We start from the raw sequence: 43,121 nt of genomic DNA, 5'->3' as shown, positions 1-43,121 counted from the left end.
CTGGTCGAAAGCCTCTAAACCACGCTGTAGAGCCTTAAGGTAAGCTACTGGCCTCCTGAACGTATTAATCACTTCCCTGTATACTGTCCTGTCTTCATAGGGGCTGTAATCAGCAGGGTTCTTGTTAACGTCCATGATGCTGATTATGATCTCTTTTTTATTTTTATACTTCATATCAACCAAGAACACAGCCTTTTTACCATTATCTAATTCTTTTTCCTGACCGCTGATAGACTCATATTCTTCAATAAGCTCAATATTTTTATTGCTTGTTGTCAAGCCTAAAGATCTGTTCAGCTTCTTAAGCTCGTTATACATATCTCTTAAATATACAACAATAATAAACCTTGATTGATATCTCCTCCTCTTGTTTTTTAAGGATTCAATGTAATCTCTATTGCTCTTGATAAATGCTTCATGCTGTTCAACGTCATAAGACAATAACTCTTCTCTATAAAGTATGTTTAAGAACTCATTAAAATACATAGTTTCATTTTTTTTTAACTCAAGCTCTTTTATCTCCTTCACGATTTGTTGAAAGCTAATAAATTGTTTTTCCATATATCACCTCGTTAAATTATATTTTTTATACTATATCATTTCCTGTTTTATAGAAGGTTATATTTTTCCTACCAATCAACATTCCAGTAGCGAAAACATGATATTTATTTGATAGATTAAAATGCTTACCTTCTTTAATTATATCTTGATAAATGTCTTTCGTTAAATCCCTTACAGCATTATTATTCCATACTAAGTAAAAACCTTCATTTTTATTGTTTTTACCGAATAAATATTTAGATGAATCATTTTTTATTCTTGAAATGAAAAATTTAGATTTTTCTCTACTACTCCAGTAATCATTAATCAAATGCTCAATAATGTTTTCTTTTTTCTTCGTTAGATCATAGTTCATTATAGCTTCAGCCATTTCAAAGTCTGCTTCTTGTGCCGCTTCAAAAGATACAATATTTTTTTCCCCTTTGAGCATTGCTATAAAATTATCGTTTGTTCTTTTTATTTTCTCTCTCCTTTTCAAATCCATTATTGCATCATCTAAGGATTTATCTATCATTACTGTTGTGTGTTCTATTTTCATTATACTTCTCCTTTTGTTTTGGTTTATGTATATACCTATAACCGATATAAAATAAAAGTATATAGTTAAATATACTTTTACTTTATGTTTCAGATAAACGGTGTAGTTATATCCTTTTTATAGTGGTTTTATTATTGGCTGTTGGTATAAATGATTTTAGATATGTGTTCTGAAAGTGTGCTATTAACATATTAATCAAAACTGAATTAATATTTCTACAACCCTTAAGATTAACAGTGTTATTTATAAAGTGATCTCTTAATGCTGGTAAGTTATCTGACACAAAATCTATTGTCGCCTGAAACCCTTCTCTTCTGTTTATTTCGTCTAAAAGAATAACAGCCTCGCCTTGAGATAATACTTTTGCTTTAGCCTTTAATTCGTCTATAAATGTTTTGTGTTTTATCATATGACTTCTCCTTTTTTGTTTTGGTTAATAATCTTTAATCTATAAAAAAGAAAAAGTCAAATTTATTTTATACTTTTTGTTTTTTATTATGATAAGAGGTATAACTAAAGGATTTTTTTAAGTTGTTTAATAACGCATTGCCATTAAATATTTTGACTGATTTTATATCTACGTCTTTAAAAGCTACTGGAGCCATAATCTGAACAATAGCCATTTTAACCATTAGTGGATCTATGTCGTTCATTTGAACAGCCTGTTCAAGATAGTGTCCTTCTCTCCTACAGCGTTCTCTGAGCCTTGCCAGTGTCATAGATCCTGCACCACAACATTCTTCATAGAACGTTCCAGAAGGGTCTGATGATGCCTGTAATGACGCTGTGAGGCTGCTAATGTCCATAGGAGTAAGGAACTGGCCTAATCCATCGCCGTTCTTGCCTGTGAGGTAGAGATCTTCAAACAGCTCTGATAGAACGTCTGTAAAAGCTTCTTCCTGTTTTATAATGTCCATATAGAGAAAAGCGGCATCTGCTGCTCTTGTATATTTAACAACCTCATTCTTAGGCATGTTAGCTATGATGTTGCCATCAAATATTTCAGATGTTATTTTGAATGTTGAATCCTTCTTCTTGGTTAATCCATCGCAAACAAGATAAAGGCAAAAGCCAGTAAATAGCTCAATACCTTTTATTAGATTGTTAGCATTCGAAGGTGATAAAGGGTTTTTGATTTCAGTGATGAGTTTTGATAAATGCTGTATGTTATTCATAATGTTTTCCTTTAGTTTTTTAATAATTAAAGTTAACACTATGACAAAAGCATAAATCAAATTTATTTCTATTTTAAAAAAAGAAAGCCCCTGAGCGGGGCTTGTAAAACTTTTATCTTGAGAATACTACTCTTTCTGAATAGATGGTTTTAGAAAGAACCACAGTTAAGATCAAAAACACAAATAGAGAAGCTAAACCAATAAACATATTCTCTGAAAAAATCAGCACCACAAAGCTTAATACGACAGATAATAAAGCGCCAATTTGACCAAACCATAACGGTGCTTTACCGTATGTTATGTTTGCTCCGCAAGGTAAACACACACCTAAGCCGTGTTTTGTTTCGTGATCACAAAATGGGCAGCGAACAGTCTTATTTTCCATTTTATTAATCCTTTTCGAAAACTACGCCTTGATAAACTACGCCCTGTTTTACTTTCTCAATTTTGAAAGTCCAAGATCCAATGTCTTTGTTTTGTGTTTTAGCAATGTATACAGGTTTTTGGCTTTCATCCCATGACTTAACATTAAATGTGCTGTCTTTAAACTTGATTACGTCCTTTTCAATATCAAGCCTTACCCCATACTGCTTACTGATGTATTCGCCATAAATGCCGTCATTACAACCAGCCAGAAGTGAAGCCATACCGATAACCGCAACCGCCATAAACTTTTTCATACTCAACCCTCATTCATTATAAAAGTGGTCAGTTATGCACCAGATCGGCGTGACAGTATCAATAAAAACTAGTTAAATCAATTAGTTAATTAGGATTTTGTTAGGTAGGTAAGACAAGCCCCGGTTGGGGCTTTTGGTTAGTCGGCGTTGGTAAAAACAAGCACTGAACTGGTGTTAAAGCTGGAACAGAAAGCGGTTATGTCTGCCATGCTGGATGTGGCCGCAATCTTAGATCCTGATGTGGTGTTGCTTATGTTTCTATAAACCACCCTACCGCTGCTTACAAGCGTAGAACAGGCGCTTGGTGGCACATTGTAGTAAGACACATCATAAGAGTCGTCTAAGCCGTTGTGAGCTTACCGCCATAAGCATTCACAAGCGTGTTAGTTCTGGTGTCTACCATCGTAGAGGGAAGACTCTTTGAACTGATGAGCATACTGTTAGCTTCAGCTACAGTGGGCTTAGAAGCTGTTATAGCGCTCATGGCTTTACTGATAGTTGCCAGATCACGTATAGCGTTGCTTGTTCTGAACCCTTCCTGCAGCTTGCTATACCCGTAAAACGTTGCTCCGGCGATTCCAGTAGCAACTACCAGCACTAATAACATTTCAATCAGGCTAAATCCTTTTTTACGTTCTTTCATTGAAACCTCCTTATGCCGCAAACTTTGGCTTGAAAAAACCTTTTATTTTTGAATGGATTTTCTTTCCTAAGAAGAAAACACCCAAAATAAAAGTCATTGAATAGGTGATTTTTAAATAGTGAACAAATATAAGAGATAGAATAATGTGAACTTCTCTTGATAAATGAACTGATATGAATAATGAAGCTAATAAAGCAACTCCTAACCATCCTATATTTTTATATATCTTTGTTAATTTCTTACTGTTTTTGATTTTAATGCCTGTATAAATAAAAAACGCTATAAATAAACAAAATACTATAACGCCAGATACTATTGATAATATATTCATAATGTAATCCTTCTTTTATTAGTTTAAAAATACGCTCATTCCATTAAAAGCTTCTCTGCTGCTTTTGGTTCTTGCGTTGATTCTTTTTTGTTTTCTGTATCTTCTGATAATTAACATTGATAAAATCCATAAATGTATCATCATCAAGATAATTATGCCTTCATCAATACCTACTGCCATTGCTGTTAAGTGTATAAAGAAAAGAATAGTTATTGTCGCTATCGTAAACTTTAAGTAATCTTTTGGATTAAACCAATCCTTTTTGAAAGTGCTTTCTTCTATACTACCGCTTACAGTCATAAGCTTTTCAACAACTATTATATTCCTTTTAAACCACGCCCTTATAATGTCTCTTCGTGTTCTTTCTGTATAAACACATGAAAAATACAACCCCATCACAAACGCACTTGTTTTTACTAACACCAATAAATCATTTATCATCTCCATCTGAATCACCTTTTATAAAACTCATTGCCTTATCCTGTGTTTTTACCGCCTCTTCAAGAACTATGTTTGTTAAGTCCTCTTTCATTTGCTCAATAATACTCGTTGTTTCATTTGCTCTTTTCTTACCTGCCGGGGCATATGCCACTTTGAGTATTTCGACAAACGGACTATCTACCCTGAATCTTTCAAACTTACGCCCACGTAAAACTTTGACTATTTTTAGTTTTATTTCGTATGTCGCTGTTGTATTAGAAACTAAGTGGTAATCGTGTTCATTAAAACTAATTGAATCCAATATCATTATAACCCTCCTTTATTTTGGTCTTTAAAATGTATGAAGAATGAATTACTTTGAGCTAACTTGAACGTTAACATCTTTAAGAACTGAGCTTCTTTCTCACTGTCCTGATCATTTTCAGGAGCGTAAAAGAAGACTGAACCCGCTACTATTTCATTTTTTCTTTTGCTATATGAAAGTATGCCATCAAGTTTCTTGAATGTTGTTATTTTCTTACCAAGCTTGCCGCTTAAATATTTAGTTAAATAATCAACATCTATTCTTTCTGAACTTGCGAAAACTTCATTGTGATTCCTGCCTTTTCTAATGTCGTTTATTATTCCATGCGCTAAAGCTATTGTTTTAATCTCTTTTATAGAATTCATATTTAAAACCCTCTTATATTTAATTGTGTATATTATAATATATAAGGGATTTTAAATATAAGTCAATCTATATTGAGACTTTATTTTATAATTAATTCAGAAACTTCATATAAATCTTCTTCTTTTAAAATTCCACGATAATATACATTACGGCAAAAAGCTAATTTGGCTTTGTGAGATATTTTATTTTGATAGCTAATAAGTAATTTAATGATGGGAATAGAAGGAGGGGTAAAGCGGTTATGGAAGGAATCAAAATACTCTAACAGATAATCATGTTTTACGTCTTTAAAATCTAAGCCACTTTCTGAACATTCTTTTATAACAGATTGAATCTCTGTATCACTACCTGAGCGAACCGTATGAAACAACTTATCAGCAAGACGTTTCCTGTGCTGTTCCTTACGTTTTTTATCATCCAGAAAATCATTTAAGCTTTTGTATTTCATCTGTGTTTCTTCATGATGTATTAATTTTGATGAAGGAGGCGTTGACCTCCTTCATCACTAAGAACTAAGCTTGTGCGTTCTTTATTAACTCATAAATCTCATCATTAGCAAATTGAGTCATGAATTCAACCTTGATTGTTTTGCTTATTTGATTAAACAATGCCTGAGCATGTGCAATTTTGCGTTGTTCTTCAAGCCGCAAACTATCTTTACCATCTACATTTTTTGTTTCAATGATAAAGTTTAAGTAATCACCACTTGTAGTTTTAACAACATAAGCAAAGTCAGGGGAATACGTGTATCCTCCTGCTACCGGAATTTTAATAGAGTTCTTCGGTATCTTCGTAAAAACAGCTACAGACTGGATCTCTCCATCTGTGATGTTGAGTCGTTCAAGCTCTGAGTCGTAAAAAACTTCTTCAAAAAGATAAGAATCTAACGGTGGTTTCGTATTATCATGTAATACACCAAGATCACTCGACAAAACCTCGTTTAGAGGACTTCCTTCTTCATTAGTGAACTTTGTAGGATGAATCGATCCTGAAATAACATTATATCCAAGACTGAATTTGTTAAACGAATTGTTAAGCAGATATTTACTAAACCCAGATTTAATTTTTCTGATTGTCTGAATGTTCAGGTAGTCAGTGATATTTATAGTATCCTTTATATAACAAAATACCTTATGCAAAGTATCATGTTTAGCAAACATGGTTTGTGATAAGTTATCAAGAAATTCTCGATAACTCATTGTGTTGAGTTTAGCAAAGTTATCATCATCACTTATAATGCTTTTCGACATCGCCGTATCATTATGGATGTAAATCCTATCTATGCGAGTATGAACGCCTGATTTAGTAAATCTATCTGCTTCTTCAAGCATGAATGATTTGAAAATGGATAAAAACTCATGCTCGCTGTTTATTTTGTACTCAATAACTGCTTTCTGATTGATCAGGTCCCAAAGTTCTTTCAGTTCAGTGAACTTGCCAATACGCATTTTAGTGCGTTTTTTCCCATCAGTGGCTTTTTTGATTTTGCTTGGTTTTAACCCAGTAGGGAATGCCGCTGGATATTTGGCTTTTAAGCGACTATAGGCATCAGAATCTTTAAAGTTGTCATTATCATCAATGATTTCATCATCAAAAACTTCATTCATGAGCGTTCTGGATGAAAGCTCAGGATACTTAGTTAGGATTTTAACCTTAAGCTCTTCAGTAAACTTACTTGGAACAGTTTCTTTGAAGGAGCTATCGTTGACCTCTTTGACAAGAGAATCGACAAAATCCTTTTCCGTAAAATCAACATAGTAGTTGAGTGTAAAATTGCGATCTTTCACTCGGCACATGTATTCATTCACTGGAAGACGCAACCCACGCCCTACTTCTTGAAGTTTAGATGTGGTGCTACCGCTCGAACGTAGCTTACAAATCTGGAATACGTTAGGGTTATCCCAGCCTTCCCTCAATGTCCACTTAGAGAAAATGAAACGGCGAGGATTATCTAAAGATAATAAACGCTCTTTGTCATGAAGGATTTCGTTGATTTCCTGTTCAATTTTATCATCCTTATCACTATTATCTTTTGAAAAATAACCACCATGAACAGAAGATACATCCTTAACAGTTTTTTCAAGGTAGTTTCTGTAAAACTCATCTTTTTCTGTTTTTAACAGTTCATTCGCTTCTGCCAAAATGAACGCTTCAAACTTAGTTTTCAGGCTTCCGGCAATATCATTACCATCACGATACCCTTCAATGTCATCAATGAAGAATAGAGTAAGAGGCTTTATACGTGGTCTTTGTGTCAGATACTCTTTTTCTAACTTAAAATGTTCTTTGACTGCTTTAAGCATCATGTTATCAGCGAGCGTCTGATCGTAAGAGTAGGGGTTTATTGAACCACCAATTTTTAGTTCAATACCATTACTCAACACTGCCGTGCTCTTGTTCAAGGCATCCAGCGTTAAATCATGAATTGCACTATGTGTTTTAGATAGTGATTCATCTTTTGCTAATTTGAATTTTTTCTTGTTGCCATTTTCATTCAGTTCAAAAGTGGCTTCTTTCCCATCGGATTTAACAAATCTGAGACTGGCATTACCATCACCAATCATATCTTCAATGTAAGCATCTATACCTTTAACAAGGTCTTCATTGAATGCATCTACGGCGGTGAGACGATAAACTAAGTTTTTATAGCCTTCACTAAAGGTTGCGCCATAGCGGATGATATATTGAGCATTGAATTTCTCAATATTTTCCCATGTTTTTTTAGCTGTCGGGAACTTATGAGGTTCATCAATAATAATGAATGGTTTAACCGCACTAAGAGCAGCAAATGGCGTATCAAACTGATTATCAAACAAACCCACATCATAAGTGTCAGTTAACGACTTGGAGTTAATCATACCTGAGTTGATTACAAGGACGTGTATATATTTCTTGTTAAAATTACTTGCTTCAACAAAATCATGAATAGCTTGAGGCATATACGATTTTGTGTTTTTTCCAGAGCTTTTCTGACTTTCAACAACATAAGTCTTTAGTTCACGCTCGTAATCATCTCTAAAATGCTCTTTTAAAGCATCGCTTTTTAAAAAGTTAACTGTCCCGGCCTTTATCGATAGGGTAGGAACAATAATAATAAATTTATTAACGCCAAAAGATTTGTTCAGATCAAAAATGGTTTTTGTGTAGGTATAGGTTTTACCCGTCCCTGTCTCCATAGAAACGTCAATGACGTTGCTTTTAGCATCGTAATTATCTTTTGAATGCTCAATACCATTGAACTCCTGAACATTTTTTATGTTGTTGTAGTATTGCTGTTCAGACAGATTCAGTTCTGGATTAGATAACAGGCGAATAGCAACATTATCCGTCTGATGAGGTATGGCAGATACAAAGACATTCATCACCGCATCAACGCCAGCCTTTTGATGAGGTAAATTCTTTTCGAATGTGAACCCTTTAGACATGATTAGTTCCTTACCACCAAATCTAAATCAATAGATTTTTTATTAGCATAACTTTTTAGTGCTTCATTGAGTTCCATCTGTTTCGCACTTTCGAAGTTGCTGCCATAAAACACGACTTTGTTAGGGTCAAAGTCTTTGTCTGAATCCAGCTTTTGAAGTAAAGCTTTCAGTGCTTCACTGGTGAAATTAGGCGCAATCATATACAGACGACCATCGCATAAGTGCGCTTTGTAGCCATCAAGATCAACATCTTCAATTGGTGTTGTTAACAAACTACCATCATACACACACCATGTAGTTAATAAGGTGTCATACTGTTCAGGAGTCAATACAACATCATCGAAGAAACTAAGGTTAGAAAGTGTTAGCTCTGATTCATTTTTCGCACGGAAATCATTTACTGTTTCAAAGATTTTGAAACCAATATCTCCATTATAATCTGGATTTGCTTTTTTTATTTTTTCTCCGGCCTTGATGATTCTATCTTTTGTAATATCAAAGATTGTTTTATATCCTTTATCGTACGCAAAATCATCATTTTTCAGTTTTTCATCAATTTGCACCAATATAAACTTTCTATAGGCATTGTCATTTTTGTTCAATTCTAAGATTGCATGAGCTGTTGAACCTGAACCACCAAAAAAATCAAGAACATAATCGCCATCAGAAACAACTATGTTAATCAAATCAGATAGTAGCTTTAAAGGTTTTGGATTATCGAATGGATGAAAATCAAACAAATCTAACAAATCACTACTTCCATCGCTAGTTGTACCTGATTTATCAAGTAAAGTTTCATTAATGAGAATTGATCTTGGTTTTTTCCCTTTTGGTAATCGTTGTTTAAATTGTACGGACCAACCTCCATCTTCCTTTTGGATTAATCTGACGTCTCCTTTTTCTAAATCACTTTCAAATCTATTTCTTGAACGAAGCCAGCTAATCTTATTACCGTTATCATCATATTCCAGCACTGTACCATCACGGCAAGTTATTGGATAATATTGTTTCCCTGATTTTCTTTTAAACGTGTCCCAATAATATTTTGATTCATTATCTTCTTGATTGTATCTTGACAAATACTCTGGCTTGTACGTTTCAAACAAGCGCTCAAGACTACTTTTATTTTTTGAGTACATTAAAATATACTCATGTTCAATTGCTACATGAACAGAATCATTTCCACCACCCTTTTTATTCTTCCACACAAAGTCAGTGATAAAATTATGCTCACCAAAAACTTCATCGCACAATATTTTTAATTGGGAATGTTCGTTTTCATCAATCGAAATGCATATAACACCTTCATCACACATTAATTCTTTAGCTACATATAAACGTGGATAAATAAACGTCAGCCATGCACTATGGCTGCTTGAGCCTTTTGTAGTAAATTCAAGAATGCGTGTAGCTTCATCAAGACCAATACCAGCCAGCTCAGAAAGCTGTTCAGGCGTGAACTTGCGATCGTCATTATAGACGAACCCATCAGAACCTGTGTTATATGGCGGATCAATATAAATCATCTTCACCTTTTCAGCATAAGCATTAACCATATGCTTCAATACTTCGAGGTTATCCCCTTTGATTAACAGATTCTGACTGTTCTTGTTCTCTTCAAGTTGGTTATGGTCTTTATCTTCGGTGAGCAACGTCTTCGGTGGTAGGTTAGCCAACAGCCGGGCATAGGACTTACCCAGCCAGTTTAAGCTGTATGATTCTTTAGAGAGTTCAACATCCGAGGATTTGACGATCTCAAGTAGCTTCTCTTGAATGAACGCCCCGTTTTTATCAAAACACTGTGGGAAGTTAGCCTTTAATACAGCAAGCTGCTTGCTGTTAGCTGTTTCTACTTCTGAAAAAAGCGTTTCTTTTTGCATATCCATGTTAAACCTGATTATTTATTGTTCGATTTGGTGGTGTTTTTGATTGAAGCTTCACTTAAACCTATGCGCATTAGTTCGGCTACCGCACCATCAATGCTTTTGAAGAGCCGTGCTTCGTATGGCTGTCTTGAGCTACATAAGACTAATGGCTTACCTTCCCACTCTGAACCATCAAAAATCACGGTATACTCGCCTTTAGAGCCTTGTATTGTTGCTCTATCAAGTAGACCTGATCTGACCCTTTCCTTAGCCATTGAGCTAAGGATAAAATTTCCACCATCAAGACCTGACATCATCGTTATGACCTCGTTATGCGATACTGAAACAATATCAAATATCGTCTCAATGGTAAACTTTTGCTTTTGTTACGAGGGTGAATACGAGAGTCTTACATTGGTGTGCTACTCCAGAAATGACAAAGGGGCTTATGCCCCTTGTTTCGCCATTTTGATAAAATCTTTTATCACTTTAAACATTAGCCAGTTCAGATTTAAGGGATTTCAACTCGTTTTCAATTTTAGCAATCATATTCATAAGCGTATTAACCTTGTCTTCTTTACTGTCGTCTTCAACATGCTCTAAAACAAATGTTTTAACCTGCTTATGGCTTTGTTGAATAAATCGAACTTTTGCTGAGTTGAAGGATCAGATCACGCATCTTCCCGACAACGCAGACCGTTCCGTGGCAAAGCAAAAGTTCAAAATCACCAACTGGCCCACCTACAATAAAGCCCTCATCAACCGTGGCTCCATAACTTTCTGGCTGGATGATGAAGCTATTCAGGCCTGGTATGAGTCAGCAACACCTTCTTCACGAGGCAGACCTCAGCGCTATTCTGACCTTGCCATCACGACTGTGCTGGTCATTAAACGCGTATTCAGGCTGACCCTGCGCGCTGCGCAGGGCTTTATTGATTCCATTTTTTCTCTGATGAACGTTCCGCTACGCTGCCCGGATTACAGCTGTGTCAGCAGGCGGGCAAAGTCGGTTAATGTCAGTTTCAAAACGCCCACCCGGGGTGAAATCGCACACCTGGTAATTGATTCCACCGGGCTGAAGGTCTTCGGTGAAGGCGAGTGGAAAGTCAAAAAGCATGGCCAGGAACGCCGCCGTATCTGGCGTAAGCTGCATCTCGCCGTTGACAGTAAAACACATGAAATCATCTGCGCTGACCTGTCGCTGAACAACGTTACGGACTCAGAGGCCTTCCCCGGGTTAATCCGGCAAACCCACCGGAAAATCAGGTCAGCCGCCGCCGATGGCGCTTACGATACCCGGCTATGTCACGATGAACTGCGGCGTAAGAAAATCAGCGCGCTTATCCCTCCCCGAAAAGGTGCGGGTTACTGGCCCGGTGAATATGCAGACCGTAACCGTGCAGTGGCTAATCAGCGAATGACCGGGAGTAATGCGCGGTGGAAATGGACAACAGATTACAATCGTCGCTCGATAGCGGAAACGGCGATGTACCGGGTAAAACAGCTGTTCGGGGGTTCACTGACGCTGCGTGACTACGATGGTCAGGTTGCGGAGGCTATGGCCCTGGTACGAGCGCTGAACAAAATGACGAAAGCAGGTATGCCTGAAAGCGTGCGTATTGCCTGAAAACACAACCCGCTACGGGGGAGACTTACCCGAAATCTGATTTATTCAACAAAGCCCCTGCTTATGTCCAATCAGCTCTTTAAACTCTTTAGGGTTTAGTGTTGTTGTAAGAACAAGTCTGATATGTTTAAAGCGTAAATAGTCCATTAGAGCGTGAAGCTTAGTTATCTCTAATCTCGAATCATCTAATAAAAGACAATCACGTTCTATACCATCAATGATGATTGTGTTAATACTTAATTTTGTAGATGTTAAACCAAATGCTTTAGTCTTCCATGCATCAAGTTTTTCTGATCTGGTATTAGATGAGCTATTACGCAATAGATTAAGTATTGAAGTTTTACCTGTGGCTTCTCCACCTGTTAAAATAATTACTTTGCTTGAGTATATAGCTTTTTTAACTTGAGTTGTTTTATTTTTTATATATTTATTTACTGTATTCATAATTTATTTCCTCTTATTATTTTATTGTGATAACTTCTATGCCATAGTTTTCTTTCGTGTGTTGTTCAAGATATGGACTTAAAAAAACCTTATCATTCGTAAATGATAAAACCTTGTTGTTATTAGATGGCTTTTCAAATATTCGATTTGCATAACTGTTATCGTTAACCATAGCAAAATAGCTATAACCTATACCTCTTATTTGATCTACCTCTCCGCCAAAGTGCTTGTCATAAGTTTTTTCAGATATACTAATATCGAGATGGTCAAAAACAAATAAGGTGTTTATAGATTCCATCATTACTCGTCTGAGAGCAGCTTTTGTAATATTAGAATCGTTATAGAAAACTATGTTATCTATTCCTTCAATATTTAAATCCTTCAAGCCTAACATAATCTCATCTCTGTGAGACATATTTCCACCACGCACAACTACTATTCTTTTATCTTCAAATGCTGATTTTATTTCTTCTTGTATGTTTTCTATTTTCATAATGTTTTCCTTTTTTAATGTTTATAATGTAATGAATATTTCTATTCATAGATATGTTGTATTATATTTTAACTATAAGTCAAGTTTAATTGAGAAAATAAATTAAAAAAGAGAAGATAGTTAAACCTCCTCCTTTAATTATTTAAAATACTTGCTTGAGCATCTTGTAAAAAGCAAACCCGGTTGTTGATAATAATAAGAACGGCAAGTATATAATGAACGCCAACACCATAAGAAAACCAAGACTAAAAGCCGCCATGAAATCAAACTGTTTATTAATGAAATCATCAAAGGTCATTTCCTTACTGGATTCATTTTCAAAATCATCATCCTCACAAGTAAGTAAGATCTCATCGTCTTCTTCCGATAATTCTAAGTGCTCATAATCTTTTTTCATAATCACTTCCTTTATTTCTTCTTTTTTATAATATACTCTAACTCGCCATATAGACTATTAATCTTTTCATCATGCTCTTTTTTTAATTCTTCAATCTTTCTTTCTAAACCTATTATTTCACTTTGAAGAGTCATGTTTTCGAGAACAATGTAATCATAATCCTCATCTGCTTTATTCTTTTCCTCTTCCAGAGTTTCTATTCTTAACGTTAAAGCTTCTTTCTCATCCTTTAATTGATTGTATTCTTTTTTATACATAGTAGAATCACTTTCATTCAAATCATTAATCATTTCTAATCTGAATAAATCAATGGAATGTTCTTTAACTTCTTCTTTTAGTTTTTTATTTTCAGCAATCAATCCCTGTATAAATTCATCAGCCTCTTCTAATAACTTTCTTCCACAGTTAGATATTTCCTCTTCTTCCTTTAGTTGAGATTTAAGATATGAAATCTCATTTAATAAATCATCAGTCTCAGTGTTATTTTTTTCAGTATACATGTTAAGCATGTCATTAATTGCCTGTTCCGATAACACATCATCGTTATCTACTTCCGGGAGTGGTATCTCATCAGGGAACGTTTCTACCGTGTCAAATGCTTCTATAGCTTCTTTGTTTGCTGCTGTTCTCTTAGAAGCTTTGTTTTCAAGGTAGTTGACTTCAATAGTCTTCATAGGTCTATTTTTTAAGAGGTAAGCAATTTCTTTTCTGCTTTTATTGGATGTTAAAACAACTTTTATATCTTTATCTTTTAAAGCATCAAGAGCTATATTTATATCACCATCTCTATAGGTATAATCAGCTCTTTCAATGAATACTACTTCAACACTCTTACAGTCTGAAAACTTAGGATGTTCAATATCATATTCAAAAATCAACTCTGATCTATGATTGTAAATAGTCTTTGTGTTTTGTTTGGGTGTTTTTACCTTCCTTTCTAATGAGGATTTAGCTTTCAATTCAGAAACAACTTTACCGCATAAAACAGTATCACCTGTTAATAAAACTAAATTACACTTTCCAAATAATGCCTTTAATACTTGGTCTGCTTTTCTTTCAAAATACTTTTCTGTTCTTTTCATAACAATCTCCATTATTCATTAGTTAATATTTAGCGAGGTGTCATTATTGATAGCCTCACATTTGTAATTAAAACAAATAAAGAGAAAGTCAATAGATAACGATAAATTAAAAAATAGAGTCGATGCTATTATTTTAAAGGCATTTGATGTAGCCGCTTTAAACCCAGTAAATACGCCACTCTCTAATAATGCATACTAAATCTTACTTAATAATCACAACTGATAATTAAGTTATCAATGTCGCAAACAGGGTTTATCACCCTGTTGCTAAATCTAAATATTCCATTTCTTGACGGTATTTTTTAGCTTCATTAATCTTTAAACGATAACTGATTGTCGTTTCATAACCTTGATTGTAATCAGTGATAGCGTTTCTACAGCATAGCTCTATAGAGTGGATCACCGTATTCATTAGGTTGTTGTACGCCAACTGAGCAAAACAACAGGCTATAGCCACATCATCAAGATCTATGCAAATCATCTTGGTTATCTGCTGGCCTTGCTCCAGTTTGTATTTAGCTCTTGCGAGTGATAAAGCTCCCATACCACAACACATATCAAGCTCTATGATGTTGACTCTGTTCCCCATCATTTCGGCAACGGCTGTAGCTACAGAATCAGGTGTGTAAAACTGCCCGTTTCGCTTGGCCTGTGGCGCTCCATCAAGTATGAGTTCACTGTAGATAGGGCTTAACAGGTCTGTATACGGATCAGAGACTGATACCAGCTCTATGTATGTCATTATGGCATCACAGATAGCACTGGTGCTTGTTCTTGCGTATACATCCGGCCTTACCAAGAAATCACCCGTTTCGATCTCAGAGACATAAAGCCGGGTTGTATCCCTTGCGGCGGTAGCTGCCGCAAAAGCAAAGGCTGAAAAGCTTTTGTGTGTGTTATCACTGATAGCCTGAATCTGTTTAATCAGTTTCTTTTTAAGTAATTCATCTGTTTTTTTCATATAATGCTCCTAATATTTAATACTTATGATTTTCTAATTCATTGTTATCCTTCAACCTATCGCCATATCAAAGCACTTATCATTATTATCTACTTCTTTATCATAAAGTTTAATACGATAGTGAATATCCCATTCATCGCCATAATACATAACAGCGTTCATACATTTTAACTCTATCGAATGAAACACAGGATTTTTTAGATTGTTGTATGCCAACTGAGCAAAACATGCTGCTATCGAGGTTGGATCAATATCTACACCTTTCATTACACCAATACTCTTACCTTGTTCCAGAGCATACCTACCCCTTGCCAGAGCTAACGCTCCCATACCGCAACACAAATCAAGTTCTGATTTATAGAACTCTTTACCCTTGAATCTCGCAACACCATTAGCTAACGAACTCGGTGTATGGAACTGTCCTGTTCTCTTGGCCTGTGGTGCGTAATCAAGTTGTAGTTGATGGAATACATCGCTTAACAGGTCTGTATACGGTTCAGAGACTGATACCAGCTCTATGTATGTCTCTATGGCATCACAGATCTTGCTGTAGCGTGTTCTTGCGTATACATCCGGCCTTACCAAGAAATCTCCTGTTTCGATCTCAGAGGCAAAGAGTCGGGTTGTATCCCTTGCGGCGGTAGCTGCCGCAAAAGCAAAGGCTGAAAAGCTTTTGTGTGTGTTATCACTGATTGCCTGAATCTGTTTAATCAGTTTCTTTTTAAGTAATTCATCTGTTTTTTTCATTTAATGTTCCTCTTATTCATCGTTATCGCATTTATCAGCTTCAAGCATTTCCAAAACTTGTGAGCAAGCATCTAAATCATCAGAAACATCATTAATAATCAAAGATGCATTAATGATAAATAGATCTCCTTCTAAAAGAAACTCGTTCAACTCTTCTTCTGTATCAAAATGGATTGTTTCATATTCATGATTTTTCCCATAAAAGTTAGTTAGAATGTTTTCACAAAAACTATCTGTTTCTAATGAATCAATAACGTCATTTTGATATGCTTCTATATCCTCTAAAACTTCATAAACATCTATATCTTCTTCATGAGATTGAAACCCAGCTAAGTATTCATATTTAGCCAAACTCTCACCATCAAGTTTTTTTATTTCTTCAAAAATGTATTTTGCTAACATGTTAGTTGTTATAGTTGCCATTTTTAGAGTAGTGTTTTGTTTCTTTTTTAAAATTTCATCTGTTTTTTTCATTTAATATTCCTTATTGTTATTTAAATAGCGTCAAGGTTTAACCATTCTTTAAAAGCACTCGAAACATAACGAGGCCATTTAAAGCTTCTTTCTCCTGAAATATGTTTATAAGAATAAAACAACTCACCACATTCAAATAAACATTTTGTTTCACAGCTTTGGTAGCTACCTTCACCCCAGCTTGTTATTGAAGTAATAGCGGCACAACTATCAAACATACTGGTAATATCAAGTAAAATATCCTCTGCATCATGATGGTTTTCATTATTGCTAATAAAATAAAAATCAAGCCATTCCTTCCGCTTTCTTTTTACCAGTATAAAATGATTGCTTTCAGTGTCTTCTCTTCTTTCAATCAATAGTCCATGATCTAATAGAAATAACTCTATGCCGTCATAATCGGTAATCCAGTCTTTCAAAATGGATTCATTTCTTTTGGTTTTCTGAATACTTATAACATTCAATGTTCTGTTAACCATATTACGCCTCTTTGTTTTTAATAAGATTCATCACATAATCTACATCTTCACTATCACCGCTAATAACCATCAGCATGTAATAGAAATGAGAAAGATAATATTCGAATGAATAGCTAACCATTCTGATATCAAAAACACCATAAAAAAGAGAACACATAGGGTTTACATCATCAAACATGCGATTTAACCTTTCTGTCATTTCTTCAATGTAATCATCAGGAGCATATTCATTAACATACTCAAGTAAAAGATACTTAACTGCGAGAAGTTTTATATCAACATCCTCTTTGCTATCAATGCTGTCTTTTATGCATCTCTCTCTACTTATGTTTAATGATGATTTTCCTTCATTCATCCAAACTTTTATCAAAGGGCTTACTTTACTTTCAATCACGCTCAAAATATCTTCTTTCATTGTATTTTCCTTTTGTTGTTAAAAAATAATTACGCTGCTTTTTGGTTGATACTTTCCTTACTCCAGATTAGGAGCAAATCAGTAGCTTTTACGGATTCATAGCCATTCGCTGTTTTCTTTTTTCTTCCTGCTGTATACGTAATATCAAAACGCAATACAGATGCATCAGAAGCGTGTTCTTCAAAGAAACCATCATTAGCCTCACGGTTAGCTAACCAGACGCTACAGCCCCGTTTCTGTTGCTTACGACACCATGAGATCAGTTGTTGATGGTCTTCATCAGTGAATGCATTGCCGTAGTCTACGCGGCTCGCCCGGTAAGGTGGATCACAGTAGATAAAAGCCCCCTCCGGCACATCGATATCAGCATAAGAGCCGCACTGGATAGATGTTTCCTGCAGGGCTGTATGCCATTCTTTCAGAAGAGAGTAATCAAAAAGTTTGGTTGTATGATTAAGCCATCCTGCGGCTGTGCCATAGCGACCAGTTTTGCGTGAAACAAGCCAAATGCCGTTAAAGCCTGTTTTGAGCAAAAAGAAGAGCAAAGCAGATGCCCGGACGGTTCCTATCTCAGCTTTCCAATATTGTTCACGGATACGGTAAAAGTGGTAGTTCCTCACCTCAAGAGAACGATAACCAAGATAGGCCGCTTCCAGCTCCTGCAGCTGAGTAATCAGCTCATCATGATCATACTTAATCGTGTTCAGTAGAGCGATAAGCTCCGGGTTTACGTCATTGATGATTGCCGGGATATGGATGTAGGTAGACTTAACAGACGCAAAGAGAGCGCCAGCCCCAAAAAATGGCTCTACGTATGCGCTTACGCTGTTCAGGTCTGGTAAATGGGGATTGTAGCTTTTAAGTAGTTTAGATTTGCCGCCAGCCCACACGTAGAGCGGCTTTAAGCTTAATGATGGGGTGTTTTGAGTAGATACAGTCATAAACCAACCTTCTGATAGTTAGATCAGCCCCATCTCAATGATGGAACAGGCCGGAACCATTCCGGCGGTTGGTTGATACCCATCTATCGAAAGATGGCGGGATAAACCCTGAACCTACGTATCATTTAACTATCAGAAGCAAAAATGACTGCTTCGATGTGAACTATCGTATGGATTTCGTTTATGACGATCAACTACTTTTTTCACTTTTTTGAAAATATTTTCTAATTGCGATTGACAGGTAAAAATAAATTGATTACTTAATATCTATCCAGTTAGAAATTAATTAATACCCTATATTAAATAATGAAAACAGGTGTCATAAATGAAGTATCCTTTTAGGTAAGATGTTTAAATTTTAGATTGGTATAGAAAAGCGCTTCTCCGGCGCTTTTTCTATTTGTATCTTCTGGACTTATAAACCTCTGTCAGAACATTTTCATACTGAATGATAAAATCTAAAAAACGGTCATTACCAATCTTCAATATGAGATCATATCCGCTTAATCCTTGTTTATTACGTTTTTCAAGTGAAGCGCCGTTCATTAAAAGGAAGTTAAAGAAAGAAAGTTTATCCTGTATAACAGCCTCCTGAAGAGGCGTTGATGTATCAACAACAGTATTAAGGTAATCAGGTTTTGCTATCAACTGAATCATTATATTGATAAAGTGATTACCCTGTTCATCTTCTTTCAATACCCTGATTAAGTAAATAAGGGCATTAAGTTTAACTTCTAATGTTTGAAACATGAAGTGATCATAGATAATATCACCTCGATTCTGTTTTATGGCTGTAATTAAAGCTTCTTTTATATCCATGATTAAGCCTTTTTCTTGGCTTTGTTTTCTTCTGATAACAACATACGAGAAATTGTCTGGTTGTTTTCAATGTCTAACATCGCAGCATAATCAGCGGCTTTTCTTCCACTGTGATCATTAATCAAAACATCGCCACCGTTGACAATAAAAAACTTAACTGCTGGAACATTACCCATTATAACCGCGTGAAATAAAACTGTTTTACCTTCTCTGTCCTGATTGTTTATATCAAAATATTTAACAAGCATTTTGGACATTTCATAATCTTTATATTTTTTATAAAGTAGCGTGTATAATAATAAGGTGTGATGATTTGTTGTAAGCCAATCATCCTTACCAATGCCATTATCTATAATATATTTTTCAAACCCGGCAACATCTTTTGAAGTAAATAGTTCTTTTGGGAAGTTTTCCATAATATTCTCCTTAATAATTAAAATGTGATGTATTTTATATACAAAATTAATTCTTATTGGTCAATAATATAGAAATAAAAAACCCGCAATTAAGCGGGTCAGAGAGAAGGAGTATTAATTTAAGCGCTCAATAACATTCTTTCTTCATTCTTTTTTCTTACGTTATTTTTAAATACCTCTATAAACTGACTGTAGTTTTTTCTGTCTGCCATTGTCATGTTTTCATAGTGATAATGACCATCAGCACTTTTCAGGAATGGATTACAGCCCATGTTAATCAATCGGGCAACATTCAAAAGCTTGTTGGTTTTAAAAAGCACTGTCTGGCCTTTGTTGTTTCTGTGGTTGATTTTAGCGCCACAGCTAACAAGATACCTGATTACATCAATATTACTATTGTGAAATATAGGTGTTTCACCTTCATTATTCATAAAGTTAACATCAGCACCAAGTTCTACAAGAGCCTTAGCTACATCAACATTACGCGCCACTGAAAGCGGAGTAAACCCCTTGTAGTTCACAAAGTTAACATCTGCGCCCTTTTTTATTAAATCTACAACTTCTTCATAGGTGTTTACCAAAAAGAGATCGTAATTGTATTCTTCAATCAAATTTAAATCTTTCATATTTAACTCCTTCTATGTTCTCTCTCCTTCTTATATACACCATAATAATAACATTTTCAAGTATAGATTAGTATAGACTATACTATTTTCTTTTAAAAAAGTTGCTTTTAACAAGGTTAAGATGTATATTTAAATCTATTCATAATGTATTTCCTCCATTTGAGGAAAAAATCTTTTTATATTGTATGGTCGGGATTTTCCCGGCCTTTTTTTATGCGTAAAAAAGCCCCGCATAAACGAGGCTAAAGTTAAACCTAATCAATAATCAAAAAGGCACAAAATCATCGTCTAACTCTAATGGTTCTCCATCTACTACTGTATCAACATTGCTGTGCGCATACTTAATAATTTCCTCAAGATCAGCTTTACTATCAATAGAGTTGTTAATAAAAGCTTCGTCAAGAAGCGCATTTTTGGCCTCTTCGCTTTCTGTTTCAATCACAACAGGTCTGTTCTTAAGAATAAATGTTTTTTCGCGGGTAGATGTTGAACCAAGAAGCAATTGTTTTGCTCCCCTGACTCGCTTAGTATCATAGAGTTCAAGTTTCTTAGCAGAAGCTACAAGCTCTGTAATTTCGAGTTTGAATGAACGTCTTAGGTGTTCATCACCCATCGTATTTAAAATAACATAACCATCAAAATCATTTGGTGTTTCCATAGGGCTATTCAAATGAATAATACCTAAAACATTACCTTTTGACTGAGCCATATCAGAATAACGCTTCGCTTCTGATTTTTGAGCCGCTACTCTGTTAGAGGAATCATCATCAGAATAAGCGTAAGTTTCCCAAACAAAAGAAGCTTTATTGGCGTTGATCATGAGTTTGAGAATGTCCATATTATCCCAATGTTTCTCATTTACATCAAATTGAGGAATGTCCTTATTTGAGAATCTTGATTTGTGTATATCAATAGCTTCATGGCAAATCATGCCATATTCTTCACCAAGAATAGCTCCCACAATATCAGCACCAATTTTTGAAAGTGCTATTGTCTGAATGGTTCTTCTTTCATCATGAATGATTTTATAGTTAGGGTCATTTATTAACTCACCCTCATAAGCATAAATATTAGTTCTCAACTCATCTACATGCTTAACGATATAATCAATAATAAGGGGGTATAAATGACCAAAATTCTGGTCAAGCTGGTTTAGCCACCATTCAACAACATCACCACGCCCTTCTTCTAAGTTAATACCAAAGATGTTTATCTCTGGATCTTCTACGTCAAACTCAAAGATACGTGAGTCAATGGCGCTTTGCTTCATATCCCCTCTTGTTAGTTCATAAAGGGATTTATTACTGGTAGTGAAAAAGATACTGTTCCACATTTTACCTTCTGAAACTTCTGTATCTTTATCATACTTGGAACGCCCACCATTGTTAGCAATAGTCATGAGCTTAGAGATCGCATCACTGGCGCTACCACGGAACATATCATCAATCTCATCAATGACGAAAAAGCCATTGGTGTAAGATGCCAAGAGTTCTTCGAGTCCGGGGAACGTGGTCTTACTGTCTCTGATAAGACCATACTCACGGTTAGGCGCTCCCTCAATACTGGCTATCATGGCCTCTAATGTAGACTTCCCTTTACCCTTCTCACCGAAAATGTTGTAGATAGGTGAGAAGTTGGCTGTTTTACGTATCAGCCCCTTTGTATAGGAAGCAAAAGCAACAGATATAAATATGCTTGCAAGGCGTGAGGACTTAATCAGTTCTTGGAATACGGTGATCTGTATAGAAGCATTACCAACACGTTTAGTTCTGGTCTTGGACACACCTACGAATTGTGGATGGCTTTCTCTTATGTGTATCAGGCTATCAACAATCCAGCCTCGCTTTGTGTAAGCAGGTAAACAATCAATGAGCTGGTTTTCATCATCAATGATTTTACCATCCAAACGTTTATAAGGACTCTGAGCAGTAGCAAGGACGGTGCTCACTGCTTTCTGTATCTCTTTTAACTGCTGATTATCGCTGTAAGGTAAAAGATACCCGGCCTTTTTTAGCTTAGATGATTTGAGATCAGAAAATTGGTCGAGTGGAATAGAAAGAATTTTCTTTTCATTACGGATGTTTTTAAAAGCTACATTAACATACATGCTATTAATATCTTTGTTAGCATCATTGTTATCGCCTTCTAAATCCACTGTGGATAGAATCTGAACAGGATAAATATAATAGTCTGTAATTTTAATCCAGTAGTAATTAGCTTTTTTGTCTTTAGCTGGATTGCTCTTTGCTAATTTATATATACCTGTTTCGTGAATGATATAATCACGAGCAGCAAAATAAGAAGTCTCTATTAGTTGCTTCTCGGTATATTGTTCTTCTTCATGGTAAACTATATCAGTTGATAGTTCACTTTTGATTGTTCTCATATTCATAATGTATCCTTTTATAATCTTTTTTGTGTGCTCTAATGGCACTTTTACTATTTATAACATTTTCTCACTATAAATCAATAGTAGAGTGAGAAATAATTAAGCAATCGCCTTTAAATTTCGCTTCCAGTTATAAACGTAGTTTTCTATATAGATTTTAGAAAGATTGTTTGGGGCTGTATTTCCATACTCATTTTGAATGTCATTTAATATATCTTTTATTACTTCAAGCTGTTTATTTTGGTCAACGTTGAATATTGATACTGCCACAGGTAAGTTTCTTAAGATACATTCCTTGAAAAAGAAATATAAAAACTCATCATTATATGATTCTGGCTTGAAACAACCCCACTTTTTAAGCTTTGAACCAAAATAATCAATGAACATATTTACCTGCTGACAAGTAAAATTCTCATCGCCATATAGTGAATAACTGTTTATACCTTCTTCAACAATAAGCGTTTTATTATCATTAAATGGTAATGAGTGTCTGAAAATAATTTTTTCTTTCCTTGATAAGTCAGTTCTGTTCTTCCAGACATATCCAAGCAATGAACCATAATCAACCTCAACATTTGAGGTTGTAGCGGTTATTTCAACTTCTGGCTGTGGTTCCTGTGCTTCTGCTTCTTTTCTGGATTGTATAGCCATCCTCGCTTGTTCTGTTCTATTCATCATAATGTTTTCCTTCAAATGTAATCGGCTAAAGCAAAGAGGGGCTTTTCAGCCCCTTCTAATTATTTGTTTTTAGGTTTCTTAGGGTCAGGATTATTATCTTTCTTGTTATCTTTAGCTTGTTCTAAGCGTTGTTTATTATCATCTTCATAAACCTTTAGAGCGTCATTCAGGTCTTTATTATCAACTTCTAATTTCGCTTTGTCGGATTTAAGTTCTTCAATTTCTTTTTGAACAGATTTGAGTTGTTCATTCAAACCGTTGTTTTCAGTTTGAAGTTGCTCCTTCTCTTTTTTCAGTTTACTTACATCAGCAACTTGTTTAGTTATTTCATCGGTTAATGATTTATTTGAAGCTTTGAGCGCTTCGATAGCTTCCAAATGACCTTGTTTAAGTTTTTCAATTAAATCATCGAAATCTTTACGCTGTTTATCTTTCTCTGTTTTCAGTGTAGCAAGATTATTTTCCAGTTCTGTATTTTTTCTTTCAAGATCTGCAATATTGGTATCTTTGCTAACAATAATAGCGTTAAGTTCTTTAAGCTCATTACCATGAGTAGTTTTAAGCTGTTTTATTTCTTCTTCTTTATCAGCTAAAAGATTGTCAAACGTTTTTTGCTGATTTTCTAACGCACCTTCATAGAACAATTCTTGTTCCTGAAGCTCTCTTTCATGAGTAGACTTAAGCTCTTCAATCTCTCTATTTTTAGCTGTTATTTCAGTAGTATGCTTAGTCGTGAGGTTAGTGATCTCAACCTCATGTTTTGCTACTGTAGTGGAATAAAGAGTATCTAACTCATCATATTGAGTAGTAATTTCAGTATAATTGGTTTTGAGGTTTTCATGTTCTTCTTTTAATTTTTCAAGAACAACATTTGTATCATTGAGTTGTTTCTCAAAAGCTTCTCTTGATTCTGCTTCAGCTTTTAATGTTGCTTCTGTAGTTTCTAAAAGCTGTTCAGTAGAGGTAAGTTTCTGTTTTATGGTGGCTAAGGCAATAGCATTTTCAACAGAAGAACGTGTAATGTTAACAAGCTCTATTTCCCTGTAAGCCTCGGCAAGTTTTTCTTCGGCACGTTTAGAAATATCAGCAAGTAATTTTTGCCCACTAATGATACTTTTATGAAGTTCAGCATCCTGAATATCTTTATCTGAGAACTCTTTTACAGCAAGCTCTTTAGATATTTTAAGATTTTCTAATTCTGAATTTAATTCTTCTTGCTCTTCATCTTTAATAGCATCCTGTAAAGCATCTTTAGCTTTAGCTTTACTTTCATCCATCTTCTCATCTTTATTTAACCAATGAGTTTTTGGAAGTCCAAGCGCTTCAAGTGCATCGTTAATGCGTTTTCTTTTTAGTTCTCGCCATTCAGCTTCTGAGCCAAGTAAAGAGCGTCTTGTAATACTTCTCCAGTCTGGATTATTTGGTAGGATGATTGGCTGATCATTATGGTCTATTCCATAGTAGTTCTTGTTATTTAAAGTTCGTGAACCAACAATCATATGGAAATGAGCACTTTTACCGTCTTGGCTAACATGAGTGCCAGAAGCAGCTACAAAACAATCACCAATATGAACAGTTGGCGTATAACGACCACCACCTTTACCTTTCTTATACCACTCATTAGGGTGTGCGAAAGCTTCAATAACTTCTTTTTTGAAGTCAGGCCATTTTTCTACCGGAGTTCCTTCAGGGATTTGAATTAACAAGTGAGTAAACTCTACATCAGATTCACCATCACCTATTCTTCTTTTCGTGTTATATCCCGGTCTGTCCTGTAATTTTATAAATAACTCATCGCTTGGAAAGTCTTCTGGTTTAATCAAACCATCAATATACTCTCCTGTTTCGGTATTACGATAGCCGATGTATTTATCAATAAGTTCTTTACTGTTTTCAGCAGTAATAAATGTCTTTGATACTGGATCATAAAGTAAAGCACCATCGTGAGAAGCCTCTTTGAAACTCTCAGAATGCCTTAAATCACTTATTACCCCTTTTTTTGATTTTTCACCAAGTATTTTCATCATAATGTATATCCTCTTATTATATTGTCTGTTTTATGGGTTTTGGGTTTCAGCCCATAAATATATCCTAACCCATATTTAATTAATTACAACAGACGAAGTATTCCCTTTATCAATTATTTTTCTGAAACGATGATTTTTTTATTTTCTTTTATTAACTCATCGGCTTTCAAATCGGCAAGAGCTAAAATAACGTTGGAATAAGGTTCATCGGAAAGAGATTTAATTTTCTCTTCCAGCGCTTGAGGAATACGGATAGCTGCCATACGGAAGTTATCTTTTTCACGGGTAATCTTGAAGGTGCAACGCACGTATGGCGTGGTTCCCGGAGGAATATCACCAAGATCGATATACTCATAGTTCCAGTAGGTTTCCGCATACTGGTTAGCAAAGGCCGTTTCAAGAGAGGTTTTTTCAAACGACTCCATATCATCTAACCAACTTGCTGCTTTTTTCTTCTTTTCTACTTTCTTATCAGTCATCACAAACTTCCTCAGATTTCACCAGAATGAATATAGTCTAGTCTATACCAGTCTATACTATAATGCATGTTTTTCAGGGTCAGGCTTCACTACCACCGGATGCAAGTTGCTTAATCTTGCTACCCATAACAGATAACAGATGTTCGAACTCGGCCTGAGCATCGTTAGCTGATGGCAAACCTGATTTTGGTTCGAATACTGTTATACCCATGCCGTAAGCGCGAGGGTAGGCAACACGTTTTCTGATGAAAGGTTGTTCATAGCCATGAGCGCGTGCTTTCTCTTGGATGCGCTCTAACAGTTCGCCTTGCTCTTTGTTCTGGATCTCAACACGGTTAGGAAGCAACAGATAAGGCTTCTTCATTTCGTTCTTCAGCTCATCAATGCTTTTGAGCGTAATTGAAAAGCTGGAAGCATCGAGGATAGTCGGCACGATCACAAAGCTACCCAAAGCACCACCGCTATTCACACCGGGGCTGTGGTCAAAAATGATGTATTCAGAATCGGCTGCAGGTTTACGGCCAACGTGAAAAGGAAGCTCTTTACCGTTCTGTTTGGCATATCCGGCAAAGATAAGTGAACCGCCCTGTGGGTCTAGATCTACAAGACTTGTTTTACGTCCCTGAGCCGCAAACCATCCAGCTATCTGGATGGCTGAATTTGTTTTCCCAACACCACCCTTACGATTCCACACACTGATAGTCAACATAACAATCACCTTTTTCTAGGTTTTTCAGTTGGTTAGGCTTCCCGTCAAATTGACATTCCGCCGATATAGATTAGTATATATTAGTATAGACTATACTAGCAATGAGAAAGTTTATGCTAACCAAAACAATTACTTAAAGAGAGGAAAACATATGATAGACAATACAGAAAACTTGTTCGATGAGAACGGAAATATTCAGGATGTGTTCAAGGAAAAAACAGTAGAAGAGCTGGAAGCACTCTTCCCCTCGATGGATGAAGAACCGGCTTTACCAGTAGAAGCTAACCCGGCTGATGAGCTTATCGAGAACCGCCTTGTTCTACAGGAACGTATCACCAAGATTAATGAGCTTATCGCTAACAAAGATACGCATGGCTTCTGACCTGCTCCCCGTTGATTAGTACACCCCGATGTTAGTAATGTCTTCATAAGCCACATGAGGACATCCCCATGAAGAAGCGTTTTTCCGACGAACAGATCATCAGTATTCTCCGCGAAGCCGAAGCTGGGGTACCCGCCCGTGAACTCTGCCGCAAGCATGCCATTTCCGATGCCACGTTTTACACCTGGCGTAAGAAGTATGGCGGTATGGAGGTGCCTGAAGTTAAGCGCCTGAAGTCGCTTGAGGAAGAGAACACCAGACTCAAGAAGCTGCTTGCCGAAGCCATGCTGGATAAAGAGGCGCTTCAGGTGGCTCTTGGGCGAAAGTACTGACGACAGACCAGAAGCGGGAAGCCGTGATGTTGATGTGTGATGCGACCGGTCTGTCGCAACGTCGTGCCTGCAGGCTTACAGGTTTATCCCTGTCGACCTGCCGCTATGAGGCTCACCGTCCGGCTGCTGATGCGCATTTATCAGGGCGCATCACTGAGCTGGCACTAGAGCGCAGGCGTTTTGGCTACCGTCGTATTTGGCAGTTGCTGCGCCGTGAAGGGCTTCATGTTAATCATAAGCGCGTGTACCGGCTTTATCACCTCAGTGGCCTGGGCGTAAAACGCAGAAGACGTCGTAAAGGGCTGGCAACAGAACGTCTGCCGCTGCTCCGTCCGGCGGCGCCCAATCTGACCTGGTCGATGGATTTCGTCATGGACGCACTTTCCACCGGTCGCAGGATCAAGTGTCTTACCTGCGTCGATGATTTCACAAAGGAATGCCTGACGGTCACTGTTGCCTTTGGGATTTCAGGCGTTCAGGTCACGCGTATTCTGGACAGCATTGCACTGTTTCGAGGCTATCCGGCGACGATAAGAACTGACCAGGGGCCGGAGTTCACTTGCCGTGCACTGGATCAATGGGCCTTTGAGCATGGTGTTGAGTTGCGCTTAATCCAGCCGGGCAAGCCAACGCAGAACGGATTTATTGAGAGCTTTAACGGACGATTTCGCGATGAATGTTTGAATGAGCACTGGTTCAGCGATATCGTTCATGCCAGGAAAATTATTAATGACTGGCGGCAGGATTATAACGAATGCCGCCCGCACTCCACGCTGAATTATCAGACACCGTCTGAATTTGCAGCGGGCTGGAGAAAGGGTCATTCTGAGAATGAAGATTCCGACGTTACTAACTGAGTGTTGTATCTAATCGTGGGGGCAGGTCACTTCAATGACGCTGTTATCAGTGCGTTCAATGATGAGTTATCAGAACTGGAAGGTTCACTTAAAGAGATAAACAGCGTGTTAAGTAGTGATCCGGTGGCTGACGTTGAAACGCATAATCTCGCAAACAAGCAAACACAACTTATGGAACAGTTTGATAAAGATATAGATGATTTATACGCTTTGGATTTTAAAGACATGACTACCGAAGAGTTAGAAGAGTATTTTGAAAAGCAAAAAGCACTAAATGAACAAGAGATAAGGAATTGCGATTGGGTCATTCATAACCACTATGATTTTGATGTAAGTGATGTTATAGAGGCAACACAAAAACGTGATCACTACATGAATAAGTTCGATATTATTTCTCAAAGAGTTAATGATGAGTTAAACGTCCGAAAAGAAAACGATGAAAATGATTTATTTAATATTTTAACTAATAATCAGGCTCCGCAAACAACTACCAAGAATGAAATAGATTATACTGATTTAGATCGTTTTACTGAACAACATCGCAACCCTAAAGATGCGGATAAACTTATTGAAGAAAGAAATAAGTTAGAAGCGAGTGTAGAAAATTTCTCCAACCTAATAGAGAACAAGGATACATTAAATTTTGATGATGCATTTATAAAATCTATCATAGAAAACAAAAATGATGCGTCTAATAAACTTGAAGAAGCGAACAAATCTATAAAAAGCATACTTAACAATAAAGATCTTCCTGATATGACACATAATGAACTTAAAGAATGGAGTGATATTAAAAGGGATGCTTACATGTTTGTTAACAGTAAAATTTCAGATGAGCTTATGACAACAGAGAATCATATTATAACTAACAGGCTTATTAATGAAAGAAATGAAAATGAAAAATGGTATAAAGAGGTAAGTGAAAAGATAAAAGAAGAAGAGCTTAAAAGAGAACGTGATTATAATAATTTTATGCAAAGCATACATCATGAAATTGATAAAGAAAATAGCCAAAAAGAAACGCTCACTGATGAAGATAAATTGACAAGAGAAATATACAACAATGTTGGTATTGAAGAGACAATGACTCTTAAAAAGTCTTCAAACCTTAAAAATAAACTATCTCAAACAAGAGAAAGAATAGCTACCAACAAAAAAATCGATTATGAAGAGGAACATCAAACGCCGTGGTATAAGAAATTAGGTGATGTTGTAGATTACTTTGCTGATGGTTTAAAAGGTAGTTCCAATGCAAAACCAGTATTTTTAAGCGAGGATAAAATCTATGATACCTTTGGTGATGAGATTGATAAAATCATAAACAGATCTAAAACACGTATTATTCACTTTAAAGATAAAACATCTGTTCTTGAAAGCGCTCAGGAAATAAGAGCTAAAGGAAAAAACTATAATACAGTATCAGAAAAAATGTCTAAACTCGCCATAGCTAAAGGCTGGAAGTCTATAACGTTTGAAGGTAGTGATGTGTTCTTGAGTGTAGCTTATGAGAAAGCAACCCGTTTAGGGCTTGTCGTAGAGCCTCAGAACGCTGAACAAGAAGAACTGTTCAAAGGTATCCATAAAGCCAAAGGTCTTGATGAGATCATGCCATTCAGCGGTATGAAGAGAGAAGAGGTTAACAATAAAGAGATTGATGTTCCAGAGGTAAGAGCCACACAAGGCCAGAGGATGAGAATGTAAAAAGGGGCGTAAGCCCCTTTTATATTTTTAACCCTTTCTTAATATCCTTTTCGTAAGATTGTTTTTCTTCGATACTTTCGATTACTTTATCCATGTAATATACACCCAAATTCATATGTTGACCGTAGGAAGCAAACTCCAAACCTTTTACTTTACCTGAACCAAGATTTTCACCCGCTAAGGTAATTTCTTCATTAAAGTCTTGTGATAAATCTGAAAGTCCAAGATCCTTATCTAAAGATTGAGTAGTATCTAAAGTTGCGAAATGATGATTTAAATAATCCCCATCATTATTGTAAGAAGGAACTACCATTAAAGGTATATCGCCATTCTCATCATTTAGCTTCACAATCGTATTATACTCATTATCATGATCAATTTTCAGCTTGCCATTTTGTAGTTGTTCTTTTATGTATGGATGATTATCATGTGGTGTTCCATTTTTACACCATACATCATTTCTCTCATAAGTATTATAAGTGCTGTTAATTTCGTTGATTATATCTTTTTTAACTAACTCATGAAATATTTTATCTGAATCTACATCAATAACACGATCACTAATCAGGTTATTACTTGAATATTTTTCTAAACCCTTTGCTTCATTTATAAATTTATCATTTCCAAAACGTAAAAACATATCTCCATAACTACTTTCTTTATCCGGCGCATGTTCATTATCAGAATAGTTGCTACGTCTTTCATTTTCTTTATCAGTATATTTTATTACATAATCTACAACTGTATCATTGTTAACTAATTCATATTTCTTTCCCATAATATTTCTCCTTGTATATTTTATATTTAAAAGGGGCTTACCCCCTTTTTATGCTCTGTATGATGATCTTGATTTTTGTTCTGGTTCATCTATTTCTAATGTTGCTTCGGCTTCATATTCAAGAGTTCGTAGATAAGACTGTGTGCTTTCTAAACCGTCTTTTAAGCTTTCATAATAAACACCCTCATTTGTAGTTGAAGATGTTGCTACATAATTAAACCCATCAGAATTTAATGAAGCTTGGCAATCTTCCTTTGGTTCAATTGAAAAAATAAGATCACCAACAGGAAGAATTTCATTACCATCGTTATTACCAATGTAGCTTATAGAAGCATATACTCTATCTGTATCAAGTGAAATCTCTCCACTTTCTAATCTTCTATTTAAATCAGAAAAATCAGGGTCATTTTTGATTGTGTCCAAGATTTCTTTTGCGGCAAGTTCATGTGATAAATCATCTGATAAAGCCTTGTAATCTTCCTCTGTATAGTTAGATATATCAATCTTTTTATTGCCAAGATCAAGAACTAAATCACCTGTAGTTTCATCAGAAGTGTATTTAGATGTGGATGGAGTGGATTTTATTATACTTTCAGCGTTATCATGGAACATTTGAAAATAGGTTTTATCATCATCATAATATTCTTGCTTGCTGTTATATTCTTTTGTTTGTAATGCTGCGTTTTCTAAAACATCGTTAATACTAACTACTTTATACTGTTTACCCATAGTGATTCTCCTTTTGTTATATGGTCTTTAAATTACAACATATATTCAATGAAAATCAAATTAAATTGAGATATTAATTAATAAAACAAGATAAACGGTATAGGTAAACACAAAATAAAAGGGGCATTAAGCCCCTACATAGTTTTTATGGTTCATCCGGGTAAGTGAATGCTTTATGCTTCTCATGTTCTAACGCTGACATAACACAATGTAATAATGTTGGGTTATTATCATGAGATTTGTTTATCAGGAGCCTTAAAAACTCCATATTTAATCTTTGCCTTTCGTTAAGACTGTTTCTGTCATGTTTAATCTTTTCATAGCTGTTGCTATTCAGGTAATCAAAATAATGCTGCATAAAGCCAGCCACAACATCACTCACTTGAACCAGAGGATTTAGCTTTGAATCAGCGAAAGAGTAATTAAGCGTTAGATTAGGGTTGGCTTCTGCTGCCTTTTGTAGATCTGCTTCCACTACCTTCTCTATGTCAAAGATATGACTGGAAGCCTCGAACATTTGCGCCCGGTGCTGATAGAACATAGCGAAGCCATCAACAAGGCGGTTATCGTCGTCTGTAGGCGGTTCATCCCTAATATCCATAGTGAGTGTCATATCATCTATGTTTTGGTCAGAGCAGGCCATCAGGAGCTGCAGGAGGCCATGAGCTAACCGGAGCTGGAAATCATCTTTATTGGTAGCTGTATAGAGGTTTACGCAATGAGTGGAGATCTGGCTTGATAGCCCTTGTATGAAATCCTTCTCCCGCCCCTCGATGTATGGGAAGTCATAGGACTTGAGGAACTGGATGAACTGAACCTTGTTAGCTTTAACGTAGGTGTGTAGAGCGTCCTTGTTTGCCAACATGTAGCCATAGAGCTGTTCATCACTCATTTCCGGGATGAAGCCCTTCTCACGTCCGAACAGGATACAATCATCAATGATGTCCACGTATCCCCAATACTCCATATTCAGGTGGAAGTAGTGTAGGTATAGATCACCATAGAGAAGCCACTCAAAGAACGCTGTGAGCTTCTTAGAGGTGAGCATAGTCAGGAAGTCGCCTTTAGCTAAGTGTTTCAGCTTGAACTCTTTAGCGTTGGCCTGTAGCTGTATGCGCTGGCGTAAATCATCAAAGTCGGCACTCGATGAGGAACCAGTATGAGCAACACCGGCTAACACGAAGTTTACGCTGTTGTGCTTGTCTGGATCATGGTCAATGTTATAACCATCAATTTGTTTGGAAAGATATAGTTTACGAACGTTATTAGATTCATCGTAATAGAATTGATAGCTTTTGTTTTGCTGCGGGAAAGGATTCATACACATCACTTTTTTTGTGGGTTATGAACCATATATAACAATGTAGGATCTGGAAGTCTATAAACAAAAAACCCGCACAAGGCGGGCTTCTTTAAGAGAGAGAGTATTGCTATTATAAGATATTCAGATTGAATATTTTAGATATGACAGTTAAAAACGCTACCCCCGTCATTCCGAATGTTAAAAATATCAATCCTAAAGCAGGTAAACCTAAGACTGCCATGAATGGTGCAGCAGCGCTTGAATCAAGATTCTTCAATCCTTTGATTTTACTAATCGGAAGAATTACACCGAAAATAAAAGCTAAGGTCAAAGCAATCTGAAACATTAAAAGCGGTATAGCATAAAACATGTTTGCTAAAGTTTTAGTCGTTTCGATATACCATTCAGTGATTTCCCATAACATTTTAAAGCCCTCTCTCTCGTTTTGTTGATTAAATAATATCGTACAGTTTTATTGATATCAATTTATTTTTTTAAAATATTTCTACCCTTTGGGTAGAACTGAACTGGAATTTCTTTTCCATCTTTTTTTGCCATAGCAATATCATTGAAGGGATTGGGTAGAATATCTTCAAGAGATTTAAAAGTATCAAGCTTGTAATCAAAGGAGCGTATCTTGAAACAGTAAGCAAAAACAACAAAGTGAAAATACTGAGTAAACACTAAAATTGTAAGACTTAAAGAAGATGAAACAAAAAGTAATTTAGTACCATTACAAGCCATAAAGATGGTGATAGACATGAATAAAATAAAAAATAATAAAGACATCCACGCCATCGACGCACAGCGTTTATACATGTAATTAAGCTTTGCCTCATTTAGATTTTTAATTTCATACCAAACATCAAAACTATTAACTTCATGTCCCGGTAAGCCTCTGGCATATCTAACTTTGTTAAATATTTTTTTTGCCAATAAAAATGGGATAAGAAATGGAATGATAAAGAGTTTAAAAAAACCAATAATTGGAAACGCAGCTACTTTAAGACCTGTTTTTAAACCATTGGGTATGTTTATTTCATTTTTTTTCATAATGTATTTCCTTTTATAATAAGTGTGTATAATTTTATATACAAATAAAAAAATAACATGTCAATAGAAAAGCCTCTAAAAAGAGGCTTTATTTATTATTTATTATTTATTATTTTCATCTTCATCAAAGTCTTTGATATCTTGTCCACTATCACCTTTAACTACAGGCTCAGTTTTTACATCATCAAATACCGTATTACTACCTTCGGTTGCTTTAGGATCATTACCGCCCGGTGTTGTTTCTTTAGGTTCAGTTTTAGGCTTGGTAAACTGCGGAGACATCATATTAGAAATCATTCCAGCACCTGCCGCTGCCGCCGCTGCGGTTTTAGCTGTTGATGATTCAGCTTGTCCTGAAACCATGCCTAACACAGAGGATGTTGCCCCACCGATCCATTTAAAAAGATTATCAGGAATAACATGCATAAGTTTTAAACACATTAACTCTACAGTTAGCATTAATGAACCATATAGTAGGAGCATAGTTAAGCCTTTATTTATGGCTAATAAGCCACCTTCAGTATTACTTCCTGCTGTAAAGAAGGTAGAATTCAACATATCGAAAAGTATAGTTGTCAAAACGAAGGAACCAGCATACCCAGCCATGTTTAATGGTGGTCTTAAACCAATGTTTAAAACAAGCATGTATCCTTGCCCTTGCTTACCTACAATACCATCTTGATCTGGTAATAACATAGCCAAAACTAAAAGTGGCGCTCCAAACATTGCTTCAAATATTAATATGTAATATCCAGCAACACAGAAGAAACCTATTATATAAGGCATCATTGGAATTACGAATGCTAACAAATTCCCACCTAAAATAGTGTTTTTTAGTATACTATTAAAGAGTGGAGATACAAAGATTGCTGCTGTTTGTATACCATTACCAACAAACGGAATACTACCACCTGCCACAGCACCACCCGCTAAAAGTATATATGATGTTTCAGCACTAACTATCATTCTTGAACCCAAATTAACGGATACAGAAAGAGGCATTAAACTTGATGCTTTAGATGCTTCATAGTTGTTTTTCCATGATAAGTTTCCGCCTAAAGTTGATATAATCTTTTGATACCAACCATCATCACCTTTATTAGAATCTAACATAGATGAGTCTACTTTATTTGCATCACTCAAAAGTTTTTGAAGTCTTTCTAATTTTGGATATACTTCATAAAGTTGATTTCCACTACTAAAACCATAATAGTTAGCATTATCATTTTGTTGAAAATTCATTGAAGCTGTAGGATACCTGTTAACCGCTGCATTAGCTTCTGATATTGAATCAGCAATTCTTGAATAGAAAGTATAACTATAAGTCCATCCTTTCTCTGTTAGCTTATCAATTTCAGATTGTGTTAATGATTCTTTCATAACGCTTTCAGCGGAAGCTTGTATGAATTGGCTATAAGCATTAACTAAAGTATCTATAATCTTATTTAATTGTTCAGCGTTATCATTTGGCATTGATGAAAGATAACCTGCATAAGCAGTAGCTCCCTTAACCAAAGCTTCATTAGCTTTTATTTGGGCTTCTTGAACGGCTTTACTGATTTTAGTTGTATCAATCAAAGTAGAACCCGATTTTAAATCCTTGTCTATGAGTTTTAACTTAGTGCTACCGCAAAGGTCTATACCATTTCCATATGAACTGTTAGGTGCAGCGGGTAAACCGAAATTATAACCTACAACTTTGTCATTTTTAATCGGAGTTGTATCCATATAACGATAAGCAGGCCCCCATTTCGAATTTGCATTAACTTTCTTAGCATTTTCATTGTAGATATTAACACAAGCTGCTGAATATAATGTATTCATTACTACTTGTCGTATTGCTGCTTTGTTATCAACTGATATATATGTATTATCTGTGATTAGGCGTGGTGCAAGCTTATTCCAAACATCATTACCCCACTGATTACCAACTAACACTAACCACAATATAATCATGTGTAGAGCAGAATAACCATTGGAGATCGGGAAAAGTAAACCCGGAACCAAGGCTGTTCTTATAGGAACCCACATTGAAGACCATTTTTTACCTAACATCTCACCGTCATGAGCTGTTGACATTGTTCCGGCAATAAGCGTGTATGCGGCTATAATCCCACCTAACTGCATTATAATAGGCAAGTAAACATCAAGAACGGCTCCTGTGATGTTTGATTGAAACGGGTTAAACCATTTGTCTATATTGTTTCCTACAGCATCCTCACTTCCCGTCACTAAACCAAAGAGATTCAATGCATGGGCAGGTGAGGTTATGAATAAGCTTAAAAATAAGCTTAGAATAAAAAGATTTTTCTTCTTCATAACTTTCTCCATTTTGTATGTTTATTTGTTTTGTATCCTTATTATTTTTATTTGGCTTACATATAAATAAATACAACAATAATTAATATAGTCAAGATGTGTATAATATTATTGACAAATATATTTTAATTAGCTAATTAATAAATGAAAAGAAAACAAAGGAGAATAAAATGAAATATTATATGCTAAAACCATTTCGAATAGGCATCTTAGAGAACGATATAACTGTTAAAGAATCAGAGCAATATGTGATTATTGATATAATTAGCGGAGAGGAAATACTTTATTGTGATGATAATTGTTATTTAATTACTCCAACTTTATTGAAATCTCTTAAAGATAGCAATCTTACAGGTGTTAATGTTGTAAAGCCTAAAAATATGAAATTCAGTATTGAACACAACATGAAACATCCTAATAAAAGTTTAAGGGAATGGTATAGACTAATACCATTTAAGTATGATAGCAGTAAGAATCAGGAAATATTTCTTGATCAATACGATAATCTAATCATAAATGATCGTATAAAAAATATAATATATAATAAGGATGTTCATAGGGTAAAGAGAGCCTTTATAACAGAATATGAGATTGATAAAGTAGAGCATCATGATGAAGAAATAATCGAGCAACCTGTTTTTAAGAAGGAAAATAAAACCACTTTTAAAGATTGGTGTGTTTTCATGTTTATTCTTATAACTATCATTTATTTGTTTTTTAAATAAGAGGCTGAAGTATGAATATTAAAATCAATGATGGTATTACAGGCGAGATCTTAGTGTTGAATCAAACAACGTTTAACAATGATGTGGATACTATACAGTTAAGAATGACACCAGAGTTTTTATCCCTTATCAAAAGACATTGTTCCGGTGCTATCGATGTGTCTATATCAGCTTTATTAGATTATGGAATCAAAAAAATATTAGATGAAAATATTTCAATCTCAATACAACAAATTGAGAAACAAATCGTAATTGAATCAGTTAAGCGTGATAGTAGCATTATTCCATTTACAACGGTTAACTATAGAGCATCAAGAAAAGACACACGCCCCGTATTCGTGAGATTGTGTAAAGATCTAAAATATAGGTTAAAAGAAATATCTCCCACTAAATATACACTTTCAGCAATTGGTATAATAAAGTATTCGATTGATACCTTGCTTAGAAACAATCAGTGTCTGATAATTAAAAGTGAGGCCGTTTATGAAAAATAAAAACATTGAATTTATGCTTAATGCTATTCTTTTTGCTAAGTTTCTTTTATATCAGGATGAGTTCACAAATGAAGAGCTTGAACGTAGTGAAGATGTTCGAAACATAAAAGAGCTTTTCGTATTTAAAAATAAAGAATGGATTAATGACATTAATACAATAAGAATAAAGGATATTAACAAAGATATTCATATATCATCAACATACATCATGTCATTAGATGGAGTGGGTTATTATGCTTATTCTAATAAGTCAGAGGATGAGTTATACCAATATTTAGTTAATGACTTATGCGATCATTATATCGCTGTAAGTGAAATGTCATTGGAAGACATAGAAGGTGCTTTAGAAGCAATTGAAGAGGATTTGTTTGATATATACAGAAGCAATCTGTCTTTAGCCAACAAAATGATTTTAGATGTTTCAAACAGATTTAAAATCAAACCAGATTTCAAAAGGCCATTACTCACCATTGTTTAAAAGGGGTTTAACAGCCCTTTTTTATTGTTCAGTGTTTTATGGTGTGCTATGTTTACCTTCTAACTTAAATGTTGAAAAGGATAAAACATGAGCGCATTAGGGCATTTTAATAACATTCGCACTATCAGAAAAGAAGCCCATGAGATGGGCTATGACACCTTCCTTGAGTTCGCTGAAAAGGTTCAAACCGTTAAGGATGAGTTCCTAAAAGAAGCAGAAGAGGAAAAAGCGAAACAGGCACTGGTAGAAGAGAAGCTGAAGGCTACTACTGAACTTCTCCAGTCTGAGGGCTTTGAAGTAAGCCTTGAGGCCGTCAGAGCGCTTCTGTTAGGTCAAATTGATACTCCTGCCCCTACTGGCAAGGGTAAAGGTGGTAAAGGCGTTAAACGTGGTTCTGTTGAGCCAAAATATGCGTTCACTGTAGAGGGTGAAGAACAGACGTGGACAGGCCGTGGACGTATGCCGTTAGCACTGAAAGAACTGATTGAGAAGGGCGAAGAGCTGGAAAGCTTCCTGATCAAGAAAGAAGACTAAAAACAATACCAGAGAAAAACCAAGCCCCTTGATAGGGGCTTTTATTTTGGATTCACTGATTGCCATCTTTATTAAGTTGTTTTACTGCTTTAAATGCCTGATACCAAGCTGTTATTGTTCCTGCTGCGAATACTACCCCTGTATTTAAATACTCTGGATTAAAAGTAGTCCACACAAGAGCACCACAACCAGCGAATACCAATGCTATATAAGTCCATGCGTCTATAACTAAGTTTGTTCTATTCATAATTTATTCCTCTCTATTATTTGTCGTAAAAGTAAATTGTGACGGGTCTGCCGCCATAACCATCATCATTGTTGATACAGGCCGCTGTAAGTGTTGCCATGTTGAGATCCATACCGTTATCAGTGTTCTTCACTTCTGTAGACGCTACAACTATCTTGAAGAAGCTTGAACCAGCCTGAGTGACGAACTTGGCACAGGCATCTACAGACACGTTCTCAAACCCTATGTAAAAGCTACCGTCATAGTAGGGTTCTATGAGAACGTTAGCGTTCCAGCTATCCCATATCTTGCCTTCATCTACCAAGTCTTCCGGCACTAACTTAGCCTTGATAACAGCATCTACTGAAAGCCCGGTGTAGTTTGCTGATCCTGCGTATAGGTTTTTAATCCCTGCGTTAAGAGTTCCTAAAATCTTTATGTCATTATCTATTTTTTGTCCTGCGCTGATTTTTGGGTAAATCATGAAAACACCCACTATCAACGCTGATATAATTCCAAATACTAATAACATTTCTAATAATGAGAATCCTTTTTTTCTGTTTAATGTTTTAATCATGTTGTTAACTCCACTTTATATGATTGAAGAAAATATAATCGTAGAGTTATCTTCTGAAAAACATGCTGCTGACGTAGCGGCTATATCTATGTTTTTACCTTCCTCCAGATTTTTTACTTGCGTTGAACCATTACCATTATAAACATCTATGATAACGAAGTTTCCTGATACTGCTGCTATGAGTTTAGAACAGTCAGAAGCTGGAACAGCGTCATAGATAATATTATACTTACCATGATTACCTGAATACTCTACCTGAACGTTCCCTTTCCACTCATTGATGAGTTTACCATCTTGGATCATGTTATCAGGGGCGTTCTTAGAAGCTATGAAACTATCAGTATTCAAGTCCGATATTTTAGCCCTTCCACCATAAAGCGATTTAACACCTGCTTGGATGGCTGTTAAGTTTCTGCTTTCTCTATCGAGTCTTTGTGAAGCCTGAACTTTTGGAAATATCATAAATGCTGCTACTATCAATGCCGCTATAACACCTAACACCAATAATAATTCTAATAATGAAAATCCTTTCTTGCTCTTTCTGTCTTTTAATAATCTAAAACTATTTATCATAATCATTCTCCTTTGTTGTTTTGCTTGATGGTTTTACCATCATAGATACTGCCATCTTTTTTAAATATAAACGTAATAAACAAACCTATAAGAAATACAACACCTCCAACTCCTGTAATTACAGTCATCTTAGCAATTACGTCTGTATTGAAATCGAAACCTAAAAAACCACCAAATAAAACACTGAAAGAACCGTATGTAATCATCCATATCCCTAATCTCATTATTACCATAGAGAATTCTCTAAGTTTTTTTCCGTTTTTGCTCTCAGTGTCATAAAGACTTCTAAAGAAACAATTTAATTTATCCATCATATTAACCTCTACTTGTTTGATTGTTATTTTCTTTCTGTTTGTAAATGATACCGCCATCATTCAAAAACTCTTTAATAAACTCAGCCCATGTTTCAGCTTCCTTTTCTCTTGTCTCTGTTCCCATAACTACCTCCTTTAAATATTCCAGTGTATATCTGCCTTAAAATTTTCCTTTGGTTCATTCACATAGGCTTTAAACGCTATAACAGCTATGGCCTGATTGATGTAGCCGGATAACCTGTATGTTGCCTTAATCTGACTGAACCCATGTTTAACACTATCAGGAATGATTTTGCGTCTGCCTAAGCGTTCTATCAGGGCTAAGATGCTTTGTGCTCTCTCTCCTTCTATCAACGCCGCTTTTGCTATAAACTCATTACCATTATGTAAACCCAACCTCTTCAACTCTCTTGTTATGTCTTTTTTCATTTTTTCATTCCCAAATATGATTTAGCTAAATCAAGATGATCTGATAGAATGCTTAGTCTTTCTTCTCTATGTTCATCTACGATACATCCTATTAGCAATAACCCAACAAACCAACTAAACATTCTATGAAGATTTATTAAAATAACAAATGACCCGATTCCAATTAAAACTTGCGAAAAGATGTTTATACCTAATAATGATGACAAACCAACTGCTAATACCACCATTAACCAACCGAGAATGAATATCTTTATTCCAAATAATTTATCTGTACTGTCATTGATTTTGTTTTTCATAATTTACCCCTTACATTTTGATTGGTTCCAAACTCATTTAATATTTCATTCCTGTATGCGACTATCGTTAAAAGCCCAATCACAACAGAAGCTATCCAGTAGCTAAGAGTGTTTTCAACCTTCAACATGCTTAGAAAACCAATAACAGCACATATATTAAAAATCATCATTCCTGCGATACTGAAAACAAACTTAGCCTTTTTCATTTATTTCTCCTTATGCTGCGTATCTTTTTTGTTCTTTATGACTTATTTCTATCCCGGCATCCATTAAAACACTCATCATGTTTCTGTCATTTAATAAGTGAGCGTAATATAAAGCGGTATGACCAAGTTTAGATTTATTGTTTATGTTTATACCTGATTTGATTAACATCCTTGCTTTAGACGTATCAGCAGTGTATAGCGCATTCATGTTATTGTTGTTTACTGCGTTAATATCAGCGCCTTTATTCAATAACAACCATGTGCTGTTAAAATCACTAAAGAACAATGCTGTATTACCGAAGTTATCCTTATGGTTTACGTCTATACCAGCTTTTATTAAAAGTTCAGCTATTTCAAAACTTGCCCCGAACAAAGCTGTTTTACCATTTTCATCTGTAGTGTTTATTTCAGAAGTTCCCGCAAAGTGAATGTAAGACTTAACAGTTTCAACGTCATTAGAAAATAGCATTCTGTTTCTGCTTGAGAATATACCTCTGTTTCTTATACTCTGCATTCTTGTATTAAAAGTGTTTTTCATAATGTTTATTCCTTATATTTAAATGTTTATAGTTAAGTTATATTCGATTTTAAATATAAGTCAATCTATATTGAGAAAATAAATTAAAATAAATTTGACTTTTATTTATATTAATTAGATATTGATTAAGAGAGTTAAGTATATTAACTATTCATTCATAATGTTTCTGTTTATTTGTTTTCGGTTAGTGTTATTAAAGCGTCCTTCGGGGCGCTTTTCTTTTATATATACTCCGTTCGTCGGAACATAAACAAAAAGTATAATATATATTTGATTTTTACTTTATATTGAAGTATCTATTAACTATAACCAAATAAAAAAGGAAAAAATTATGAATATATTTAATAGCTTTAAAACAATCAAAGAGAAAGTCTACGTTAAATACTCCAAGAACAAAGAGATGATTGAATTCTTTTTAGTATTGATAGTTGCTGCTTTGTTTATTACAAACCTATTCGACAAATCACTAATTGAAGATAACATAAAGCCTACAGTAAGTATTGAACAGCCTTTAGTTGTTTCTTATCCTCACATAAACGAAAACAACTATAAAGAAAAACTAAAAACATATCTTGAAGATTTTTACCCTACCTTAGATAAAATAGAAGATGTGAATCTCAAAAACGGTATAGAACAATCTAATAATGAATATCTAAAAATCTATACCGATATAGAATCATTAAGGATGAAAAGACTTTCTTGCGATAGTTTATTTAAAACAAAAAACATCATTACGTGTTATCACACTTATGATGGAAACGACAAAGAACTTTCCTTAAAAGTTCAGAAATGGGTAAACAAAAGAATAGATCTTGCTAAACAATGGTATTTAATCAATAAAGATAATAAGTTTGATATTAACTACGTTGTTGTGAGAGGGGATTTTAAAAGATACTATCTTGGTATCAAAAGTGAACCAAAGCCAAACGTGTATTCAAAAATGCTATTTACTATGCTCGATAATATTGTTGAAAAGTTTACCAAATAAAAAAAGCCCCATTAAGGGGCTTTAGTTTTTCCATCTTCTTTAGTTTTATCAGGTTTTGGAAGTCTGGTTATCCGGGAAGGTTTCAATTCACCTTTCGAGATTTTTACGGCTTCCTCTGCTGACTTCAACAACTCTTCAAAGAACTTGCTCATAATGATTACCGATCCATCAAAACAGGTCTGAATGTGTTCCGGTTCGCTCAAAGCGTAGGACTTCATCAGTTATCTTGTAGATGAGTAGCCAGTCTGGTTCTATGTGAGCATCCCTATAGCCTTTGTAGTTCCCCTGTAGTGGGTGATCTTTGTAGACTTGAGGCAATGGCAAGGCATCATTGATTAACAGCGTCATAAGGGCTTTAAGCTTGCTCATGTCTTTATGACGCTTCTGAGCCTTCTTCACATCTTTCTGGAACTGGCCTGAGTATTCAATCGTCCTTGTGGTCATTTATCAGATACCAAGCTGATTAAACAGATCATCAGCATCTTTAGCTGTATGAACGTCTACGCCTTTCTCACTGTTAGCGATGGTATTAGCAGTAAGCTCGTTAGGAACACGCATATCGAACGGCAGAGCCTTTTCTTTGGCTACCTTAGTCAGAGTGATACGAACCAGATCGGAAACGGTTAAACCCATTCCGGCAAGCACTACTGCAGCTTCATTTTTCAGTGTTTCATCTATACGAGCACGAACAAATGCATTTGCGGCCATTTTGGAAACCTCCTTTTGGTTAATGGTTATACTGTAGCTCACATGAGCA

60 protein-coding genes are annotated in these 43,121 nt (G+C 35.4%); 9 read left to right on the top strand and 51 right to left on the bottom strand.

Annotated elements, in window-relative coordinates:
• The 15 genes from HV340_RS24270 to HV340_RS24195 form a co-directional block, all read right to left on the bottom strand.
• Positions 1–561, bottom strand: a 561-nt coding sequence (locus HV340_RS24270) for a hypothetical protein (RefSeq protein WP_134874334.1), incomplete at its 3' end; no start/stop codon positions are given.
• Between the two features lie 25 nt (positions 562–586).
• The gene (locus HV340_RS24265; protein WP_004148937.1) at positions 587–1,099 is read right to left on the bottom strand and encodes a hypothetical protein; all 513 of its coding nucleotides are present in this window, start codon (positions 1,097–1,099) and stop codon (positions 587–589) included.
• 106 nt (positions 1,100–1,205) lie between these two features.
• The gene (locus HV340_RS24260) at positions 1,206–1,508 is read right to left on the bottom strand and encodes a hypothetical protein (RefSeq protein ID WP_004148936.1); all 303 of its coding nucleotides are present in this window, start codon (positions 1,506–1,508) and stop codon (positions 1,206–1,208) included.
• A 67-nt stretch (positions 1,509–1,575) separates the two neighbouring features.
• Positions 1,576–2,274: an N-6 DNA methylase gene (locus HV340_RS24255; RefSeq protein ID WP_060437133.1), complete on the bottom strand. Its 699-nt coding sequence runs from the start codon at positions 2,272–2,274 to the stop codon at positions 1,576–1,578.
• A 112-nt stretch (positions 2,275–2,386) separates the two neighbouring features.
• Entirely contained in the window at positions 2,387–2,659 is a 273-nt protein-coding gene (locus HV340_RS24250) for a hypothetical protein (protein ID WP_128299080.1), read from the bottom strand.
• A 4-nt stretch (positions 2,660–2,663) separates the two neighbouring features.
• Positions 2,664–2,954 carry a hypothetical protein gene (locus tag HV340_RS24245; protein WP_045351324.1) on the bottom strand — a complete coding sequence of 97 codons (291 nt, stop codon included), beginning with the start codon at positions 2,952–2,954 and terminating at the stop codon, positions 2,664–2,666.
• Between the two features lie 340 nt (positions 2,955–3,294).
• Positions 3,295–3,597: a type II secretion system protein gene (locus HV340_RS24235; protein ID WP_181216589.1), complete on the bottom strand. Its 303-nt coding sequence runs from the start codon at positions 3,595–3,597 to the stop codon at positions 3,295–3,297.
• Positions 3,598–3,607: 10 nt separating this feature from the next.
• Positions 3,608–3,928: a hypothetical protein gene (locus HV340_RS24230; RefSeq protein WP_048242314.1), complete on the bottom strand. Its 321-nt coding sequence runs from the start codon at positions 3,926–3,928 to the stop codon at positions 3,608–3,610.
• A gap of 18 nt (positions 3,929–3,946) precedes the next feature.
• Positions 3,947–4,375: a hypothetical protein gene (locus tag HV340_RS24225; protein WP_059347867.1), complete on the bottom strand. Its 429-nt coding sequence runs from the start codon at positions 4,373–4,375 to the stop codon at positions 3,947–3,949.
• On the bottom strand, positions 4,359–4,676 hold the full coding sequence (locus HV340_RS24220) for a hypothetical protein (RefSeq protein ID WP_001569517.1): 318 nt from the start codon (positions 4,674–4,676) through the stop codon (positions 4,359–4,361). Before HV340_RS24220 ends, HV340_RS24225 begins: the two co-directional genes overlap by 17 nt.
• Positions 4,676–5,038, bottom strand: a complete 363-nt coding sequence (locus tag HV340_RS24215; protein ID WP_048242316.1) for a hypothetical protein — start codon at positions 5,036–5,038, stop codon at positions 4,676–4,678. Before HV340_RS24215 ends, HV340_RS24220 begins: the two co-directional genes overlap by 1 nt.
• Positions 5,039–5,118: 80 nt before the next feature.
• Positions 5,119–5,487 carry a hypothetical protein gene (locus HV340_RS24210; protein ID WP_048242317.1) on the bottom strand — a complete coding sequence of 123 codons (369 nt, stop codon included), beginning with the start codon at positions 5,485–5,487 and terminating at the stop codon, positions 5,119–5,121.
• A 64-nt stretch (positions 5,488–5,551) separates the two neighbouring features.
• The gene (locus HV340_RS24205; RefSeq protein ID WP_059347868.1) at positions 5,552–8,464 is read right to left on the bottom strand and encodes a type III restriction-modification system endonuclease; all 2,913 of its coding nucleotides are present in this window, start codon (positions 8,462–8,464) and stop codon (positions 5,552–5,554) included.
• 2 nt (positions 8,465–8,466) lie between these two features.
• Positions 8,467–10,350 carry a site-specific DNA-methyltransferase gene (locus tag HV340_RS24200; RefSeq protein ID WP_249415722.1) on the bottom strand — a complete coding sequence of 628 codons (1,884 nt, stop codon included), beginning with the start codon at positions 10,348–10,350 and terminating at the stop codon, positions 8,467–8,469.
• 11 nt (positions 10,351–10,361) lie between these two features.
• Positions 10,362–10,646, bottom strand: coding sequence for a hypothetical protein (locus tag HV340_RS24195; protein WP_077257440.1), 285 nt, complete (start codon positions 10,644–10,646; stop codon positions 10,362–10,364).
• Positions 10,647–10,987: 341 nt separating this feature from the next.
• Between HV340_RS24195 and HV340_RS24190 the strand changes: the two genes are divergently transcribed.
• A complete protein-coding gene (locus HV340_RS24190) occupies positions 10,988–11,956 on the top strand; it encodes an IS5-like element IS903B family transposase (protein ID WP_000654804.1) in 969 nt (322 codons plus the stop codon).
• Between the two features lie 45 nt (positions 11,957–12,001).
• On the opposite strand, the gene HV340_RS24185 is transcribed toward HV340_RS24190, so the two are convergent.
• The 18 genes from HV340_RS24185 to HV340_RS24100 form a co-directional block, all read right to left on the bottom strand.
• Complete coding sequence (locus HV340_RS24185; RefSeq protein ID WP_249415721.1) at positions 12,002–12,400, bottom strand: hypothetical protein; 399 nt, start codon at positions 12,398–12,400, stop codon at positions 12,002–12,004.
• 16 nt (positions 12,401–12,416) lie between these two features.
• Positions 12,417–12,893: a hypothetical protein gene (locus HV340_RS24180; protein ID WP_059347871.1), complete on the bottom strand. Its 477-nt coding sequence runs from the start codon at positions 12,891–12,893 to the stop codon at positions 12,417–12,419.
• A 142-nt stretch (positions 12,894–13,035) separates the two neighbouring features.
• On the bottom strand, positions 13,036–13,290 hold the full coding sequence (locus HV340_RS24175; protein WP_050395484.1) for a hypothetical protein: 255 nt from the start codon (positions 13,288–13,290) through the stop codon (positions 13,036–13,038).
• Between the two features lie 11 nt (positions 13,291–13,301).
• The gene (locus HV340_RS24170) at positions 13,302–14,372 is read right to left on the bottom strand and encodes a hypothetical protein (protein WP_223229624.1); all 1,071 of its coding nucleotides are present in this window, start codon (positions 14,370–14,372) and stop codon (positions 13,302–13,304) included.
• A 256-nt stretch (positions 14,373–14,628) separates the two neighbouring features.
• Positions 14,629–15,333 carry an N-6 DNA methylase gene (locus tag HV340_RS24165; RefSeq protein WP_045351302.1) on the bottom strand — a complete coding sequence of 235 codons (705 nt, stop codon included), beginning with the start codon at positions 15,331–15,333 and terminating at the stop codon, positions 14,629–14,631.
• 51 nt (positions 15,334–15,384) lie between these two features.
• Positions 15,385–16,080: an N-6 DNA methylase gene (locus tag HV340_RS24160; protein ID WP_048242324.1), complete on the bottom strand. Its 696-nt coding sequence runs from the start codon at positions 16,078–16,080 to the stop codon at positions 15,385–15,387.
• A gap of 12 nt (positions 16,081–16,092) precedes the next feature.
• Positions 16,093–16,554: a hypothetical protein gene (locus HV340_RS24155; protein ID WP_048242325.1), complete on the bottom strand. Its 462-nt coding sequence runs from the start codon at positions 16,552–16,554 to the stop codon at positions 16,093–16,095.
• A gap of 20 nt (positions 16,555–16,574) precedes the next feature.
• Positions 16,575–17,033, bottom strand: coding sequence for a hypothetical protein (locus HV340_RS24150; protein ID WP_048242326.1), 459 nt, complete (start codon positions 17,031–17,033; stop codon positions 16,575–16,577).
• Position 17,034: 1 nt separating this feature from the next.
• A complete protein-coding gene (locus tag HV340_RS24145; RefSeq protein WP_048242327.1) occupies positions 17,035–17,448 on the bottom strand; it encodes a hypothetical protein in 414 nt (137 codons plus the stop codon).
• Positions 17,449–17,477: 29 nt separating this feature from the next.
• Complete coding sequence (locus tag HV340_RS24140; RefSeq protein ID WP_048242328.1) at positions 17,478–18,389, bottom strand: Dam family site-specific DNA-(adenine-N6)-methyltransferase; 912 nt, start codon at positions 18,387–18,389, stop codon at positions 17,478–17,480.
• 396 nt (positions 18,390–18,785) lie between these two features.
• Entirely contained in the window at positions 18,786–19,208 is a 423-nt protein-coding gene (locus HV340_RS24135; protein ID WP_048242329.1) for a hypothetical protein, read from the bottom strand.
• Positions 19,209–19,210: 2 nt separating this feature from the next.
• The gene (locus HV340_RS24130; protein WP_045351289.1) at positions 19,211–19,624 is read right to left on the bottom strand and encodes an ankyrin repeat domain-containing protein; all 414 of its coding nucleotides are present in this window, start codon (positions 19,622–19,624) and stop codon (positions 19,211–19,213) included.
• A gap of 119 nt (positions 19,625–19,743) precedes the next feature.
• Positions 19,744–20,250 carry an ankyrin repeat domain-containing protein gene (locus tag HV340_RS24125; protein ID WP_001569501.1) on the bottom strand — a complete coding sequence of 169 codons (507 nt, stop codon included), beginning with the start codon at positions 20,248–20,250 and terminating at the stop codon, positions 19,744–19,746.
• A 265-nt stretch (positions 20,251–20,515) separates the two neighbouring features.
• The gene (locus HV340_RS24120; protein ID WP_001569500.1) at positions 20,516–22,642 is read right to left on the bottom strand and encodes a DUF927 domain-containing protein; all 2,127 of its coding nucleotides are present in this window, start codon (positions 22,640–22,642) and stop codon (positions 20,516–20,518) included.
• A gap of 96 nt (positions 22,643–22,738) precedes the next feature.
• Complete coding sequence (locus HV340_RS24115; protein ID WP_134874904.1) at positions 22,739–23,317, bottom strand: hypothetical protein; 579 nt, start codon at positions 23,315–23,317, stop codon at positions 22,739–22,741.
• A 59-nt stretch (positions 23,318–23,376) separates the two neighbouring features.
• Positions 23,377–25,344 carry a hypothetical protein gene (locus HV340_RS24110; RefSeq protein ID WP_223229622.1) on the bottom strand — a complete coding sequence of 656 codons (1,968 nt, stop codon included), beginning with the start codon at positions 25,342–25,344 and terminating at the stop codon, positions 23,377–23,379.
• Positions 25,345–25,457: 113 nt separating this feature from the next.
• A complete protein-coding gene (locus HV340_RS24105; protein ID WP_001569496.1) occupies positions 25,458–25,823 on the bottom strand; it encodes a hypothetical protein in 366 nt (121 codons plus the stop codon).
• A 79-nt stretch (positions 25,824–25,902) separates the two neighbouring features.
• The gene (locus HV340_RS24100) at positions 25,903–26,532 is read right to left on the bottom strand and encodes a ParA family protein (protein WP_001569497.1); all 630 of its coding nucleotides are present in this window, start codon (positions 26,530–26,532) and stop codon (positions 25,903–25,905) included.
• Between the two features lie 151 nt (positions 26,533–26,683).
• Here HV340_RS24100 and HV340_RS24095 point away from each other — a divergent pair, with 151 nt between their 5' ends.
• From HV340_RS24095 to HV340_RS24085, 3 genes are all read left to right on the top strand, one after another.
• Positions 26,684–26,914, top strand: coding sequence for a hypothetical protein (locus tag HV340_RS24095; RefSeq protein WP_181216588.1), 231 nt, complete (start codon positions 26,684–26,686; stop codon positions 26,912–26,914).
• 68 nt (positions 26,915–26,982) lie between these two features.
• Positions 26,983–28,103, top strand: a protein-coding gene (locus HV340_RS24090) for an IS3-like element ISSen4 family transposase (protein ID WP_085950818.1) whose coding sequence is annotated in 2 segments (ribosomal slippage) — positions 26,983–27,241 and positions 27,241–28,103 — 1,122 coding nt in all. Because the reading frame shifts where the segments join, the coding sequence is not laid out codon by codon here.
• Positions 28,104–28,226: 123 nt separating this feature from the next.
• Positions 28,227–29,804: an LPD7 domain-containing protein gene (locus HV340_RS24085; RefSeq protein ID WP_134874298.1), complete on the top strand. Its 1,578-nt coding sequence runs from the start codon at positions 28,227–28,229 to the stop codon at positions 29,802–29,804.
• 19 nt (positions 29,805–29,823) lie between these two features.
• On the opposite strand, the gene HV340_RS24080 is transcribed toward HV340_RS24085, so the two are convergent.
• The 6 genes from HV340_RS24080 to HV340_RS24055 form a co-directional block, all read right to left on the bottom strand.
• Entirely contained in the window at positions 29,824–30,582 is a 759-nt protein-coding gene (locus HV340_RS24080; RefSeq protein ID WP_045351279.1) for a hypothetical protein, read from the bottom strand.
• A gap of 48 nt (positions 30,583–30,630) precedes the next feature.
• Positions 30,631–31,311 (bottom strand): hypothetical protein, encoded by a 681-nt coding sequence (locus tag HV340_RS24075; protein ID WP_048242333.1) that lies wholly within the window; start codon positions 31,309–31,311, stop codon positions 30,631–30,633.
• Between the two features lie 145 nt (positions 31,312–31,456).
• Positions 31,457–32,638: a DUF3800 domain-containing protein gene (locus tag HV340_RS24070; RefSeq protein WP_048242334.1), complete on the bottom strand. Its 1,182-nt coding sequence runs from the start codon at positions 32,636–32,638 to the stop codon at positions 31,457–31,459.
• Between the two features lie 106 nt (positions 32,639–32,744).
• On the bottom strand, positions 32,745–33,038 hold the full coding sequence (locus tag HV340_RS24065; protein WP_025862245.1) for a hypothetical protein: 294 nt from the start codon (positions 33,036–33,038) through the stop codon (positions 32,745–32,747).
• A gap of 62 nt (positions 33,039–33,100) precedes the next feature.
• Positions 33,101–33,667 carry a hypothetical protein gene (locus tag HV340_RS24060; RefSeq protein ID WP_004150502.1) on the bottom strand — a complete coding sequence of 189 codons (567 nt, stop codon included), beginning with the start codon at positions 33,665–33,667 and terminating at the stop codon, positions 33,101–33,103.
• 102 nt (positions 33,668–33,769) lie between these two features.
• The gene (locus tag HV340_RS24055; protein WP_223603686.1) at positions 33,770–35,986 is read right to left on the bottom strand and encodes a DotA/TraY family protein; all 2,217 of its coding nucleotides are present in this window, start codon (positions 35,984–35,986) and stop codon (positions 33,770–33,772) included.
• Between the two features lie 170 nt (positions 35,987–36,156).
• On the opposite strand from HV340_RS24055, the gene HV340_RS24050 reads away from it, so the two are divergent.
• The 4 genes from HV340_RS24050 to HV340_RS24035 all read left to right on the top strand — a co-directional run bounded on the left by HV340_RS24050 (position 36,157) and on the right by HV340_RS24035 (position 38,217).
• Positions 36,157–36,711: a hypothetical protein gene (locus HV340_RS24050; protein ID WP_134874917.1), complete on the top strand. Its 555-nt coding sequence runs from the start codon at positions 36,157–36,159 to the stop codon at positions 36,709–36,711.
• Positions 36,712–36,722: 11 nt separating this feature from the next.
• On the top strand, positions 36,723–37,205 hold the full coding sequence (locus HV340_RS24045; protein WP_048242336.1) for a hypothetical protein: 483 nt from the start codon (positions 36,723–36,725) through the stop codon (positions 37,203–37,205).
• Positions 37,195–37,683, top strand: a complete 489-nt coding sequence (locus tag HV340_RS24040; RefSeq protein WP_048242337.1) for a hypothetical protein — start codon at positions 37,195–37,197, stop codon at positions 37,681–37,683. The genes HV340_RS24045 and HV340_RS24040 overlap by 11 nt, the downstream gene beginning before the upstream one ends.
• An 87-nt stretch (positions 37,684–37,770) precedes the next feature.
• Positions 37,771–38,217 carry an H-NS family nucleoid-associated regulatory protein gene (locus tag HV340_RS24035; protein WP_045351267.1) on the top strand — a complete coding sequence of 149 codons (447 nt, stop codon included), beginning with the start codon at positions 37,771–37,773 and terminating at the stop codon, positions 38,215–38,217.
• A gap of 52 nt (positions 38,218–38,269) precedes the next feature.
• On the opposite strand, the gene HV340_RS24030 is transcribed toward HV340_RS24035, so the two are convergent.
• Genes HV340_RS24030 through HV340_RS23995 form a run of 9 tightly spaced genes read right to left on the bottom strand, consistent with a single transcriptional unit; the run spans position 38,270 to position 41,376 of the window.
• Complete coding sequence (locus HV340_RS24030; RefSeq protein ID WP_048242338.1) at positions 38,270–38,464, bottom strand: hypothetical protein; 195 nt, start codon at positions 38,462–38,464, stop codon at positions 38,270–38,272.
• Positions 38,465–38,480: 16 nt separating this feature from the next.
• Positions 38,481–39,020, bottom strand: a complete 540-nt coding sequence (locus HV340_RS24025) for a type 4 pilus major pilin (protein WP_045307794.1) — start codon at positions 39,018–39,020, stop codon at positions 38,481–38,483.
• A gap of 15 nt (positions 39,021–39,035) precedes the next feature.
• The gene (locus HV340_RS24020) at positions 39,036–39,593 is read right to left on the bottom strand and encodes a type 4 pilus major pilin (protein WP_053071116.1); all 558 of its coding nucleotides are present in this window, start codon (positions 39,591–39,593) and stop codon (positions 39,036–39,038) included.
• Positions 39,594–39,595: 2 nt separating this feature from the next.
• A complete protein-coding gene (locus HV340_RS24015; RefSeq protein WP_048242340.1) occupies positions 39,596–39,907 on the bottom strand; it encodes a hypothetical protein in 312 nt (103 codons plus the stop codon).
• A 1-nt stretch (position 39,908) separates the two neighbouring features.
• A complete protein-coding gene (locus HV340_RS24605; protein WP_257394756.1) occupies positions 39,909–40,031 on the bottom strand; it encodes a hypothetical protein in 123 nt (40 codons plus the stop codon).
• A gap of 11 nt (positions 40,032–40,042) precedes the next feature.
• Positions 40,043–40,336, bottom strand: a complete 294-nt coding sequence (locus tag HV340_RS24010; RefSeq protein WP_048242341.1) for a hypothetical protein — start codon at positions 40,334–40,336, stop codon at positions 40,043–40,045.
• The gene (locus HV340_RS24005; protein ID WP_048242342.1) at positions 40,333–40,632 is read right to left on the bottom strand and encodes a hypothetical protein; all 300 of its coding nucleotides are present in this window, start codon (positions 40,630–40,632) and stop codon (positions 40,333–40,335) included. Before HV340_RS24005 ends, HV340_RS24010 begins: the two co-directional genes overlap by 4 nt.
• Entirely contained in the window at positions 40,629–40,838 is a 210-nt protein-coding gene (locus HV340_RS24000) for a hypothetical protein (RefSeq protein ID WP_048242343.1), read from the bottom strand. The genes HV340_RS24005 and HV340_RS24000 overlap by 4 nt, the downstream gene beginning before the upstream one ends.
• 10 nt (positions 40,839–40,848) lie before the next feature.
• Positions 40,849–41,376: an ankyrin repeat domain-containing protein gene (locus tag HV340_RS23995; RefSeq protein ID WP_048242344.1), complete on the bottom strand. Its 528-nt coding sequence runs from the start codon at positions 41,374–41,376 to the stop codon at positions 40,849–40,851.
• Positions 41,377–41,707: 331 nt separating this feature from the next.
• On the opposite strand from HV340_RS23995, the gene HV340_RS23990 reads away from it, so the two are divergent.
• A complete protein-coding gene (locus tag HV340_RS23990; protein WP_060437122.1) occupies positions 41,708–42,364 on the top strand; it encodes a hypothetical protein in 657 nt (218 codons plus the stop codon).
• Positions 42,365–42,375: 11 nt separating this feature from the next.
• Here HV340_RS23990 and HV340_RS23985 read toward each other — a convergent pair whose 3' ends face one another.
• From HV340_RS23985 to HV340_RS23975, 3 genes are read right to left on the bottom strand one after another with little or no spacing between them, the layout of a single operon-like run.
• On the bottom strand, positions 42,376–42,582 hold the full coding sequence (locus tag HV340_RS23985) for a hypothetical protein (protein WP_162184628.1): 207 nt from the start codon (positions 42,580–42,582) through the stop codon (positions 42,376–42,378).
• Positions 42,533–42,808, bottom strand: a complete 276-nt coding sequence (locus HV340_RS23980; RefSeq protein ID WP_004150484.1) for a type II toxin-antitoxin system mRNA interferase toxin, RelE/StbE family — start codon at positions 42,806–42,808, stop codon at positions 42,533–42,535. The genes HV340_RS23985 and HV340_RS23980 overlap by 50 nt, the downstream gene beginning before the upstream one ends.
• A 3-nt stretch (positions 42,809–42,811) precedes the next feature.
• On the bottom strand, positions 42,812–43,072 hold the full coding sequence (locus tag HV340_RS23975; RefSeq protein ID WP_001570852.1) for a type II toxin-antitoxin system RelB/DinJ family antitoxin: 261 nt from the start codon (positions 43,070–43,072) through the stop codon (positions 42,812–42,814).
• Positions 43,073–43,121 lie beyond the last annotated feature (49 nt).

It is taken from the genome of Enterobacter sp. RHBSTW-00975, from assembly GCF_013615235.1.
Taxonomy (GTDB): domain Bacteria; phylum Pseudomonadota; class Gammaproteobacteria; order Enterobacterales; family Enterobacteriaceae; genus Enterobacter; species Enterobacter ludwigii.
Note: the sequence above shows the minus strand (reverse complement) of the source record. Positions and strands in the feature narration are given on the sequence as shown.

Excerpts from the sequence above, each read along its gene's own strand:
- HV340_RS24265 (WP_004148937.1), bottom strand. The coding sequence starts at position 1,099 with ATGAAAATAGAACACACAACAGTAATGATAGATAAATCCTTAGATGAT.
- HV340_RS24260 (WP_004148936.1), bottom strand. The coding sequence starts at position 1,508 with ATGATAAAACACAAAACATTTATAGACGAATTAAAGGCTAAAGCAAAA.
- HV340_RS24255 (WP_060437133.1), bottom strand. The coding sequence starts at position 2,274 with ATGAATAACATACAGCATTTATCAAAACTCATCACTGAAATCAAAAAC.
- HV340_RS24250 (WP_128299080.1), bottom strand. The coding sequence starts at position 2,659 with ATGGAAAATAAGACTGTTCGCTGCCCATTTTGTGATCACGAAACAAAA.
- HV340_RS24245 (WP_045351324.1), bottom strand. The coding sequence starts at position 2,954 with ATGAAAAAGTTTATGGCGGTTGCGGTTATCGGTATGGCTTCACTTCTG.
- HV340_RS24235 (WP_181216589.1), bottom strand. The coding sequence starts at position 3,597 with ATGAAAGAACGTAAAAAAGGATTTAGCCTGATTGAAATGTTATTAGTG.
- HV340_RS24230 (WP_048242314.1), bottom strand. The coding sequence starts at position 3,928 with ATGAATATATTATCAATAGTATCTGGCGTTATAGTATTTTGTTTATTT.
- HV340_RS24225 (WP_059347867.1), bottom strand. The coding sequence starts at position 4,375 with ATGGAGATGATAAATGATTTATTGGTGTTAGTAAAAACAAGTGCGTTT.
- HV340_RS24220 (WP_001569517.1), bottom strand. The coding sequence starts at position 4,676 with ATGATATTGGATTCAATTAGTTTTAATGAACACGATTACCACTTAGTT.
- HV340_RS24215 (WP_048242316.1), bottom strand. The coding sequence starts at position 5,038 with ATGAATTCTATAAAAGAGATTAAAACAATAGCTTTAGCGCATGGAATA.
- HV340_RS24210 (WP_048242317.1), bottom strand. The coding sequence starts at position 5,487 with ATGAAATACAAAAGCTTAAATGATTTTCTGGATGATAAAAAACGTAAG.
- HV340_RS24205 (WP_059347868.1), bottom strand. The coding sequence starts at position 8,464 with ATGTCTAAAGGGTTCACATTCGAAAAGAATTTACCTCATCAAAAGGCT.
- HV340_RS24200 (WP_249415722.1), bottom strand. The coding sequence starts at position 10,350 with ATGGATATGCAAAAAGAAACGCTTTTTTCAGAAGTAGAAACAGCTAAC.
- HV340_RS24195 (WP_077257440.1), bottom strand. The coding sequence starts at position 10,646 with ATGATGTCAGGTCTTGATGGTGGAAATTTTATCCTTAGCTCAATGGCT.
- HV340_RS24185 (WP_249415721.1), bottom strand. The coding sequence starts at position 12,400 with ATGAATACAGTAAATAAATATATAAAAAATAAAACAACTCAAGTTAAA.
- HV340_RS24180 (WP_059347871.1), bottom strand. The coding sequence starts at position 12,893 with ATGAAAATAGAAAACATACAAGAAGAAATAAAATCAGCATTTGAAGAT.
- HV340_RS24175 (WP_050395484.1), bottom strand. The coding sequence starts at position 13,290 with ATGAAAAAAGATTATGAGCACTTAGAATTATCGGAAGAAGACGATGAG.
- HV340_RS24170 (WP_223229624.1), bottom strand. The coding sequence starts at position 14,372 with ATGAAAAGAACAGAAAAGTATTTTGAAAGAAAAGCAGACCAAGTATTA.
- HV340_RS24165 (WP_045351302.1), bottom strand. The coding sequence starts at position 15,333 with ATGAAAAAAACAGATGAATTACTTAAAAAGAAACTGATTAAACAGATT.
- HV340_RS24160 (WP_048242324.1), bottom strand. The coding sequence starts at position 16,080 with ATGAAAAAAACAGATGAATTACTTAAAAAGAAACTGATTAAACAGATT.
- HV340_RS24155 (WP_048242325.1), bottom strand. The coding sequence starts at position 16,554 with ATGAAAAAAACAGATGAAATTTTAAAAAAGAAACAAAACACTACTCTA.
- HV340_RS24150 (WP_048242326.1), bottom strand. The coding sequence starts at position 17,033 with ATGGTTAACAGAACATTGAATGTTATAAGTATTCAGAAAACCAAAAGA.
- HV340_RS24145 (WP_048242327.1), bottom strand. The coding sequence starts at position 17,448 with ATGAAAGAAGATATTTTGAGCGTGATTGAAAGTAAAGTAAGCCCTTTG.
- HV340_RS24140 (WP_048242328.1), bottom strand. The coding sequence starts at position 18,389 with ATGACTGTATCTACTCAAAACACCCCATCATTAAGCTTAAAGCCGCTC.
- HV340_RS24135 (WP_048242329.1), bottom strand. The coding sequence starts at position 19,208 with ATGGATATAAAAGAAGCTTTAATTACAGCCATAAAACAGAATCGAGGT.
- HV340_RS24130 (WP_045351289.1), bottom strand. The coding sequence starts at position 19,624 with ATGGAAAACTTCCCAAAAGAACTATTTACTTCAAAAGATGTTGCCGGG.
- HV340_RS24125 (WP_001569501.1), bottom strand. The coding sequence starts at position 20,250 with ATGAAAGATTTAAATTTGATTGAAGAATACAATTACGATCTCTTTTTG.
- HV340_RS24120 (WP_001569500.1), bottom strand. The coding sequence starts at position 22,642 with ATGAATATGAGAACAATCAAAAGTGAACTATCAACTGATATAGTTTAC.
- HV340_RS24115 (WP_134874904.1), bottom strand. The coding sequence starts at position 23,317 with ATGATGAATAGAACAGAACAAGCGAGGATGGCTATACAATCCAGAAAA.
- HV340_RS24110 (WP_223229622.1), bottom strand. The coding sequence starts at position 25,344 with ATGATGAAAATACTTGGTGAAAAATCAAAAAAAGGGGTAATAAGTGAT.
- HV340_RS24105 (WP_001569496.1), bottom strand. The coding sequence starts at position 25,823 with ATGACTGATAAGAAAGTAGAAAAGAAGAAAAAAGCAGCAAGTTGGTTA.
- HV340_RS24100 (WP_001569497.1), bottom strand. The coding sequence starts at position 26,532 with ATGTTGACTATCAGTGTGTGGAATCGTAAGGGTGGTGTTGGGAAAACA.
- HV340_RS24095 (WP_181216588.1), top strand. The coding sequence starts at position 26,684 with ATGATAGACAATACAGAAAACTTGTTCGATGAGAACGGAAATATTCAG.
- HV340_RS24080 (WP_045351279.1), bottom strand. The coding sequence starts at position 30,582 with ATGGGAAAGAAATATGAATTAGTTAACAATGATACAGTTGTAGATTAT.
- HV340_RS24075 (WP_048242333.1), bottom strand. The coding sequence starts at position 31,311 with ATGGGTAAACAGTATAAAGTAGTTAGTATTAACGATGTTTTAGAAAAC.
- HV340_RS24070 (WP_048242334.1), bottom strand. The coding sequence starts at position 32,638 with ATGTGTATGAATCCTTTCCCGCAGCAAAACAAAAGCTATCAATTCTAT.
- HV340_RS24065 (WP_025862245.1), bottom strand. The coding sequence starts at position 33,038 with ATGTTATGGGAAATCACTGAATGGTATATCGAAACGACTAAAACTTTA.
- HV340_RS24060 (WP_004150502.1), bottom strand. The coding sequence starts at position 33,667 with ATGAAAAAAAATGAAATAAACATACCCAATGGTTTAAAAACAGGTCTT.
- HV340_RS24055 (WP_223603686.1), bottom strand. The coding sequence starts at position 35,986 with ATGAAGAAGAAAAATCTTTTTATTCTAAGCTTATTTTTAAGCTTATTC.
- HV340_RS24050 (WP_134874917.1), top strand. The coding sequence starts at position 36,157 with ATGAAATATTATATGCTAAAACCATTTCGAATAGGCATCTTAGAGAAC.
- HV340_RS24045 (WP_048242336.1), top strand. The coding sequence starts at position 36,723 with ATGAATATTAAAATCAATGATGGTATTACAGGCGAGATCTTAGTGTTG.
- HV340_RS24040 (WP_048242337.1), top strand. The coding sequence starts at position 37,195 with ATGAAAAATAAAAACATTGAATTTATGCTTAATGCTATTCTTTTTGCT.
- HV340_RS24035 (WP_045351267.1), top strand. The coding sequence starts at position 37,771 with ATGAGCGCATTAGGGCATTTTAATAACATTCGCACTATCAGAAAAGAA.
- HV340_RS24030 (WP_048242338.1), bottom strand. The coding sequence starts at position 38,464 with ATGAATAGAACAAACTTAGTTATAGACGCATGGACTTATATAGCATTG.
- HV340_RS24025 (WP_045307794.1), bottom strand. The coding sequence starts at position 39,020 with ATGATTAAAACATTAAACAGAAAAAAAGGATTCTCATTATTAGAAATG.
- HV340_RS24020 (WP_053071116.1), bottom strand. The coding sequence starts at position 39,593 with ATGATAAATAGTTTTAGATTATTAAAAGACAGAAAGAGCAAGAAAGGA.
- HV340_RS24015 (WP_048242340.1), bottom strand. The coding sequence starts at position 39,907 with ATGATGGATAAATTAAATTGTTTCTTTAGAAGTCTTTATGACACTGAG.
- HV340_RS24605 (WP_257394756.1), bottom strand. The coding sequence starts at position 40,031 with ATGGGAACAGAGACAAGAGAAAAGGAAGCTGAAACATGGGCTGAGTTT.
- HV340_RS24010 (WP_048242341.1), bottom strand. The coding sequence starts at position 40,336 with ATGAAAAAAGACATAACAAGAGAGTTGAAGAGGTTGGGTTTACATAAT.
- HV340_RS24005 (WP_048242342.1), bottom strand. The coding sequence starts at position 40,632 with ATGAAAAACAAAATCAATGACAGTACAGATAAATTATTTGGAATAAAG.
- HV340_RS24000 (WP_048242343.1), bottom strand. The coding sequence starts at position 40,838 with ATGAAAAAGGCTAAGTTTGTTTTCAGTATCGCAGGAATGATGATTTTT.
- HV340_RS23995 (WP_048242344.1), bottom strand. The coding sequence starts at position 41,376 with ATGAAAAACACTTTTAATACAAGAATGCAGAGTATAAGAAACAGAGGT.
- HV340_RS23990 (WP_060437122.1), top strand. The coding sequence starts at position 41,708 with ATGAATATATTTAATAGCTTTAAAACAATCAAAGAGAAAGTCTACGTT.
- HV340_RS23985 (WP_162184628.1), bottom strand. The coding sequence starts at position 42,582 with ATGAAGTCCTACGCTTTGAGCGAACCGGAACACATTCAGACCTGTTTT.
- HV340_RS23980 (WP_004150484.1), bottom strand. The coding sequence starts at position 42,808 with ATGACCACAAGGACGATTGAATACTCAGGCCAGTTCCAGAAAGATGTG.
- HV340_RS23975 (WP_001570852.1), bottom strand. The coding sequence starts at position 43,072 with ATGGCCGCAAATGCATTTGTTCGTGCTCGTATAGATGAAACACTGAAA.